Consider the following 57,671-nt stretch of genomic DNA (forward strand, 5'->3'; position numbering starts at 1 on the left):
GTTCATCTAGGATTAACAGTAGAACAAGTAGGGGATGCAATACATCCACATCCAAGTTTATCAGAAGGACTAATGGAAGCTCTTCATGATGTACATGGTGAATGTGTTCATTCTGTACCTAAATTATAATACGTAAACAGAGTACATAAGGCTCTGTGGCTGATTTAAGGGGGAAGTCTTAAAATGGGATACAATATAGCTGTTGCAGGAAAAGGTGGAACTGGTAAAACAAGTCTCACAGGGCTTTTGATTGATTATTTGGTTAAGGACAATAAGGGACCAGTATTAGTTGTAGATGCTGATGCTAATGCTAACATAAATGAAGTATTAGGTATCGAAGTTGAAGCAACGATAGGAGAAATAAGAGAAGAAGTAAATCAAAGAGAAAAGTTAGGCAATGCATTCCCTGGTGGTATGACAAAAGCACAATATCTACAATTTAGATTGAACTCTATAATTGAAGAAGGCGAAGGATATGACTTATTAGTAATGGGTAGATCAGAAGGTGAAGGATGTTACTGTTTTGTAAATGGAATACTTAGAGAACAAGTAAATAAAATATCTGGTCATTACAAATACTTAGTCATGGACAACGAAGCTGGTATGGAACATCTAAGTAGAAAAGTCACTAGACATGTTGATACACTTTTATTGGTTAGTGATTGCTCAAGACGTAGCATACAAGCTGTTGCTAGAATAAGAGATTTAGCTGAGGAACTAAAATTAAATGTTGGAAGAATACTTCTAATTGTAAATAAAGTTCCAAATGGGGTTATGAATGATGGTGTTAAAGAAGAAATTGAAAAACATAACCTAGAGTTAATCGGTGTTGTACCTATGGATGAATTGATATATGAATATGATTCTACAGGTATTCCTTTAGTTAATTTACCTGAAGATTCAAAATCTAAAGTGGCTATGAAAGAGATTTTTGCTAAATTAGAATTAAAATAGGTTTAAGGGGGAAAAAAATATGGCATTTAAAATGTCTACTCAAAAATATTCTGGAAAAATATCAGAAGTTGAAGTAGGAATAGGGGAAAAGGCAATTAAATTAGGTGGGGAAAATGTATTACCTTTTTATAGTTTTGATGGAGAAGTAGGGCATTCTCCAAAAATAGGTATAGAAATATCAGACGTTTATCCTGAAAGCTGGACTGATTCATATAAAGAGTTATACAAAGATGTAGCTAAGTGTCCGGTAGAATGGGCTAAATATGTTGAAGCTAATACACAAGCAGACTTTATTTGCTTAAAATTTGATGGTTCTGACCCAAATGGATTAGATAAGTCAGTTGATGAATGTGCTGATGTAGCTAAAGCAGTAATTGAAGCAATAGAATTACCTTTAGTTGTAGCAGGTTCAGGAAATCATGAAAAAGATGGTAAATTGTTTGAAAAATTAGCTCAAACATTAGATGGGCATAACTGCTTATTTATGTCAGCAGTAGAAGATAACTACAAAGGAGTAGGAGCATCAGCTGGTATGGCTTATGCACACAAAGTTGGAGCTGAATCTTCTGTTGATATAAACCTAGCTAAACAATTAAACGTACTGTTAACTCAATTAGGCGTTAAAGGTGAAAATATAGTTATGAATGTTGGATGTTCAGCAGTTGGTTATGGATATGAGTATGTTGCATCTACTATGGATAGAATTAGACTTGCAGCATTTGGTCAAAATGATAAGACATTACAAATGCCTATCATAACACCAGTAGCTTTTGAAGTAGGTCATGTTAAAGAAGCTATAGCTCCAATAGAAGATGAGCCAGATTGGGGTTGTCCAGAAGAAAGAACTATAGCAATGGAAGTTTCAACTGCAGCAAGTGTTTTAGTAGGTGGTTCAAACGCAGTTATACTTCGTCATCCAAAATCAATAGAAACTATAAAAGAATTGGTTAACGCATTAGCTTAATTAAATTGTTAAGGTTAGGGGGAAAAAATAATGGCATTAAAAGCTTTAGATATATTTAAATTAACACCAAAGAAAAACTGTAAGGATTGTGGATTCCCAACTTGTATGGCTTTCTCTATGAAGGTTGCTTCAGGAGCTGTAGAAGTAGGTAAATGCCCACACATGTCTGATGACGCTATAGCGAAATTATCAGAAGCTACAGCACCTTTAATGAAAGCTTTAAAAGTTGGTACTGGTGCATCTGAATATGAACTAGGTGGAGAAACAGTATTATTTAGACATGAAAAAACATTAGTAAGTAGAAATAGATATGCAGTTTCATTCTGTACTTGTATGAGTGATGAGGCAGTAGATTCTAAAATAGCTAACATGAAAAAAGTTGACTATGTAAGAATTGGTGAACAAATGAAAGTTGAAATGGTTGTTCTAGAGTACTGTGGAGATAAAGATGCATACTTAAAATTAATAGATAAGATAAAAGGCAGTGGATTAGAAGTAGCTTACATTTTAGCTTGTGATGATGCGCAAGTAGTTAAAGAAGCTGCTGAAGTATTAAAAGATGCTAGACCAATGGTATATGGAGCAACTAAAGAGAACTACAAAGATATGATAGAAGTAGTTAAAGGAGCAAGTTTACCATTAGGTGTAAAAGCTGGTAGCCTAGAAGAATTATATGAAACAGTTGAATTAGTTCAAGCTGCTGGATATAAAGAATTAGTATTAGATGTAACTGGAGAAAACATAAAAGATACTTACACTAATGCTATACAAGTTAGAAGAATAGCTTTAAAAGAGCAAGATAGAACATTTGGATATCCTTCAATAGTATTTGCAAATAGATTATCTAATTCTAACCCTATGATGGAAATTGCTTTATCATCAATATTTACTATAAAATACGGTTCTATAATAGTAATAGATGATATCAGTTACGCTAAGGCGTTACCATTATTTGCACTAAGACAAAATATATACACTGACCCACAAAGACCAATGAGAGTTGAACCAAAGATTTACCCAATCAATAACCCAGATGAAAATTCTCCAGTATTAGTTACTGTTGACTTTGCATTAACTTACTTCATAGTTGCTGGAGACATAGAAAGATCAAAAGTTCCAGTATGGTTAGTAATACCAGATGCAGGTGGATATTCAGTTCTTACATCTTGGGCTGCTGGTAAATTTGGTGGAAATTCAATCTCTGCTTTCATTAAAGAAAGTAAAGTAGAAGAAGTAACTAATTGTAAAGACCTTATCATTCCAGGAAAAGTTGCAGTACTTAAAGGTGATATAGAAGACAACTTACCAGGATGGAGTGTAGTTATAGGACCAGAAGAATCTATGGAATTACCTAAGTTCTTAAAAGGATACCAAGAAAAAGCATGCCAAACAAACTAATAAAATATTAACTAACTATTAATATTAAATTTAAAGGGGGACATTATAAATGGAAAAATTTATGATTATAGGTGAAAGAATACACTGTATCTCACCTTCAATAAGAAAGGCATTAGCAGAAAGAGATCCAGCTCCAATATTAAAAAGAGCAAAAGAACAATTAGAAGCAGGAGCACATTATATAGATTTCAACATAGGACCTGCTGAAAGAGATGGCGAAGAAATAATGACATGGGGAATCAAATTACTTCAATCTGAGTTCAACAATGTTCCTATAGCTCTAGATACAGCTAATAAAAAAGCTATCGAAGCTGGACTTAAAGTTTATGATAGAACTAATGCAAAACCAATAATAAACTCTGCTGATGCTGGCTCAAGATTTGATTTAATAGATATAGCAGCTGAATATGAATCAATGGTTATAGGTTTATGTGCAAAAGAAGGTATCCCAAGAGATAATGATGAGCGTATGGCTTACTGCCAAGAAATATTAGAAAAAGGCTTAATGTTAGGAATGGAACCAACTGATATATTATTCGACCCATTATGCTTAGTTATAAAAGGTATGCAAGAAAAACAAGTAGAAGTTTTAGAAGCTATAAAAATGATGACTGAAATGGGACTTTTAACTACAGGAGGATTATCTAACGTATCTAATGGATGTCCTAAACATGTTAGACCTGTTTTAGATAGTGCATTCTTAGCAATGGCAATGGCTAATGGATTTAGTTCAGCTATAATGAATCCATGTGACCCAGAATTAATGAAAACTGTAAAATCTTGTGACATAATCAATGGGGCATCTTTATATGCAGACTCTTTCTTAGAGTTAAATGAAGGTGGATTTGCTTTCTAGGGTTTTTAGGGTATAGTTAATAAAAAATAGGTGTAAATATTAAAGGGGGAAATAGAATGAATCTATATAATATAATCTTTACAGGGTCAGAACAAGCTTTAGGTGCAGCTCAAGCTATGCTAGCTGAAGCTATAGAAAAAAACGGAAAAGAACATAAAGTTGCTTTCCCTGATACAGCATATTCATTACCTTGTATATATGCTGCAACAGGACAAAAAATGAACACTTTAGGGGACTTAGAAGCTGCTTTAGAAGTAGTAAAATCTTTAATAAACAGAACTCATTTATTAGAACATGCTTTTAATGCTGGTTTAGCTACAGCTTTAGCCGCAGAAGTAATTGAAGCATTAAAATACTCAACTATGGATGCTCCATATAGTGAGCCATGTGCAGGTCATATAACTGACCCTATAATCAGATCACTTGGTGTACCACTAGTTACAGGAGATATACCTGGTGTTGCAGTTGTTCTTGGTGAATGTCCTGATGCTGAATCAGCAGCAAAAGTTATAAAAGATTACCAATCTAAAGGTTTATTAACTTTCTTAGTTGGTAAAGTTATAGACCAAGCTATAGAAGCTGGAGTAAAAATGGGTCTTGAACTAAGAGTTATACCTCTAGGATACGATGTAACTTCTGTTATACACGTTGTATCTGTTGCAGTAAGAGCAGCATTAATATTCGGTGGATTAACTCCTGGTGATTTAAATGGATTATTAGAGTACACATCTAATAGAGTTCCTGCATTTGTTAATGCATTTGGACCATTAAGTGAATTAGTTGTATCTGCAGGTGCTGGAGCAATAGCTTTAGGATTCCCAGTTGTAACTGACCAAACAGTTCTTGAAGTTCCAATGAACTTATTAACTCAAAAAGATTACGATAAGATAGTAGCTACTTCATTAGAAGCTAGAGGAATAAAAATAAAAGTTACTGAAATACCTATACCAGTTTCATTTGCAGCAGCATTTGAAGGTGAGAGAATTAGAAAGAGCGATATGTTTGCTGAGTTTGGTGGAAATAGAACTGAAGCTTGGGAACTTGTTGTTAAGAAAGAAGCAGCAGAAGTTGAAGACCATAAGATAGAAATAATAGGACCAAATATAGATGAAGTTGAGGCAGATGGTGTATTGAGATTACCACTTGCTGTAATAGTTAAGATAGCTGGTAAAAACATGCAAGAAGATTTCGAGCCAGTTCTTGAGAGACGTTTCCACTACTTCTTAAACTATATAGAAGGTGTAATGCACGTTGGACAAAGAGATATGGCTTGGGTAAGAATATCTAAAGATGCATTTGATAAAGGATTTAGACTTGAGCATATAGGAGAAGTTTTATATGCTAAAATGTTAGATGAATTTGAATCAGTAGTTGATAAGTGTGAAATAACTATAATTACAGATGCTGAAAAAGTTTCTGAATTAAAAGGTGAAGCAATAGCTAAGTACAATGCTAGAGATGAAAGATTAGCTTCATTAATTGATGAAAGTGTTGATACTTTCTATTCTTGTAACTTATGTCAATCATTTGCACCAGCTCATGTTTGTGTTGTTACTCCTGAAAGACTTGGTCTTTGTGGAGCAGTTAGCTGGTTAGATGCTAAGGCTACTAAAGAACTAGACCCAACAGGTCCTTGTCAACCAATAGAAAAAGGCGAGTGCTTAGACGATAGAACAGGTGTATGGAATTCAGTAAATGAAACTGTAAACCAAATATCTCAAGGTGCAGTTGAAGCTGTTACATTATACTCTATATTAGAAGACCCTATGACTTCTTGTGGATGCTTCGAGTGTATCTGTGGTATAATGCCAGAAGCAAATGGATTTGTTGTAGTTAATAGAGAGTTCCCAAGTGTTACTCCAGTTGGTATGACTTTCGGAGAACTTGCTTCTATGACAGGTGGAGGAGTTCAAACTCCAGGATTCATGGGACATGGAAGACATTTCATATCTTCTAAAAAGTTTGCTTATGCAGAAGGTGGACCAGAAAGAATAGTTTGGATGCCAAAAGAATTAAAAGATTATGTAGCTGATAAATTAAATGCTACAGTTAAAGAAATGACTGGAATAGAAAACTTCTGTGATATGGTTTGTGATGAAACTATAGCTGACGATTCTGAAGGCGTATTAGCTTTCTTAGAAGAAAAAGGTCATCCAGCATTAGCTATGGAAAGTGTAATGTAATTGATGGAAAATTTAAAATAGTGTGATATAATATTAATATGATTTAAATAATTTAATCAATAATATAATATTGGGGGTCTATCGAAATGAAATTATTACCAGAATTAAAATACTCTAAAGATCATGAGTGGGTCAAAGTAATTGATGGAGATGTTGTATATATAGGTATAACAGATTATGCTCAAGATCAATTAGGAGAAATATTATTTGTTGAAACACCAGAAGTAGAAGATACTGTAACTAAGGGAGTAGATTTTGGAGTAGTTGAATCTTCTAAAGTAGCTTCTGACTTAATATCTCCTGTTAATGGTGAGGTATTAGAAGTTAATGAAAAATTAGAAGATGAGCCAGAATGTATAAATGAAGACCCATATGAAAACTGGATATTAAAAGTAAAACTAGCTGATGTTGCTGAACTTGATACGTTATTAAGTGATAAAGAATACGAGGCTGGATTAGAATAATTAAAGATTAGTATATTATTATAATTGGGGAAAGTATAGTAAAATTTGAGTGCACGCAAATTTAGCTATACTTTCCTTTTATAATATATAGAACAAATTGGGAGGGATAGTATGATAAAAGTAACTTTTACACCAAACAATAAAGAAGTTTATTGCAATGAGGGGGATGTGTTATTAGAGGTTGCAAGAAATGCAGATGTATTTATAGATGCTCCTTGTAATGGAAATGTATCCTGTGGTAAATGTAAGGTAAAATTATTGAATGGGAAAGTTGATACAGAAAAAACAAGACATATAACGGATGACGAGTGGGAGCAAGGTTATATATTAGCTTGTTGTACAAAAGTAGTTTCAGATATAGAAATTGAAGTTCCTTCTAAACTATCATCTTCTATGCATGGTATGAAGATAGAAGGTAGTAATAAAAAAGAAGATAGAGAAATTTTTGAAAGAGCTAAAAAGATAATTGAAGAGCATAATCTTCAATTTAAAACAAATATAAAAAAGAAATACATAGAAATGGAAGAGCCGAACTTAGACGATAATATAAGTGATGTAGATAGATTAGAGAGATATGTTAGAAATAATCTAGGATATAATGAAATCGATTTTAGACTAGATATACTTAGAAAGATGCCAACAATATTTAGAAAGAGTGATTTTAAAGTTACAATAACTTATGTCCAAAAACAAAAGAAGCTTACAATTATAAATATAGAAGAAGGCAACAAAGAAAATTCATTGTATGGAGTTGCAATAGATATTGGTACAACTTCAGTAGTTGTATGCCTAGTTGACTTATATTCAAAAGAAGTAGTAGATAAAGCTTCTTCTGGAAATGCACAGATAAAATATGGGGCAGATGTTATAAATAGAATTATATATTCAACTAAGAAAAATGGGTTAGAGACACTTAATAAGGCTATAGTTGAAGAAACTATAAATCCTCTATTGAAAACAATATACGAAAGAAATGGCATAAATAAAGAGGATGTAGTTACATTAGTAGCTGCTGGAAATACAACCATGACAAGCTTATTCTTAGGTGTGTATACAGACTTCTTAAGACAAGAGCCTTACATACCTCCATTTTTAAAATCTCCAAAACTTATGGGTGAAAATGTGGGTCTTTTCGTAAATGATAGTGCATATGTGTACTTAGCTCCATCTGTTGCAAGTTATGTAGGAGGAGATATAACAGCAGGTGTATTATCAGCAGGTATATGGTCAAGTGAAGAAAATGTTTTATTTATAGATTTAGGAACTAATGGAGAGATAGTATTTGGTAATCAAGACTATATGATGAGTTGTGCATGTTCAGCAGGACCTGCCTTTGAGGGTGGAGGTATAAGCTGTGGAATGAGAGCATCAGCAGGAGCAATAGAAAAAGTAGCTATTGATAAAGAAACTCTAGAGCCAACACTAAAGATTATTGATGAATGTGCTCCAGTTGGTATATGTGGTTCTGGTATAATTGATTTAATTTGCCAAATGATTACTAAAGGTGTAATAGATAGAAGAGGTAAGATATACAGAGATTTAGATAATAAGAGAGTTAGATTTAATGAGCATGAGATAGGAGAATATGTATTAGCATTTAAAGAAGAATTTGACTTAGAAAATGATATAGTAGTAAATGAAGTTGATATAGATAACTTTATAAGAGCTAAAGGAGCTATATATTCAGGTGCATATACTCTTGTAGATAGCTTAGGTATGGACTTTAGCATATTAGATAGAGTTTATATAGCAGGTGGTATAGGAAATAACTTAGACATAGAAAACTCAATAATTATAGGATTACTTCCTGATATTGACAGAGAAAAATTCACTTATATTGGAAATAGTTCGCTTGTTGGTTCCTACTTAGCTCTTATAAGTAAAGATGCAAAAAATAAGCTTGAAGAAATAGGTAATCAGATGACTTATGTTGAACTTAGTGTATATCCAAGCTATATGGATGAATTTATATCTGCATGCTTCTTACCACATACAAATATAGAGCAGTTCCCAACAGCAAAAAGATTACTTGAAGAGTAAAACATAACTTAAAAGGAATAAATTATGAATAAAAATTTATCTGAAAAAATGAAAATCGCTTTTGATATTAGACTAAATAATTTTGGTAATAAAATAGATTTTGCCTATCCTAATCAGACATTAGCACTTAGTACTACAAGTAATAAATGTAGCTTAAAGTGTGCTCATTGTAATGGTCACTACTTAAACAATATGGTGCCAATAGAAGATTATAAAGAAAAAGTACAATCAAGAAATATAACTAGTTTTTTATTAAGTGGTGGTTGTAGCTATGAAGGAGATGTACCAATAAATACTCATATCAAGGCTATTAAAGATTTAAAAGAGCAGGGATATAGATTGAATGCTCATTTAGGGCTTATGGAGAAAGATAGAATTATAGAGTTGTGTAAGTATTTAGATGTAGTTTCTTTTGATTTAGTATTTGATAGAGAAACAATAAGAGAAGTTTATAAGATTGAAAAGAGTAAAGAAGACTACATTGAAGCTTACAATACAATAAGAGAAAATACAGAAGTAGCACCACATATATGTATTGGTTTAAAAGGAGGGCAAATAAAGGGTGAATATGAAATTATAGAATACCTACAAAAAAATCCTCCTAATAAACTTACATTTATAGTACTTATTCCAACAAAAGGGACTGAGTATGAGAATGTAGAGCCTCCTGAGCTAGAAGAAGTAGCAGATATCTTATGTGAAGCTAGAATTAATTTGCCATATACTGAAATTAATCTAGGTTGTATGAGACCAAGAGGAACATATAGAAAAGAGTTAGACCAGTTATCTATAATGTGTGGAGTTAATAGAATAGTATTACCATCAAAATCTGCTAAGAATAAGGCTATAGAAATGAATATGATAATAACTGAATGTAAGGAGTGTTGCGTTTTATGATTAGACTATCATCTGGGACAGCGATAGAACTTGGGATATTAAACAAAAAAAGCGATATACCTCCTACTACAGCATATATAATGATTGGAGAAAAATGTATAAACAAATGCAGTTTTTGCTCTCAATCAATAGAAAGTAGCACTAGAAAAGATAAGTTATCAAGAGTAGTTTGGCCAGAGTTTCCTAAAGAAGAAATATTGGATGCTTTAAGAATTTATAAAAAGAAAAATATAAAGAGAATATGTATTCAATCAATGGCAAGTGAAGAAGCTCATAAGTCTGTTTTAGATTTTATAAATTATATAAATGAAAAAATAGATATGCCGATTTCATTGTCTGCAAAGTTAGAGAGTGATGAAGAAATAAATAAGTTTTTTTCAGCAGGAGTAGATAAAATAGGAGTAGCAATAGATGCAGCAAATAAAGAATTGTATGAAAAAATAAAAGGAAATAATTATGATGAGAAGTTAAAGTTTATAACTGAGATGTCAAAATCATATCCTAATAAAATAAGTACTCATATAATAGTTGGGATGGGTGAAAGTCATGAGGATATATATAATCTATATAATTATTTAAAGGAAAATAACATAACGATTAGCTTATTTGCATTTACTCCAGTTAGAGGAACTAAAATGGAAAAAATAAGCCAACCAAATATAGAAAGTTATAGAAGAGTACAATTAATGTCTTATATGATAAATAAAGGCTACTCAAAAGAATGTTTTGAATTTAAAAATGGATATTTAGATAATATCAAACTTGATAATGATATTATAAAAGACATAAACAAAGGTTATCCTTTTGAAATAAGAGGATGTAAGGATTGCAATAGACCATATTATAATGAAAGACCAGGAAGTACTATATACAACTATTCAAGACCTTTAAATCAAAGTGAGATAGATTTAGCTATAAAAGAAATAAATTTATAAATGATTTCTAGGATATATTTGTACTAAAGATGGAGGCGTAATAATCATGAATCAGTGGAGAGTTATACATAATAAATCATATGATGGTGCAATGAATATGGCAATTGATGAAGCTATATTTACTGCATATAAGAAAGGACATAATAAGCCGACACTTAGATTTTATACATGGGAGCCAGCTTGTTTAAGTATAGGATATTTTCAGAAATTGGAAGATGAGATAGATTTGGATAAGTGTAGATGTATGAATATAGATTACACCAGAAGAATTACAGGGGGAAGGGCTGTATTACATGATAATGAGCTAACTTATAGTATAATTATAGGAGAAGAGAACCCTTTAATAGATAAGAGTATTAATCTATCTTATAGATATATAAGTGAAGGTCTAGTTAAAGGCTTGAATTTGGGTGGTATAGAAACTGATAATTTAAATAAAGGCGAGAGAATAAGTAGGGAAAATATATCAGCTGCATGTTTTAATGCACATGCATCATATGAAGTTACCATTAATAATAAGAAGGTTATTGGAAGTGCTCAAAGCAGAAAAGATGGAGTTTTATTGCAACATGGTTCAATAATATTGAATTTCGATGTAGAAAAATTATTCAAATTAATAAAAACTAAAACACCAGAACTCAAGGAAAGGGCTATGAAGTTTACAGCTAAGAAGGCTAGTGGAATAGAAAATGAACTTGGGAAAAAAATAGACATAGATACTCTGCAAGAAAACATAGTAAAAGGATTAGCTGACCAATTTAATGTTGAATTTGTAGAGGAAGATTTGACTGATTATGAGAAGCAATTAGCTAAAGAATTATATGAAAAATATAAGAATGAAGAGTACAATAAAAAGCGTTAACTTTAATTGACTTTATATAAATTAAAGTGCTATACTTAAGGTATAATAATATACGAAAATTGAAATCATGAAGATTTCTTTGGTGTATTGAAATACCTAAGGAAATCTTTTTTTGATTTTTAATAAAAATCATATTAGGAGGAGATTTATATGTGTGAATCATCAGCTTTCATTTGTAAAAGTAATAATGAGTTAGAAAAGGTTATGGAAAATGTGGTTAATATAGACCCTTGTGATGGAAAGATTTATTTAACTGATTTATTAGGAGAGCAAAAGATAATAGATGGGATAATTAAAGAAATAAGATTGATGGACCATAAGATAATAATACAAGAAAATTAATTAATAGGGGAATTTCATATGATAATAGCAGTGATAGATGGAATGGGTGGAGGTATTGGAGCCCAGATAGTTTCTTCTCTGAGAGAAGAATTACCTACATATGTAGAAATTTATGCACTAGGGACTAATTCTATAGCAACTAGTTCTATGATGAAAGCTCATGCTAATAAAGGAGCTACAGGGGAAAATGCTATAGTAGTGTCAGCCAAAAAAGCAAATATAGTAGTTGCACCTATTTCTGTAATAATACCTAATTCTATGATGGGAGAAGTTACTTGTAATATAAGTGAAGCTATTGCAGATAGTGAGGCACTAAAGATACTGTTACCTATTATGCCTGAAAATATAGAGTTAGTTGGATTAGAAGGTAAACCATTAGCACTACTTGTAAAAGATTCTGTAAGTCTTATAAAGAAAGAATTTAATATAAAATAACAGGGGGAATAACTAATGATTTTTGATAGAGAGATTGTAAAATATCATCATGGCAATCATGACCATGACCACTGCCACGAACATATTCATGGAGATATATGTCATGAACATCCACATGACCATGCTCATGACCACGACCACGAACATAGTCATGAGGAATCATCAGAGTCTAAGGATGAAAAAACTTTAAAAATACTTTTAGTACATTGGATAAATCACAATGAAACTCATGAAGAAGGATTTAGAGAGTGGGTTGAAAAGGCTAGAGCAATTGGAAAAGAAGAGACAGCAAAGAGTATTGAAAAAGCTATAGAGTGTATGGAAGAAGCTAATAAGATGTTGCTAGAGGCCAAAAAACATATGTAAATATGATTAATCGCTTATATATTTGATATAGGCGATTTTTACGTTTTTGCTATTTAATTATTGAAATTTCTGTTAAATTTGTAATATATCTTAATGAGTAAATTTTACTGTAAAATTGGGGTGTTCAATGTTAATATACTGTGTATTACTATTTAAAACGAATATTAATGTTAAGATACTCTTAAGACTGTTTAAAATTACTTCGATATTAGATATAATAAAGATTAGTATGATTAAAAGATTTTATTTTAGAGTTTAAAGAATTTATATGTTTATAAGAAGTTTTTATTTAAAAAGGAGATGAGTTATTTATGAAAGACGGTCATATACATTCACCTTATTGTCCTCATGGAAGTAAGGATGATTTTGAAAAATATATACAAAGAGCAATTGCTGTTGGCATAACAGAAATGACATTTACAGAGCATTTTCCATATGCAGATGGATTTAAAGACCCTGCTCCTGAAAATGATAGTTGTATGAGTATTGAAGACTTACCAAAGTATCTCAATGATGTTAAGAAGTTGAAGGAAAAATATAAGGATGAAATTAAGATAAATGTAGGGTCGGAAGTAGATTTTATAGAAGGGTATGAAGAAGGAATAAAACAAAACTTAGATAAATATGGAGAAGAATTAGAGGATTCTCTTTTATCAGTACATATAATTAAGATTGATGATGGTTATTATTGTGTGGATTATAGTGTGGAAGAGTTTCAAAATTTGATTGACAAACTAGGAAGTATTGAAGATGTTTATAATAAGTATTATGAGACGTTGATAAAAGCTGTAAATTCGGATTTAGGAATATATAAGCCAAGAAGAATAGGGCATTTAAATTTAGTTAGAAAGTTTAATCAAGTATTCCCATATGATTATGAAGGAAATAAGATTCTTGAAGATTTAATAAAGTTAGTCAAAGAAAAAGGATATGAGCTTGACTACAATGTTTCTGGTAATAGAAAAGAGTACTGTAAAGAACCTTATATAGATGGATACTTATTAAAATTAGTAAAAGAATATGATATTCCGCTAGTTCTAGGGTCAGATTCTCATTGTGCAGAGGAAATAAATAATTATAATATTTTTTAGCGATATTCACATAAAAGACTGTAGATAAGTTTGTATAAAATAAATTTATCTACAGTCTTTTGTAAGTTTGATTAATTTAAAATAATAATGGAAATTAAAACTAATATATTTTATTTGTATGTTCTTATGTTAATTTAGTAATTAGAAATATTATTTTGTGTTTAAAGCAATTACTTCATAAGTTTATCATTTTCCATTATTATTGGGTCAAGTAATTCTCCTCCTCCTTCTGACATTTTCAATCTATTGAACATATAATTCTTTACATCTTTTTTACTTTTAAATTTAGTAACTTGATAAGGAGCTGTAACTCCATACTTTTCTATAAATAAAATATCATTACTAGTCTTAATACATATACCTGTATGACCTATAAATACATTTTTAGTTTCTGGATAGCGAATAAATCCACTTATAATAGACATATTTTTATTATCTCTAAAAGATATTTTTCTCTTTTTCCATTCACTTTTTATTTGTTCTGCATTTTTGCTTATGTCATCTGTGTCTTTAGTTGGTATTGCAGAAAAAAAGTTAATAAATTTTTCTACATCTTTGGGACTAAATTTAGCATCTTTATTGTTCGTTATAGTATCTAAGTCTATATTTAAATCAATAGAGTCTCCAGTAAATTTCTTATTTGAATTTATAAAATCTTTGAAAAGTCTAAAAGCTGTTATTCTACAATTTACGTCCATATAATCAGTGTATTTTTTCATCCAATTATCTTGTAGTTTTTCAAGGTTGTATGGAACTTGCTTTTCATCAGTTGAAGAATATCCTGATTTAGATATGTTTATATTATTTTGGAGTATTTTAACTTGATGTTTGTTATAATTATTAATCGCTTTAATGAATGTATCTATGTCTTGTTTACTAACCTTATTTTCTTCTAAAACTTCTTTTACATTATTTTGAATTTTCTTATCTACCATATTAGAATAAACTAGTTTATTATTCTTGATATTGGAGTATGCAAATATAGTAATTATACTTGATAACACTAAGACAACTGAGCACATTACTATTAATAGATTTTTTTTCACTTCTATCTCTCCTTTTTTAATTTATTTTGTCGACATATTTATAGTATATAGTACATTTAATTTTAGCTTCAATATGTTTTTAATTACAAAACTGTTGTAAAAAATATAACGTTATTTAAAACTTTTTTTGAAAATTTAAATATATATACTAAGATGGGGTATGTATTTTATGAATGTTTAGAAAATTATGCTTAGTATGTTTGATATATTTTGTATAGTAAAAATAAATGAACTGTTGCTAGAATAGATAGATATTTTAGAGTTGATTATTATAAGATTTTAAGTAAATAAGTTGGCTTGAAGTATATACAAACTTTTTATTTTATTAAAAAGATATTTGATTAATCTAATTTTAAGGCTATTAATAAACACAAAAATCTTATTATTTCATTTCAACTATTCCTCAAAAAAGTGATTTTTAAGGAATAGTTGAAATGAAAAGTTTGGTTACATAATAGTAATTTTAGTTACAAGAATGAAACTGTAAAACTTATGACTTTCTTTATATAATTGCATTGAGAATATTTAATTTAGGAGGTAAGATATGAAAGTAAAAAAATTTAAAACTGGTGTAGTCTCAGCATTAACAATTATGATGATCGGAGTATCATTGACAAATGTATCAGCTATGGAATTAAATGATAATAAGGAATTTGAGACTAAATACAATGAGATGAAAAGAGATTTTCAAGAGGAGTATGGAAAAGAAGATAAATTCAATATAACATTAGATGATGAATTTACAAAAGAAGAAGTGAATGGAGCAAAAGGGATGATAAAGACTACTAATAAAGTGAATAATGAAGTAGTAGTATTAAACTATTTCGATGAGATGAAATCTGGAATCGAATTTGAATTGAAGCCAAAAGAAGAAAAAAATGCAATTTTAAGAGACGAATTCCAACAAGGATATGGGAAGGAAGATAAATTTAAAGTTGTGTTAGATGATGAATTTACAAAAGAAGAAGTAAATGGAGCGAAAGGAATTATAAAGACAACAGATAAAGAAACAGGTAAAGTTGTTGTATATAATTACTTTGATGAGCTTGAAAAATAACATTAAATGTAAACACGATTATATTAAAATATAAAATAGTTAAATGTAAAAATGTTGTATCAAAAATATAGGATAACCAAATCTAAAACTATTGTATTAAAAACATAAGATAACTAAATCTAAAAATGATTGTATTAAAAATATAAAATTTAATATGAGGGTGAACTTTATATATTTAGAGTTCACCCTTATAGAAAATATAAAATCTAATTTATTAAATGAAAATTTAAAAAAGTCAGTCTATTTGATTCGTACTGATATCCTATAGAATTTAATCAATAAAGATTAAAGAGCATTAAAACGAAATGGTATTAAATGTTTACTCCATGCTGAAATAAATTTTTCTATTATGATAAAACAGGATTTTGCAATAATTCTAAACAGTAATATAAGTCAATTTTATAAATATTTACATAGCTTTTTTAATTTCTAGTTTTGATTTTAAGACATCTAAAAATTTGTAACAATCTTCTGGATATATTTCTCCCATGTTTGCGACTTGGAAGATATTAGCATCTAAGAATTTGCCTTTTCCAGGATATACTACATAACCATTTTCCCTTTCTAAATCCAATATAAACTTATTTATATCTATTTCTTTAGGCAAAAACACAGAGGTAACTGTATTAGACATATACTTATCTGGAAGTAAAAATGTTAGACCTAGTTCTTCCATTCCATTTCTTAAAATAGCAGAACATTCTCTATATCTTTCTATTTTATTGTCATCTTCTAAAAACTCAGTTAAAGCTTCATTAAGAGCAAATATTAAAGTGACATTAGGTGTATTTGGTGTTTGAGAGGATGATTTTGCAAGTTTGTAGTGTTTATAAAGACTAAGGTACACATTTTTACATTGATATTCTTTAATATTTTGTAAAATGTTTTCTTTAGCACAAATGTATGCAGATCCTGGAAATGCACCAAGGGCTTTACCACCAACACCAGTTATTATATCTATATTGAACTCATCCACATCAATATATTCTCCTGCAGAAGCGCTTATTGCATCCACAAAGAATATTTTATTGTACTTTTTAGCAAGTTTTCCTAGTTCAGGAACTGGATTTATCATACCTGAGCTAGTTTCATGAAATACCATGGCAATTACTTTTATATCAGGGTTCTCAGTTATGTATTTTTCTAAAATGTCTATATCTGGATATTCTGCCCATTCAAATTTTGGCTTATATGTTTTTACACTATAAGCAGATAATATTTCTTCTAGTCTTTCCCCAAAAACACCATTACTAACTAATAAAACAGCATCTTCTTTATTGAATATAGAAGACAATACACATTCATTTACAGATGTTCCAGAGCCAGATACAACTAATGAGTAGTAATCAGAAGTTGCGTTGTATAATTTATTGATTTTCTTCTGCGTATCCTTGAATAAATCCATAAACTCATCCCCTCTATGGCATATATCATAGTGAAGAAGTGAATTTCTAACCCTATCTGTAACCATTACTGGTCCAGGACTAAATAGATATGTTTTTTTCATTGTAAATCCTCCTCAAAGTTTAATTTTAATTTCTTTATGACTGTTTGTGTGTATATGTTATAAGTTTATGTGTTAATTTACCTAGATTATAGAATAAAATAGTAAATATTGCAATAACATTTTAATTAAAATACTTTTAAAATCATTTTAATTAAAAAATACAAAAAATATTGTAATAAATATTGTATAAATCCACAGAATGATATAAAATATAAATAACTTGAATAGATTTTATATTCAAAAAATAAAAAAGAATTTATTAATTCTGAAAAATAAGGGGGACGTTTAAAGTGAAATATGTATTAGCAATTGACCAAGGAACAACAGGAACAAGAGCAGTATTAATAAATGAAAAATCAGAGTTTGTTTTTAGTGATTATATGGAACATACTCAAATATATCCACAATCTGGATACGTCGAACATGACCCTATAGAAATTTGGAATAATACAAAGACTGTAAGTAATAATGTATTACAGCAAGCTTTTAAAAGTGGAATCAATGAAAGTGACATAAAAGGAATTGGTATAGATAATCAAGGTGAAACAGTAATGCTATGGGATAAAAATACAGGTATGCCTCTTTATAATGCTATTGTATGGCAGTGTAGGAGAACTTATGATTATGTGGAAAATTTAAAGAGGGTGCCAGGTCTAGAAAATAAAATAATAGATAAGACTGGGCTAATTATAGACCCATATTTCTCAGGCACAAAAATTAGATGGGTAATAGACAATGTAAAAGGTGTAAAGGAAAAAATAAAAAATGGAGAAGTGCTTGCAGGAACATTAGATAGTTGGCTAATTTGGAAAATGACAGGAGGAAAATCTTTTTTAACTGATGTATCCACAGCAGCAAGAACAATGCTTTTTAATATAAGAGATATGGATTGGGATAGAGAGTTACTTGATATTATAGGGATACCTAGAAATATTTTAGCAGATATAATGCCTACCAGTGGAGATTTTGGAACTACAAATAAGGAGGCATTTTGTGGTGTCTCTATAAAAATTACTGCATCAATGGTTGACCAACCAGCAGCTTTATTTGGTAATGGATGTTTTGAACCAGGTATGGTAAAAAATACTTATGGAACAGGATGTTTCTTATATATGAATATAGGTGAGGAGTTAAATATAGCAGGTAATGGTATATTGACAACTGTTGCTTGGAAGATAGGTGATAAAGTTACATATGCTTATGATGGAGGTGTATATATAGCAGGTGCGGCGATACAATGGCTTAGAGATGGAATTGGAGTCATAAAAAATTATTCTGAAACTGATGATATGGCAAATTCAATCACAAGTACTGGTGGTGTATATTTTGTGCCAGCGTTTGCAGGTATTGCAGCACCTTATTGGGACCAATATGCTAGAGGTACAATGGTTGGAATAACAGGAAGTACTAAAAAAGAGCATATAGTAAGGGCAACTCTTGAATCTGTTGCACTTCAAGTTAAGGATGTTGTTGATTCCATGAATTTAGCTTCAGGTAAAAATATAAAAATGTTGAGAGTAGATGGTGGAATTACTAAGAATAATTTTACCATGCAATTTCAATCTGACATATTAGATATACCAATTGAAATTGCAGAAAACACTGAAACAACAGTACTTGGTGTAGGCTATATGGCAGGTCTTTCATGTGGTGTTTGGAATAGTATTGATGAGATTAGAAGCGAATTTACAATAAGTAAAAAATATATACCAAATATGACTGAACAAAAAAGAGAAGAAATATTAATTGGCTGGAATCAGGCAGTAAAAAGAGCTATGAATTGGGAAAACGATACCAAAAGATTGTGTGCTAATTAAGGCGCAACAGAAAATTTTACATATACAGGAGGAACTAAATATGCCCTTTGATAAAATTATATTATACATAATGGCTGTGGGTGTGCTTTTAGGAGCGTTAGATAGAATAATTGGGAATAAGTTTGGGCTTGGAGAGCAATTTGAAGAAGGATTTAATTCAATGGGGCCATTAGCTTTAGGAATGGTTGGTATAGTTTGTTTAGCTCCAGTCATTTCAGATGTGTTAGGTCCTATGATAATACCAATCTTCAACCTTTGTGGAGCAGACCCATCTATGTTTGCTACTATTTTAGCAAATGATATGGGAGGGTATCCATTAGCTATGGAACTTGCACATAATAAAGATGCAGGAATGCTTGCGGGATTAGTTGTGTCATCTATGCTTGGATGTACTTTGGTATTTTCAATCCCAGTAGGATTAGGTCTTATAGAATATGAAGATAGACCCTTTTTTGCAAAAGGATTACTAATAGGGTTAATAACAATACCTTTTGGAGGTGTTGTAGGAGGATTAATAGCAGGGTTTAATTTATCAATGGTAATTATAAATATGATACCAGTGATAATATTGGCAATGATACTAGCTATAGGATTAAAATTTAACTCTACACTCATGATAAATGGGTCATTAGTCTTTGGGAAGTTTATATCAATATTGATAACAGTAGGATTGGGAGCAGCTGCATTTCAAGAAATAACAGGTATAGTACTCATAAAAGGAATGACACCAATAAGAGAAGGGATTCAAGTTATTGGAAGTATTGCAATAGTATTATTAGGTACTTTTCCAATATTGCATTTGTTAGTTAAAGTTCTTAATAAACCACTTACAATGGTGGGTGAAAAATTAGGCATGGATGCAACCAGTGCAGCAGGATTAGTGTTTACTTTAGCTAATAGTATTCCAGTATATAAAATGATGAAGGATATGAGTCCAAAAGGGAAAGTAGTGAATACTGCATGGTTGGTTTGTGCTACAGCAGCTCTAGGAGACCATTTAGGATTTACAGCAGGAGTAGTACCAGAGATGATTACACCTGTCGTAATTGGAAAGTTGATTGGTGGAGTATTGGCAATTGCACTTGCTATGGTGATGACAAAAGATTTAACTTTAGAAGAAGAACAAAATATTAGAGTGAAGAAAGATGTTGTATGAAACGAGTAGTACTTAAACAGAATTTAAGTCACTTTAAATTAAAAAATCAAATGACTAATAACATAATTAAATAGTTCAAAATAATAAAGTAGCATAAACATTGAAGTAATTGAAAGTATTAAACTAATCTCAAAATAGTAACATAATAAAAAACATAAAGTATTGTTTAGATATAAATGGAGCTAAATAAATAATTATTTGGCTCCTTAACTTTAATCTATTATATCAAGGAATAAAAAACCAATCATATGAACTAATTATCAGCTATGACTAAAGGTATTCCTCTCTGAGAAAATTCTATTATTATATCATGGTCTATACTAGAAGATGTAATAATAGTATCTATATGTTCTATAGGAGCAACTGATGCAAATGAATTTATACCAAACTTAGGAGGTTCAACAACCACTATGGATTTTCTAGACCTTTCAATCATTTTTTTTCTAACAAGTGCCTCTTCTAAATGATAGTCAGAAATACCATTTTCAAGAGTGATACCTCCAGCACCTAAAATAGCTTTATCAACATTAAACTGTTCAATAGCTGACAGTGTAAGTGGACCAGAAAAAGAACCTTCAGTTTCTCTAAGATAACCACCAAGCACGTATACTTTTATATTAGTATTCATAAGTTCATTTGCCACTAAAATTGAGTTGGTTATTACAGTTAGATTTTTTTTATCTTTTAAATTTTTTGAAACTTCAAGGACAGTAGTTCCAGTATCCATAAAAATAGTATCATTTGTATTTATAAACTCACTGCATTTGATGGCAATTTGTTTTTTATCATTTGAGTTTATTTTTTTTCTTTTAACATAGTTGAGTTCTACACTACTTGCTATAACTGGTATAGCACCACCATAGACTCTTTTTAAAAGCCCGATACTTTCCATATGAGCTAAATCTCTTCGTGCAGTTTCTATTGATATGTCAAACATTTGAACGATGTCATTTATTTTAATTATATTATCTGATTCGAGAATACTTAAAATCTTCTCGTATCTTTCTTGTGGTAGCATGGAATATCCTCCTTGGGTTAATATTATTTTAGATTTTGGCATAACTTATGATTAAGTCAGGATTTATGTATATTTGTTAATGTATGTATAGTTATCAAATAATATTATAAGTATTATGCAAGATAATTTTACCATATTTGAAACTTACATTTAAGCAAAAAAGTAAAAATAGATATTTAATAATTCAAAATAACTTAAATTTTACAAAATAATTGACTAAAATATAATTTTATTATATAATTTACTAGTACAGACAATCTGGAGAAGTACTCAAGTGGCTCAAGAGGATCCCCTGCTAAGGGATTAGGCTGGGTAACCGGTGCGAGGGTTCGAATCCCTCCTTCTCCGCCAATTATTAAAGGCTATTCTTGTTAAAGGTAGTCTTTTTGTAGTGTCTATTAATAAAAGTAATTTATCAAGTAAAACTAAAGAAAGGAGGAAATAGATGACAACTTTAATTTTTTTCATAGTGGGAATAGCGTCTTTAGTGGTTGCTTTTGTTATTGATGGAGGACACGTTGGAGCACTATTTGTATTTTCATCAGCACTTGTTGTTTTTGGTGGAACTATAGGTGCCGTTGGAGCCTCAACACCATTCCCTGTATTTAAAAAGTCAATAAAGATAATGTTATTAGCTTTTAAAAATAAAAAACCTAATAATGTAGAAAATATAATCTATTTTAAAGAAATTGCAATTAAAGCTAGAAAAGAGGGGCTTCTTAGCATTGATAAAGAAATAAGTGAGAATGATGACTTAGACCCTTTTATTAGAAAGGGGCTTGAACTTATGGTAGATGGAGTCGATTCAGCTACTATAAGAAATATCTTGGAATCGCAGATACAAGTAACATCAAAACGACATAAAGAAGGTATATCAATATTTGATTCAGCAGGGGGATTTGCACCTACACTGGGGATAATAGGTACAGTTATGGGATTAGTACATATTTTAGGTAATCTTTCGAGTAACCCAGATGCACTGGGACCTCAAATATCTGTTGCATTTCTAGCTACATTGTATGGTGTTGGTTCTGCCAATTTAATATGGATACCAGTAGCATCAAAACTTAAGGCTATAAATCAACAAGAAATAAATGAAAGACTTTTGGTGATAGAAGCAATATTATCTATACTTGAGGGTGATAATTCTAATTTAATGACAGAAAAATTAAAAATATTTTTAAATTCAAAAGAATTAATTGAACTTGAAGAAACTGATGGTAGAACTGAATAATATAATAAGGATGGAATATTTATGTTACATGATGAAGATGAAAAAGAAGAAAACAATGAGCGATGGCTTTTAACTTATTCAGACCTCATAACACTACTTATGATTTTCTTTGTCATAATGTATTCTATGAGTAATGTTGATGCAGAGAAATATAAACAATTATCTGAATCTCTAAATTCTGCTTTTGGTGGTTCTTCAGGAGTTATTGAAGGTGGTAAAAGCCAAATGGAACCAGTAGTTGAACCAGGTAGTAGTAATTTAGATAGTTTACAAAATGCTGAGTTTAAAAAAGTAGGAGAGGAAATTCAAAAGTATTTAAACGAAAATGGTATGGCAAATTCAGTATCATTAAAAGCTCAAGATAGAGGGTTGGTAATAAGTCTTAAAGATACTATATTATTTGATACTGGAAAAGCAATTGTAAAGAGTAATTCTAGAGATAAGATTATCCAAATAGGTAAGATGCTAAATGAAATGAACAGTTACATAAGAGTAGAAGGTCACACGGACAATATGTCTATAAAAAATTCTGAATTTAAGTCGAATTGGGATTTATCAGTTATGAGAGCAACTAATGTTGTTCAACTTCTTATTGATAGTGCAGGTATAGCACCAGATAAGTTGTCTGCTGTAGGATATGGCGAATTTAGACCAATAGCAGAAAATTCATCTCAAGATGGTAGGTCAAAAAATAGGAGAGTTGATATAGTCTTAGTTGATAGTAAATATGATAATGTAGAAAATGTTGGTGAAAATAAATAGTTAAACAAACTATCTCAATATAGAATTATTTCTAAAAAGAGATAGTTTTTTTGTGTTAAAATTAAAAATAGATGAACAGTAAGTTACCTTTTTTGAAGAATATATGGTATCTTAAATATATAATGTTTAAACAATAAAAACTCAATTTAAAAAATTTTATAGAGGGTGAGGAAACAAATGAGTAATAAGAATAAAAACACAAAGTATAAAGATAAAACGAGACAAAGGTATAATAAAAAAGTTGAGACTTTAAATAAAGAAAAGTTAAAGGAAACTAATAAAAATTCTAAAAAGGTAGATAAAATTGATGATATTATCAATAAGTCTAGTATTGTGTTATGTGTCCTTTTAGTAATATTTTCTTTACTTTATTTGTTTAAATTAGTTCAACTTAATGTAATAATGATACTTTTAGTGATTACAGTAGCTATTCAACAAGGTTTAGTATCGTTTGGGGCATTTAGAAATAAAAATTATGTAAAAGCTTTATTTTCAATATTTGTAATTATATGTTTCTTAATTGCTTTTAAATATGTTGTTAATCCTGTTTAAATATATCAGTAAAGGTTCTATAATTAATATAAATAGTGAAGTTGGAGTTTTAATGCTATTATAAATTTTATAAATTTGAAGGAGTAGATTTTATGAATAGGCGTAAGTTTGCGAAATTAATTATCACATCAATGATTGTTTTATTACTTACAGGATGTAGTCTGAAAAAGGAAGATAATTATAAGCTAGATCCAGAGAATCCGACATCGATAGAAATTTGGCATTATTATAATGGACAGCAAAAAATGGCTTTTGATAAGCTTGTTAAGGAATTTAATGATACTGTAGGTGCTGAAAAAGGAATTATTGTTGAAGCGTTTAGTCAAGGTAATGTAGTTGATTTATCAGAAAAGGTTTTAGATTCTGCAAATAAAAAAGTTGGTTCTGAAGATGTACCAAATATATTTGCAGCATACTCAGATACTGCCTATGAAATGGACAAATTAGGATTACTAGTGGACATGGACAAGTATATAAGTAAAGAGGAACTAAATGAATATATAGAAGAATATGTAGAAGAGGGTAGAATAAATTCTAATGATGAATTTAAACTTTTTCCAATTGCAAAATCGACTGAGGTTTTGATGATAAATAAGACTGATTGGGATAAATTTGCCAAAGCTACAAATTCAAATATAGATGATATAAAAACAATAGAGGGATTAACAGAAATATCAAAAAAATATTATGAATGGACAGATAGTTTAACAAAAGAACCTAATGATGGTAAAGCATTTTTTGGAAGAGATGCTTTAGCAAATTATATTATTATAGGAAGTAAACAATTAGGAGTAGAACTTTTTTCTGTTAAAGATGGAAAAGTTACATTAAATATTGATGAAAAAGTTATGAGAAAATTATGGGATAATTTCTATGTCCCATATATAAATGGGTATTTCGCATCTTATGGTAAGTTTCGTTCTGATGATGCAAAAACAGGAGATATATTAGCTCTTGTGGGTTCTAGCTCAGGAGCAGCATACTTCCCAGATAGAGTAATGTTAAATGACAATGAGAGTTATAAGATTGAAACATCTGTTTTTCAAGCTCCACGTTTTAAAGGAAAAGAAAAATATGCGGTACAACAAGGTGCAGGAATGGCTGTAACAAAATCCACTAAAGAAGAAGAATTTGCATCAGTAGAATTCTTAAAATGGTTTACAGATAAAGAACCTAATATAAAATTCTCTATTTCTTCTGGATACTTACCAGTGAAGAAAAAAACAAATGATTTAGATGTTATAAAAGAAGTTATGAAAAAAGATGATTTAAAGGTATCAGATAAAGTTGAGGGCTCATTAGTCTCATCTATTGAACAAATTAATAGTTGTAATTTATATACGAATAAAGCTTTTGATGGTGGAACTAAAGCTAGACAAGTTCTTGAATATTCAATGCTTGATAAAGCTAAAGAAGATTTAAATAAAATAAATGAATTAATAAAAAATGGAACTTCTAAAAAGGATGCAGTAACACAATTTAATAATGACAAGAATTTTGAAACTTGGTTCAAAAATTTTAAGGCTGAGCTTGAAAATGCTACAAAAGAGTAGGTGAATTGGCGGTTAATGTGTCGACATGCACAAAGGTATAGGTGGAATAAGTATGGAAAACAATCTAAGAAAAAATAATTCAATAATGAAAAAGATGATATTTCCCCTAATTATTGTTATGCTAATTCAAACAAGTTTATTTTGTGCCACAATTTTATGGGGAGGAACTATTCAGAAGTTAAATGACAACTCATTTGATATTTTAAATGAAAGAGTAATTAATCGTAAAAACTATATACAAAATGAGATGTTGCAAAGATGGTCAAAAACAAGTGAAACGGAATCCGCAATTAATTCATCTGTAAAGAAGGTCTTGGATGAAAATAATGCTTCAATCAAGGATGTAGGTGACAATGAAGAAATTAACAAAGAGATTATAAAAAATATATCAAGCAATTTGATATATCTTTTGAGAAAAAATTCTGTGACAGGTTCTTTTATAATCTTAAGTAATAAAAATATTGAAAATGATTCTATGAATAATAAAGGTGAAGTAAGCAAGACTGGATTGTACATAAGAGATTTAGACCCTAAATTTAACCCAAATGACAATTCTGATTTGTTAATTGAGAGAGGTTCATCAGATATAGCAAGAAATTTTGGAATATCTATGGATAGTTATTGGGCTCCAAAATTTTCATTTAAAGGTGAAAATACACGAAAGGGAGATAATTTTTTTTACAAGCCATTTAGAGCGGCGATTGATAACCCAAATGTATCAAGTTCTAATTTAGGTTACTGGGGAAGCCAGTTTCTATTGACAAATGCAGGAGATAAGGTAATGACATATTCAGTTCCTCTTATTTATGAAGATGGAACTGTATATGGAGTGCTTGGAATAGATTTAAGTATAAACTATTTAAGTGAATTACTGCCATATACAGAGATACATAGTAATAAAAAAGGTAATTACATTTTAGGTGTAGACAGGAATGATGATATGGCATTTGAAAATGTAGTTTCAAATGGATATTCACTAAAAGAAAAATTTTGGGATGGTTTACATTCTAATTTAGAACAGAAAGAATCTTATAAGAATGTATATAAGATTAAAAATGAAGAGGATGATTATAGTTGTGGTAATATTTATGCTAGTGTACAATATATAGATTTATACAACTCTAATACTCCATTTGAAAATGAACGTTGGGCACTTTTGGGTATTATTGAGGAAAAAAGTCTTTTGTCTTTTTCAAAAAGAGTTGAGAGGTTAGTTATAATTTCTATTGCAATTTCTTTAGCAATAGGACTTGTAGGTATTTATATAGCATCAAGATTATTTACAAAACCAATTGTCCTTCTAGCTAAAAAAGTTAGAAATAGTAACCCATCAAAACCAGTAAATCTTGATAAGATAAATATATCTGAAATAGATGAATTATCTTCGGCTATAGAGATACTTAGTGCAAATGTTGCAGACTCTTCTTCAAAATTATCACAGATTATTGAGATGGTAGATATGCCTATTGGAGCTTTTGAATTGTATAAAAATACAGAGAGCGTTTTTTGTACAAAAGAATTTTTTAATGTATTTATTACAGAAAAAGAATTTCAAGAATATGGTTATGTGAGAAAAGATAAGTTTCTTAAAAAACTAAAAGAGCTAGATGAATATTTACAAGAAAATTATGAAACAGAAAATACATACATATATAAATTTGAATCTGAAGATAAAAGGTCTAAGTGGGTAAGACTAAATATTGTTGAAGATGAGCTAAAGGTTCTTGGTGTTGTTGTAGATGTAACCAAAGAGTTCATTGAGAAAAGGAAGATAGAATACGAAAGAGATTTTGATATTTTAACTAATCTTTTAAATAGAAGAGCATTTTACTCACAGATTCAAGAGAAATTTAAAAATAAAGATGAACTTAAGGTAGCAGCCTTTATTATGTGGGACTTAGATAATTTAAAATATATCAATGATACATATGGACATGATGCTGGTGATGAATACATTAGATGTGCAGCAGGTATACTTAAAAAGTTTATATCATGGAATGGTATAGTTTCTAGGCTTTCAGGTGATGAGTTTTATGTGTTTATATATGGATATGAGAGTAAAGAGAGTATAAGAGATATTATCAATTCTGTTAAGATACAGATGAGCAATACATTACTAAAACTTCATGATGGAACAGAATTTAAAATAAGGGCATCAGCTGGGGTTTCTTGGTATCCTTATGACTCATGTAATTATGATGAATTAATGAGATATGCAGATTTTGCTATGTATCAAATTAAAAATACAATCAAGGGCGAAGTGAGTGAGTTTGATATTAATGTATATAATAAAGATTCATTCTTACTGAGTAATAGAGAAGAGTTAAATAAATTGATTGATGGACAACTTGTTGAATATGCATTTCAAGCTATTGTAGATTGTAAAGGAGAAGTCTTTGCATATGAGGCACTTATGAGACCTAAAATAAAGACTTTCAGTTCTCCAGTAGATGTTATTAGATTGGCTCGTTCACAATCTAAACTCTATCAAATTGAGCGTATTACGTGGTTCAAAGCACTTAAATCATTTAAAAAATACAGAGATAAGTTTGGAGATTGTAAATTGTTTTTAAATTCTATTCCAAATAATAACTTATCAAGAGTTGATTTTGAAGAAATTGAAGATTTATATGGTAGATATTTAAATAGAGTTGTATTAGAAATAACAGAAAATGATAAAATTAATGAAGATTTTATTGAGAAAAAGAAATCTTATATAAGCCATTGGAATATAGAGATTGCTTTGGATGATTTTGGAACAGGTTACAATGGAGATGCTGTACTGTTATATATAATGCCAAATTACGTAAAGATTGATATGTCCATTGTAAGAGGTATTGATAAAGATGAAGACAGACAGAAAATATTAAAAAACCTTATTTCATATTCTAATGAAAGAGATATTAAAGTAATAGCAGAAGGTGTAGAGACTAAAAGTGAGATGGAAACATTAATTAATCTTGGAATAGATTATATGCAGGGGTATTATATTAGTAAACCATCATTTATCCCTGAAGATGTAAGTGATAAAATTAAGAAAGAGCTCAAGATGTGTCATGAAAATAGGAATGATGTGATTTAATAGAGGAAAAATTACATGTATTTTTATGAACTTTTGGTTTATAATTAAAAAGAAAATAATATAATTATAAATTAGGGTGGTGGAGCTAATAATCACAACAAATATAGATATAAGAAAGTTAAATGAAAATCAATTAGAAGCAGTTGAACATATAGATGGGCCTTGCATGATACTTGCAGGGCCTGGTTCAGGTAAGACAAGAGTAATTACATATAGAATAGCTAATATGGTCGTAAATAAAAATATAGCGCCAACAAGAATCTTAGCAATAAGTTTTACAAAGGCATCTTCAATAGAAATGAAAAATAGAACTTTAAGTTTAAGTGATGATATAAGACTCAATAAGGTAACTTATGGTACTTTTCACTCTGTATTTTTTAAAATCCTAAGATACTTTGAAAGGTATAATCTAGATAGTATATTTGATGAGAAATCAAAGCGAATAACAATCAAGGCAATACTAAAGAGCTTAAATATAGAAAATGCTGATGATGATGAGAATGTAGGACAAGTTATAAATGAAATTTCTTATGTAAAAAATGAACTTATGGATAAGAACGACTTTAATTCAGAGGTATTGACAAAAGATGAGTTTTTGAAGGTATATAATTTATATGAAGAACAAAAATCTAAAGTTAATAAAATTGACTTTGATGATATGCTTATAAAAACTTATTATTTACTTTTGAACAATAAGTCTGCATTAGAAAGGGTTAGAAATGTATATAAATATATATTGATAGATGAATTTCAGGATATAAATAAAGTACAATTTGAAGTTTTAAAATTAATCTCGAATCCTTTAAATAACATATTTGCTGTTGGAGATGAAGACCAAAGTATATATGGTTTTAGAGGAGCAAGACCAGACTTTTTGCTTGAATTTGAAAAGTATTTCAATAATACTAAAAAAATAATATTAGATGTAAATTATAGGTCTAAAAGTGAGATAGTACATATTGCAAACAGGCTTATAGAAAAAAATAAAAATAGATATGAAAAAATCATTAAATGTAGTCAAGGTACTGGAGGAAGTGTGAGTTATATTTGTCCACATGATTCAGAGGAGGAAGCTTTACATATTGCCAAGGAAATAATTGACGAAATAAAAAAAGATTATGTAGAGTATTCAGACTTTGCAGTGATTTATAGAACCAATATACAGTCAAGAGCATTGGTGGATGTATTTATGGATATGAGAATTCCATTTGTGGTAAAAGATTCAGTAATCACAATATATGACCATTGGGCGAGTCAAGATATACTATCGTATTTAAGAATAGGCATTAATCCAAAGTCAAATAAAGATTGGTTAAGAATCATAAATAAGCCATTTAGATATATATCTAAGGATAGTGTAAGTATGGCTAAAGATGAAAATGATTTTATAACAGCATTAATAAACAAATGTAATCTTCATCCTAAACAAATCAAAACAATAACTGATTTGGAAATAGATTTAAGTTATTTAAACACTTTAAATCCTAAAAATGCAATATCTTATATTAGAACTAGTCTTGATTATGATAGATATGTCTTAGATTATTGTAGTAACAGAAAAATAAAGACTAATGGTCTTGTAGAGATATTAAATGAGCTTGAGAGTTCAGCGACAAACTTTAATACTGTGACAGAGTTTTTAGAGCATATTGAGAGAGTAAAGACTGAGTTAATGGAAAACAATAAGAATAAACAGACTGATGGTGTCATATTTACAACTATGCATAGTGCAAAAGGATTAGAATTTAGAAATGTTTATATTATAGGCGTAAATGAAGGAACAATACCTCATGAAAAGTCATATGATATTTGTAAGGAAGAGAAAAAAGAAGAACAATTAGAAGAAGAAAGACGACTTATGTATGTTGCTATTACAAGAGCTGAAGAAAAATTGTGTATAAGTTCTACGTTAAATAAATATGGTAAAAAAGTTGATAAATCACTGTTTATTAATGACATAAAATCTCCAACCAAAAAAGAAATTGATAGTATTGGTGTAGGTGATAAGGTATACCATAAAAAATTTCATGAAGGAGAAATAATTAAAAAAGATGGAATTATGTTTACAATAAAGTTTAAAGATAGGGAGCGAATTTTAGACCTGAAAACTTGCTTATTGAAGAATATAATTTATATTATTTAATTTAGAAAGCAAACTTAGATATAAAATGTATTATTTTATAGGTAAGAAAGAATTATATTATTTATGTATGATATTTAAGGCAAAGATATAGATATAAAATGTATTATTAAAAAAATAGCTCAAAATATGAAAAATATTATTTATTAATATCCAAAGAATATAAATAAATCTAAAAGATTCTATGTATGATTATCTAAAGAGTAGAGCCAAATATACATCATAGTGTTTAAATAATTTACAAATAAAATTATTAAAAAAATAAAAAACTTATTGACAAAAATATTATAAGGAAGTACAATTGTATTAACAATTTAAGGAAACAAATCCAGTGATAGAGAAAGTAGCATATATGGATTTACAGCGAGTTAGGGTTTGGTGTAAGCCTAGCAATGAAGTCTATGTGAAGAGAGCTCTGGAGGAGATTATCAGAAGTTTTTTAGTATGATAATTGGTCTGCCCGCCTTAAGGGATTGAGAGGATAAGTACTTACTTATCAAAAAGAGTGGTAACGCGGATATAATTCGTCTCTTAGCTGTAAAGCTAAGGGACTTTTTTGATTTTAAAATTAAAATATCCACATAGCTTAAAAGCTAAAATTCACAAATTTTGAAAGTTGTAAGAGTATTTATCAATAAGAGTGGTAACGCGGTAAAGTCGTCTCTTAGTCATTAAAGACTGAGAGACTTTTTTTGTAACTTGAAACATGAAAGTATTAAAATTTGAGGGAAATTATAATTAAAAGAGAGGGGTAATAAAAATGAAAGTATTTAAAAAATTATTAAGTTTAGGATTAGTATTAGGATTAACTTTATCACTAGTAGGATGTAGTGGTGGAGAAGAAAAAACAAAATTAGAGCAAATAAAAGAAAATGGAAAATTAGTTGTAGGTACTAGTGCAGAATTCCCACCATTTGAATTCCATAAAGTAGTAGATGGTAAAGATTCAATAAAAGGATTCGATGTAATGTTAGCTGAAGAATTTGCAAAGGAGCTTGGTGTAAAAGTTGAAATTAAAGATATGTCATTTGATGGATTAATAGGAGCTTTAAATGCAGACCAAGTTGACATAGTTCTTGCAGGTATGTCACCAACACCAGAAAGAGAAAAGAGTGTTGATTTCTCAGAGTTATATTATTTAAGTAGAAATGCAGTTATAGTTAAAGATGCAGATATAGATAAAGTAAAGACTGAAGATGATTTAAAGAAACTTAAAGTTGGAGTACAAGCAGGAAGTATCCAAGAAGAATATGTAGTTAATACTCTAAAAATGACAACTACTAAATCTTTAAAAGCAATACCTGATTTAATTACAGAATTAAAAAATGGAAACATAGATGCTGTTGTTACTAATGAAGCAGTTTCTTTAATAAATGTTAAAAAATATGATGGAATCAAAATGGCAAATACTGAAGTTGGTAAAGATGTAACAGAAGGTATGGCAGCAGCAATCAAAAAAGCTGATAACAACAAAGACTTTATAGAATTATTGAATAAAAAGATAAAAGAATTACAAGATGGTAAAAAAATAGAAGAATTTTTAAATGAAGCATCTACTGAAGCTGCTTCAAATTAGTAAGAAAGTTATGTGGGAGATGAAATTATGAGTTTAGATTTTAGTTTTTTAAGTAGATTTGGAACTTCTTTTCTGGAAGGAACAGGTGTGACAGTAGGAATTTCTCTTGTGGCATTATGCTTTGGATTTATAATAGGTATAATCATCTGTATGGCAAGAATATCCAAGAGTAAAGTATTAAGAGCAATATCATCAATCTATATTGAGATTTTAAGAGGAACACCATTATTAGTACAGATATATATAGTATGGTTTGGATTACCTCAATTAGGAATAAGATTCCCTATGTTATTTGGTATACCAAGTGAATTTATAGCTAGTGCATTTGCATTATCAGTAAACTCTGGAGCATATGTGGCAGAGATACTTAGATCAGGTATACAATCAGTTGATAATGGACAAATGGAAGCAAGTAGATCATTAGGATTAAATTACTGGTCAACTATGAGATATATAATAATACCTCAGGCTATAAAAAATATACTACCTTCATTAGCAAATGAGTTTATTACACTTGTAAAAGAATCTTCAATAATCTCTGTAATAGGAGTTGTTGAAATAATGCGTACTGCTGATATAGTAAAAAATGCAGCATTCAAAGCATTAGAGCCATTAATAGTAGCAGCAGCAATTTACTTTGTTATAACATTTACTCTATCAAGATTAGTTGGATTATTAGAAAAGAAACTGTCTGTGTCTAACTAGATGAGAGCGTGTTTAGCATTTAGGGAAAACATAGAATAGTAAAAAGGAAAGTGATAATATGATTACAATAAAAAATTTAAGTAAATCTTTTGGAGATTTAAATGTATTAAAAAATATAGACTTAGAAATCGCTAAAGGCGAAATAATGGTTATAGTAGGTCCTAGTGGTTCTGGTAAAAGTACACTTCTTAGATGTATGAATTTACTAGAAATACCTACAGGTGGAGATATAATATTTGAAGGAAAAAATTTGGTTGATAAAAAAACTAATATTGATGAAATTAGACAAAATATAGGTATGGTGTTTCAAAACTTTAATTTATTCCCACATAAGACTATTTTAGATAATATAACATTAGCACCAATTAAATTAAAAAAGATGACTAAAGAAGAAGCAGAAAAAAAAGCAGAAGTTTTGTTAAGTAGAGTTGGTCTTTTAGATAAAAAAGATTCTTATCCATCACAATTATCTGGAGGTCAGAAGCAGAGAATAGCAATAGCTAGAGCACTTGCTATGGAACCCGATATGATGTTGTTCGATGAGCCAACATCCGCTCTTGACCCAGAAATGGTAAACGAGGTTCTTGATGTTATAAAGGAACTTGCAAAAGAAGGGATGACAATGGCAATTGTAACTCATGAGATGGGATTTGCGAAAGAAGTAGCAGATAGAGTTATTTTTATAGATGGAGGAAGTGTACTAGAAGACAATACTCCAGAAGAAGTTTTTGGAAACCCAAAACATGAAAGAACTAAATCATTCTTAGCAAAAGTATTATAATATGTAAAAAGGATGTTATTGATATTAGAAATTCAATACATCCTTTTTTTATGATGATTAATATAATTTAAAATTATATTAATCTTATTTTGCTAAATTTTTGCAGAAAAAAAGAGCTCGGGGTAAGCTCTTTTTTTCCACCGAATCAATTTCCGTTATCAATCCGATTTTTAATAAATATAAAATATATCCTTATGAAAGGGTATTGGGAATAGATATATTAACTAACTAGGGTTACCAGGGGGATAACCTTAATTTATTATAACAAAATGCGACACAAAAATCAATATTTTTTTTGATATAAATTATAAAAGTTATTTTTATAACAAGTAAGCTTATAAAAATAACTTTTATAGTAAAAATAAGCATATGTATAATATAATATATTTATTTTATATAATATATTATTTTATCATATATTGTATTTTATAACGTATTTTTGTAGGATATAATATAAGCATATTATATTTTACTATAAAACTTTATAATAAAGTGAAAAAACTAATTTTTTATGAAAGAATATTTTGTAAATTTAAGATTGTCTTTTTAATAAAGATTAACAAAAAAAATACTATAATTAGTGGTATAATAGTTAGAGCTGAAATTTTAAATAAAGGTAGGTGTAATTAAGTTGGAAATATACTTAGACAATAGCGCAACTACAAAACCTTATCAAGAAGTTATAGATAAAATGGTGTATGCACTTAGTACGGATTATGGAAATCCTTCTTCTGTTCACAGAAAAGGTGTAGACGTTGAAAAAGGAATAAAAGAAGTAAGACAGGTTATAGCTAAATCTCTAGGAGCGAAAGAAAAGGAGATTTATTTTACATCAGGTGGTACAGAATGTAATAATACTATAATAAGAGGAGTTGCAAACTTAAATAAAAAGCGAAAAAATCATATAATATCTACTAACATAGAACATCCTTCTGTTTTAAATACATTGAAGGATTTAGAAGAAGATGGTTTTGAAGTAACTTACTTAGAGGTCGGAAAAGATGGAAAGATAAATATAGAAGATTTAAAGAATGCAATAAAGTCAACTACATGTTTAGTAAGTATGATGCATGTTAATAACGAAATAGGAACCATACAGCCAATCGACGAAGTCGGAAAGTATTTGAAGTCTTTAAAAGAAAAGATATATTTTCATGTGGATGCTATTCAATCATATGGAAAAATTAATTTTAGACCATCTAAATACAATATAGATTTTATGAGCGTGAGTGCACATAAATTTCATGGACCAAAAGGAATTGGATTTATGTATATAAAAGAAAATAATCGTCTTAAGCCTATGTTAACAGGTGGAGGACAGGAAATAGGAATTAGGTCTGGGACAGAAAATGTACCTGGTATATATGGGCTTGGAGAAGCTGTCAGAATACTAAATAAAGATTTAGATGCAGTTATTTCAAAAGTAAATAATTTAAAAGATACATTTAAAAATAAAATAATTGATAATATAGAAGATATAAAAGTTAATTCTCCAGAAGATGGTGTATGTCATATATTAAATATATCATTTAGAGGTACAAAAGGAGAGGTATTACTTCATTACTTAGAACAAAAAGGTATTTATGTATCAACTGGCTCTGCATGTTCTTCTAAGAAGAAGGGTAGCCATGTTTTAAATGCTATAGGTCTTACAAATGAAGAAATAAATGGAACAATAAGATTTAGTTTATCTGATATGAATACAGAAGAAGAAATATCAGAAGTTGTAGAAGTATTGAAAGAATCAATTTGCGACTTAAGGTCAATAATGAGAAGGAAATAAAGAATACAGTATAAATAATGAGAATAAATTAGTTTAAGAGGTGAAATGGTGTATAATATATTAATAGTAAAGTATGGAGAAATTGGAGTAAAAGGGAAAAATAGATATATATTTGAAAATAGACTTATAAGAAATATAAGAAATATGTTAAAACCAATTGGTAAATTTAATGTATATAAAGAATATGGAAGAATATATGTTGATTTAGAAGATTATGATTATGAAGAAGTAATTGAAGAAGTTAGAAAAGTATTTGGAATAGTGGGTGTATGCCCTGGAGTAAGAGCTAAAAAAGATTATGATACATTAAAAGAAATAGCTTTAAAAATGTTAGAGGAAAAAATAGAAGCAGGTTATAAAACGTTCAAAGTAGAGTCAAGAAGAGGAGATAAATCTTTTAGATTGACTTCTCAAGAAATGAGTATGGATATAGGTGGATACTTATTATCAAAGGTAGGAGATAAGATTGATGTTGATGTAAGAAATCCAGAAATTAAAATAAAATGTGAATACAGAGAATTCCATACTATGGTCTATAGTGATACTATACCTGGATATGGTGGATTACCACTTGGAACAAATGGTAGAGCTATGTCTCTTTTATCAGGAGGTATAGATAGTCCAGTAGCAACATGGATGGTTGCAAAAAGAGGTATGGAAGTAGAGGCAGTACACTTCCATAGTTATCCGTTTACAAGCGAAAGGTCACAAGAAAAAGTTAAAGACTTAGCTAAGATATTGGCAAAGTATTGTGGAAGAGTAAGACTTCATAAAGTTAACATATTAGAAATACAAAAAGCAATTGGCGAGAATTGTAATGAAGAAGAAGCTACTATTCTTTCAAGAAGATTCATGATGAGAATAGCACAGAAACTTTCTGAAAAAAGACATTGTGATGCTTTAATTACAGGTGAAAGTATCGGCCAGGTTGCATCTCAAACAATACAAGGTCTTACTTGTACTAATGCTGTTGTAGATTTACCAGTATTTAGACCACTTATAGCAATGGATAAATCGGATATAGTTGATATAGCCAAAAAAATAGGAACTTTTGAAACATCTATAATTCCTGAAGAAGATTGTTGTAGCGTATTTTCTCCTAGAAAGCCTGTTACTAAACCTAGGTTAGAAAAGATAGAAAAATCTGAAACAGCACTTGATATTGATGGATTAGTACAAGATGCAATTGATAGAATAGAGGTTGAAGATATAGAATTCTAATATACAAGTGATTTAGCCTCTTGGGGGAGGTGTTATATGTGATTCATATATTGTGTGTTGGTATTGGAGGATTTTCTGGTGCTATATTAAGATATTTAATATCTTTAAGATTTGCAGAAGCTAAGTTCCCATTTGGAACTCTAATCGTCAATGTTATGGGTGGAGTTTTGATTGGTTTTATCATGGAAATGAGTACAAGAACAAATTATATTTCTGATAATTTGAAATTATTTTTGGTAACTGGTCTAATGGGAGGTCTTACTACATTTTCCACATTTAGTTTTGAGAATGTAAAATTTTTTGATAGTGGCAATTATATGTTATTTGGGTTAAATATATTCTTAAATTTAACGTTAAGTATTTTAGGAGTTTTTATTGGGAGAACTCTATGTAGACAATTTGTTAATATGTAGTATTTTAAAGTAAGTACTATAATTTTATTTAATGGGAATGATTATTATGAATAAAAAGGGTTTTACACTAATTGAATTATTGGTAGTTATATCTATAATAGGAATTTTAGTTATAGTCGCAGTTCCAGCACTATTTAGAAATATAGAAAAAAGTAAAGCAGTTACATGTCTTTCAAATAGGGAGAATATAAAGACTCAAATTGTTATTGCAATGGCTGAGGAAACAAGTAAAGACAAGAAGGAACTTATAAAAGATGTATTAAAAAATAAAGATGGAAAATACTTTGAAACAGAGCCAAAGTGTAAATCAGGTGGAACATATTCAGCAGAATTTGATAATGGTTATGATGGAATAACTGGAGAAGAAAGTATAGCAAAAGTGTATGTTACTTGTACAGAGCATCCAGATGGTGTTGAGATGGCTAGAGATGTATATCAAAGTATGACAGATTTAATTGCATCATTTGCACAAGACCCTTCTATAATACCAGGAAATTCAAAAAATAATGATGATTTTAGAAATTATTTGTTGGATAATAAGTATAAAAATGGTTGGCCTAAAATTCCAGAGGAATTTAAGAAAAAGTACGATTTAGGAAAAGAGACATTGTATATACAACCATATGCAAATAAGCCTAATACAAATGAAGCTAATGTAGTTGTATTTGCAAACACTTCAACTAAAGGTAATTGGTATGCTTCTTTAATTTATGATTACGATGAAGCTAAATGGTATAAAGGTAAAAGTGGTATTTCTGTAGCAAATAAAACATGGGAAGTTTTAAAAGAAGAAATCCATACTAAATCTGGTTGGGGTCCTTTAAATTAATATGATATATATTACTGGTATTGATTAGACTATAGAATAATATTCTCTATAGTTAATTAATACCAGATTTTATTTTGAATATTTTATTGGTGCAGTATGATTATTGAATATTTACTATTTTAAAGTCTTCACATATAAACTAAAAATAACTATAATAAGAATATAAAGAATATTAGTTAAATACTAAATTTTTATCAAATTTAGTATTTATACTAAGTAATACATAAAAGGGGAATAGATATATGAGTAATTTACAAGATAATCAAACAATAAACTTAATACAAAGTCGTAGAAGTATACGAAAATTTACAACGGAGCAAATTACAAACGAGCAACTGGATACATTGTTACACTGTGCATTTGCAGCTCCTTCGGGATGTAATAAACAACCTTGGCATATAAGTGTTGTGCAAGACCAGAAACTTTTAAAAGAGATTAGTGATGATACCTTATCCAGAATCCATGAAGTTAGTAATGTTGAGATAAATAAGAATTTTAAATTATTTTATGGTGCACCAACTGTTTTATTTATTTCTTATGATGAAGAAAATTCATGGGCTCCATATGATGTAGGAATACTTACAGGAAATGTAACTACAGCTGCACAAGCATTAGGATTAGGAAGTTGCATAATAGGAATGGTTAGGGGATTATTTACACCTGTTGAACAAGGGGATATAGCAGGTCTTGTGAGTGTATTAGATGAGAATGATGTAAAAGAATCAGATTCAATAAAGATGATGTTTGATACAAATAAAAAATATAGAGAATTGTTGAATATACCAGAAGGGTATTCTGTACCTTTTGGTATTGCTATAGGTGTCCCAGATGGAAATCTACCAAAAGCTAGAGATGTTGTTTATAAAGTTTCTAGAGCTTAGAATATCAGATTAATCAAATGATTATATAAATTTATATGATTAAAAAAGATAACATAAGACTGAAAATAAAAATTTATTTATTTTTAGTCTTATTTTTTATTATTTTATATTTATAAATGAAAAAAAAGTGAAGTAGATTTGTTAGTCTAAGTATATAAAATAAAAATTATAAAGTCGAGAAGTATAAATAAACACTTTATAATATTTTGGAAATAAATAGCAAAATATTGAAATGAAGAAAAAAGAATGTTAAAATAAAATGAAAGTAACCCTTAGTTATAAAAGGGCTTTTTTTTATACCTATAAAAATCTAAAAATATTACACTTAAAAACCAATCTAAAAAATTTTTCATTTCTAATAAACAAGTACACATCAATAAAATAAAATTAAACCTAAAAACAGTAAAATATTTATAAATTTGATTGTTAATTAAGTGCATTTTCTTTGAAAAATTATGTATAAAATTGAAGAAAAGTTCCAATTTTTTGAATAGTAACTTTTTTATAACAAATGGAAACTATTGGAAGTAAAAAATAATGATAATTATAATAAAAATATCTTTTTAATTAAAAAATATTAATGGATTAAGTATATTATATAATTATACATTTAAATATTTCCATCAAATCAATAAGGACAAATAATAATTAAGAGTAAGTGGCTTAGAAATAATGAAGATAAAAGAAATAGTAAAATAGAATAATTTAGATAATAATATTTTATTGATAAATTACACCAACTGTAAACTATAACCCTACTTTAAAATTATTTTTATTATAAGTAGGGTTATAATATTACTATATTAATTATATTGTAGGGGGAAAAGATGAGAGAAGAATCGAACTCTTTAAATTTAAATCATATAGAAATTTTCTTTGAACTTTTGTCTCAAAGTACAGAAGACTATATATTTTTTTGGGACATAAACAGGAATAAATTTAAAATTTCTTCAGCAGTTTTTGATGAATTTAACTTAAGTAAAGATGTAGATTCTGATGTAGTAAATTGTTGGAGTAAAATTATTTATCCAGATGATGTTCAAGTGTGGGAAGATGATATACAAGCGTTGATAGATGGAAAAAAAGATGAACATAATCTAGAATATCGATTAATTAATAAATATGGGGAAGTAGTATGGATTTCTTGTAGAGGGAAGGCTTATATATCAGAAGATAAAAAAACTATAGTTTTGGTTGGAAGAATAAAGAATATTGGTGAAAAAAATAAGTTTGATTCCATCACTGGAACATGGAATAGAGAACAGTTCGAGTACTGGATGAATTATATCATAAAAGAAAAGACCTATGAAAGTGGAGCTATATTTATTATGGATATAGACAATTTCAAAAATATAAATGAAAAATATGGTCACTCTTATGGTGACAAGGTCTTGCGTGCAATTGCCACCGAAGTGTTAGAATATTTACCAAAAGATGTTCGATTGTATAGATTAGATGGAGATGAATTTGCATTTTTTTACCCTATGTGTACTAAAGAGACTATAAATAAAATCTACGAAAAGATACAGATGTATACCAATACTCAACATGAGATTGAATCGAATAAGTATTATTGCACAGTAACTGCGGGGGTTGCTATGTATCCACAGGATGGAGATACTTATTTGGACTTATTCAAACATGCCGATATTGCACTAGATATAGCAAAAATAAATGGAAAGAATAGAATTAAGTTTTTTTCACCAGAATTATACGAAAACAAACTAAAGGTAATTTCAATGCAACATAAGCTAAGAGAAAGTATTGAAAATAACTTTAATGACCTTGAACTATTTTTTCAGCCACAAATAGATGCAGCCACAAGAGAAGTAATAGGAGCCGAGGCACTTCTAAGATGGCATTCAAGTACTTATGGAGAAGTATCTCCTATTGAATTTATACCAATCTTGGAGCAAAGCAATTTGATTATACCAGTGGGGAAGTGGATTATAAAAGAAGCTGTAAAACAGTGTAAAGAATGGCATAAAATAAATCCAGACTTCAAGATATCTGTAAACGTATCGTACATTCAATTAAAAGAAGATTTTTTTAGAGATTTTATAGTTGAATGTTTAATAGAGTATCAATTAAGACCTGAATTTTTAATTTTGGAGTTAACAGAGAATTGTTGGATACCAGATATAAATTTACTGAATGATAAGTTTATTAGCTTAAAGGGTATAGGAGTACATATTGCAATAGATGATTTTGGTACAGGATATTCATCTTTAAATTACCTTAAAGAACTGTCTGTTAATATAATAAAAATTGAAAGAAGTTTTGTTAAGAATATTACATATAATAGCTATGAACATACTTTCCTTGAATATATCATTAAATTGGCTCACATCATCAACTTAAAAGTTTGCGTTGAAGGTATAGAGTCTTATGAAGAATATGATATAGTAAAGAGTCTAGGTGTAGATATTATTCAAGGATTTTTATTTGGAAGACCTGTGAGCGCATCTGAGTTTTATAAACTTCAATTGTCAAAGTAAATATATAAAAAATGCTACGTATAGAAGATAATGTAGTAGTATATTAAAATAGGGTAAAGTACAAGTTTTTAAGAAGCTTATACTTTACCCTGTTTCATTGTGCAAATATATCTTAACTATTATATACTTTTACCCCAAATTTAGATATTATTTCACTAGCTTTTTTAATATCTTCTTTACTAGCATCAGGAACATCTTTTAGTTCATAATCTATTCCTAGATTCTCCCATTTGTGTATTCCCATAGAATGGTATGGTAGTAATTCAAATCTTTCTACATTTTTTAATGTAGCTACAAATTGACCTAGTTTTTCTAGGTTATCTGTATAATCAGTAATACCAGGAACTAAAACATGTCTTATCCACACAGGGATATTTCTTGAGTCTAAGTGTCTAGCAAGTTTTAGAGCTTTATCCATACCAACACCAGTCAAATCAATAGATTTCTCTTCAACCATATGTTTTAAATCAAGCAAAACTAAATCAGTATTATCTAGAATTGGGTCTATGGTTTTTATATCTACAAATCCAGATGTATCCAAACAAGTGTGTATATCATTTTCTTTTGCTTTTTTAAATAATTCACTCAAAAATTCTGGCTGAAGAGTAGATTCTCCACCAGAAGCAGTTATACCACCACCAGAAAACTTCATAAAAGAAGTATACTTAAGAGCATCAGTTATTATCTCATCAACTGTATATGCTTTCCCTGACTTAGTATCCCATGTATCTCTGTTATGGCAGTACTTGCATCTAAGTGGACATCCCTGAAAAAATAATATATATCTTATTCCTGGCCCATCTACAGTGCCAAATGTTTCTATAGAGTGTATCTTTCCCTTAATCATAGAGTTCACCTCACAATATATTTTAATGACTTTATTAATAGTTATAATATTTGTCTAAAAAAAGCCATCCTATACCAGAAATAATTCAAATATAAGATGGCCTTTTATTTTTATTTTCTACACAGTAGTAATCTTAGCTAAAGTATAAAAATTTAAAGACTAAGCCATTTTACCGTGGAATGTTCTGTTTATAACATCTAATTGTTGTTCTTTTGTTAATTTTATGAAGTTAACAGCATATCCAGATACTCTTATAGTTAATTGTGGATATTCTTCTGGATGTTCCATAGCATCTTCTAAAGTAGCTCTATCAAATACATTTACATTTAAGTGATGAGCATTTTGAGAGAAGTATCCATCCATCATTGCAGAAAGATTGTTTATTCTTTCATTCATATCTTTTCCTAAAGCAGCTGGTACTATAGAGAAAGTATTAGATATACCATCTTGAGCATGCTCATATGGTAATTTAGCAACTGAAGATAATGAAGCTAAAGCACCATTAGTATCTCTACCATGCATTGGGTTAGCACCAGGAGCAAATGGAGCACCAGCTCTTCTACCATCTGGTGTATTACCAGTTTTCTTACCATAAACAACATTTGAAGTTATTGTAAGTATAGATTGAGTTGGATAAGAATTTCTATAAGTTTTATTTTTTCTTATTTTATTCATAAAGCTTTCAACTAACTCTACAGCTATACTATCAACTCTGTCATCATTGTTTCCGTATTTTGGATAGTCTCCTTCTATTTCAAAATCAACAGCTATTCCTTGTTCATTTCTAATAGTTTTAACTTTGGCATGTTTTATAGCAGATAATGAGTCTGCACAAACTGATAATCCAGCCATACCACAAGCCATAGTTCTGAATATATCTCTATCATGTAATGCCATTTCTAATGCTTCATAAGAATATTTATCATGCATGTAATGTATTACATTTAAAGTATTTACATATAATGTTGCTAACCAATCAGTGAATGGTTCAAATTTACTTATAACTTCATCATAATCTAAGTACTCAGAAGTTATAGGCTCAAATCTTGGTCCAACTTGAACGCCAGATTTCTCATCTATACCACCATTTATAGCATATAATAAAGTTTTTGCTAAGTTAACTCTAGCTCCAAAGAACTGCATTTGCTTACCAATTTTCATTGCAGATACACAACAAGCTATACCATAGTCATCTCCCCAGTATGCTCTCATTAAATCATCATTTTCATACTGTACTGAACTTGTATCTATAGATACTTTAGAACAGAAATCTTTGAATCCTTGAGGTAATTTAGTTGACCATAGAACTGTTAAGTTTGGTTCTGGAGAAGGTCCTAATGTATATAGAGTATTTAACATTCTAAATGAGTTTTTAGTAACTAATGTTCTACCATCTATTCCCATACCTCCTATACACTCAGTTACCCAAGTTGGGTCTCCAGAGAATAGGTTATTGTAATCAGGAGTTCTTAGGAATTTAACCATTCTTAATTTCATAACAAAATGGTCCATATATTCTTGTAATTCTTCTTCTGTTACTATTCCTGCTTTTAAGTCTCTTTCAAAGTATATGTCTAAGAAAGTAGATGTTCTACCTAAAGACATCGCAGCACCATTTTGGTCTTTAACAGCACCTAAATAACCAAAGTATAACCATTGTACAGCTTCTTTTGAGTTAGTCGCTGGTTTTGATATATCAAATCCATAAGACTGAGCCATCTTTTTAAGTTCATTTAAAGCTGATATTTGCTCAGCTATTTCTTCTCTTAGTCTGATAACTTCCTCATCCATGCAAGAAACTTCTAATGATTCCTTTTGCTTATTTTTATCTTCTATTAAGGCATCAACACCGTATAAAGCAACTCTTCTATAGTCACCAATTATTCTACCTCTACCATAAGCATCTGGAAGACCTGTTATTATACCAGATTTTCTAGCTGCTCTCATTTCTGGAGTGTAAACATCAAAAACTCCTTGGTTGTGTGTTTTTCTGTATTTAGTGAATATATCTTTTATTTCTGAGTCTAATTCATATCCAAAAGCATCACATGAGTTTTCAACCATTTTTATACCACCATATGGCATAACAGCTCTTTTTAAAGGGGCATCCGTTTGTAACCCAACTATTGTTTCTAATCCTTTATCTAAATATCCTGGAGCATATGCAGCTATTCCAGAAACAGTTTTTGTATCAACATCTAAAGTACCACCATTTTCTCTTTCTTCTTTAAATAAAACCATAGCTTTGTCCCATAGCTTTTTAGTGTTTTCAGTAGCACCAGCTAAGAAAGAGTCATTTCCTTCATATGGAGAATAGTTTAATTGTATAAACTCTCTAACATTTACTTCTTTAGTCCATCTTCCTGTTTTAAATCCTTGCCATGCATTCATTAAGTATTTCCTCCTTAGATTTAAATGATAAATAATACTATTAAAATTAATTTTTATATACTTAATTTGTTTTATATATTTTTTAAAAAATATATTTTCTAATATAATAATAACATATTATCAGTATCCTGTATACACAAAAAAATAAAAAATTGTCGTTTTAAAGTATAAAACAAATTATATGTTATTAATGTGATGAAATTATACCCATATATAAATAAAATGAAACAGATAAATGATTAATTAACAATAATATATTTTTTAAATCCTAAACTTGAAATAAATAAATTTTATTATGAAAAAAAGAAAAGCATACATCTTCATAAATTGAATATTTATTTAATAGGGGGAGGTGATATATTGTTTATCACAGTGATATTATTTTTAGTAGGTTTCCTATTAATTACTAAAGGCGCAGATATCTTTATAAATTGTACTGTAGAGATAGGTAGAAAAACAAACATATCAGAAATCATACTTGGAGCAACTATCGTTAGTTTTGCGACAACATTACCTGAATTTACAGTGTCTTTACTTGCTTCTATTGATGGTCATACTACAATGAGTTTAGGAAATGCAGTTGGTTCTATAATATGTAATACAGGGTTAGCATTAGGATTAGTTGTTTTTATAAGTCCATATAATGTAGATAAAAAAATGTTTTTTTCTAAGTCTTTACTATTAATAGTATCTGTTATAGTTTTAATTTTATTGGGTTTAGATGGAGTTATAACAAGAGGAGATTCGTTATTGCTTATAATAATATTAATCTTTTATATGGTTAATAATTATAGAAGTGTAGTTGGAAAATCTACTAAAAATAGAAATATTAAAAATAGTACTATTAAAGATATACCTACTAAAAAGAGTAAGAATTTTAGAGGTTTTTCTGTAGTAGAAATTTTAAAAATACTAGCACTTTTTGCTACAGGTTTGATAATGATGATAATTGGTTCACAGATTCTTATAGAGAGTGGAGTAAGAATAGCTAGTTTTTTAAATATACCTCAAGGTATAGTAAGTTTAACTATAATAGCACTTGGAACTTCTCTGCCAGAGATAGTTTCGTCGATTACTGCTATAAGAAAAAATCATCATGAAATATCAGTAGGAAATATTTTAGGTGCAAACATATTGAATATAGTATCAGTAATAGCCGTATCAGCAATACCAAATAACATACCAATATTATCCCAAAATAGGCAATTGGATATACCATTTATGATATTATTATTATTAATAGTCATAGTACCAACGCTTAAATCAAACAGACTTAGCAGAATACAAGGGATATTGATGTTATTTACATATTTTCTATACATATCAATTTTGTATTTCATGTATATTATTTAACTATACTGTTAAAAATATTAATTGCAGAATATCCTAAAAAAGTATATAATGGATAGGTTAAGATTAATTGATAACGGAGAGGAATAATATATGAATATAACAAAGTTTGAAGATTTACCAATAAGTGAAGGAATAAAAAAAGCTATAGCTGAAATGGGGTTTGAAGAGCCATCTCCTATACAAGCACAGTCTATACCTGCGATTTTGTCAGGTAAAGACGTTATAGGACAAGCACAAACTGGTACGGGGAAAACAGCAGCTTTTAGTATACCTATACTAGAAACAATAGACCCAAATAATAGAAGTTTACAAGCTGTAGTACTTTGTCCAACAAGAGAGCTTGCAATACAAGTATCAACAGAAATAAGAAAGCTAGCTAAATATTCGCACGGAATAAAGACATTACCTATATATGGTGGTCAACCAATAGATAGACAAATAAAATCTCTAAAGAGTGGAGTACAAGTTGTAATAGGTACACCAGGACGTACAATAGACCATATCAATCGTAAAACATTAAAAATGGATAATGTAAAAATGATTATATTAGATGAAGCAGACGAAATGCTAGATATGGGATTTAGAGAAGATATAGAAATGATTTTAAGCAAGATTCCTGAGGAAAGACAAACAACTTTCTTTTCAGCTACTATGCCAAAAGGAATTTTGGAATTAACTAAGAGATATCAAAAAGACCCAGAACATATAAAAGTTGTTAGAAAAGAACTTACAGTTTCAAATACAAAGCAATACTATATAGAAACTAGGTCATCAAATAAATTAGAAGTATTATGTAGATTAGTTGATGTATATGACCCTAAGTTATCTGTTGTTTTCTGTAACACTAAAAGAAAAGCAGATGAATTAGTAGGAGATTTACAAGCAAGAGGATACTTTGCAGATGCTTTACATGGTGATTTAAAGCAGACTCAAAGGGATATAGTAATGGATAAGTTTAGAAATGGTACAATAGATATACTTGTTGCTACTGATGTTGCAGCTAGAGGTATAGATGTTGATGATGTTGAATGTGTATTCAATTATGATTTACCACAAGATGAAGAGTATTATGTTCACAGAATTGGTAGAACTGGTCGTGCTGGTAGAGAAGGTATGTCATTTACTTTTGTATTTGGAAAAGAAATGAGAAAGATGAAAGATATAGAAAGATATACTAAATCTAAATTGATAAAACATAACATACCAACAATAACTGATGTTGAAGAGAAAAAAGTAGGTACTTTCTTCGCACAAGTTAAGCAAACTATTGAAGAAGGACACTTAACTAAACAATTACAATGGTTAGAAAGCTTCTGTAATGATGAAGACTATGCAATGGTTGACATAGCTGCTGCACTTGTGAAGTTATCTCTAGGTGAAGAAATGAAAGAAGAAATAATAGAAGAAAAACCTAGAAGAGAGCGTGGAGAACGCGGAGATAGAAAAGGTAGTACTGGAGCTAAGGATGGTATGATTAGATTATTTATCAATATTGGTAGAAATCAAAGAGTACAAGCTAAGGATATAGTTGGTGCTATAGCTGGAGAGGTTGGAATACCAGGTAAAGTAGTAGGAACTATAGATATATATGATAAGTATACTTTTGTTGAAATACCTAAAAAAGATGCTAAGACAGTAATTGAAAAGATGAAAGATATTAAGATAAAAGGTAATAAGATTAATATAGAAAAAGCGAATAAAAAGAAAAAATAATTTATAGCATGTAAAAATATAATTAGAAAATATATAAAATAATATATTGAATATTTAAAAAGCCTAATGTGTTTTCAAAACAGATGTGTAGAATCTGTAATAGTTAACAACATAAGGCTTTTATTGTTTTATATAATATTATTATGAGGAGCATTTTAAAAATAATTTATAATTTGACTTAGTAGATGTAAAAAAAATTAAAATCTATAACAAAATAAAAATTAATATATGATTTTCATTTGAGAATACGATTTAATATGTTAATATACATTTTTCCAGTGTGTTGTGAAAAAATGTATATTAGTTCCTCTTTTTCAAATCTTATTTGAAAAAGAGAATATTAATTATATATACAGTTTGGATTATAATAAAAAATGTAAGATAACAAAGGGGAGAAAAAGATGTCAATGACTTATATGGACCCTAGGGTTTTTTTGATTTTAGAAATGGTGTTAAAAGAAGACACAAACACTCTAGAACAGTTTTCAAGTGTTCTAGGTGTCAGTACTAGGACTATCAGAAATTATATAAACCAGATTAATCGAGAATTAAAAGATGGTATTGCTAAAATAGTTAAGAATGAAAAAGGTACATATAGTATAAGAATTGAAGATGAAAGTAAATTAATTGAAATTGTAAATTTCAATAGAGGAAAGGCATCAAATTTTATAAATTTAAATTCACCTGATGAAAGGGTAAATTATGTTCTTGATATTTTAACTATGACTAACAATCCAATTACTATAGATGATTTGGCTGAAGAGATATGTATAGGAAGAACAACGTTAATAAAAGATTTAAAAAAGGCAGATAAGATTTTAGCAGATTACGACTTGGAGTTAAAAAGAAAGCCAAATATAGGTATGATTTTAGTTGGCGAAGAAATGGATATAAGGTTATTAGTTCTTGATAGGTTATATGAAAATTATATTGATATACTGGAAAACGTTAATCACATAAGAGTTATTAAAAAGGGTGATATTGAATGTCTTAGAGACGAATTAAAGAAGTTATTTAATCAAGAAGAACTCTATATAACAGAGCAGGTCTTAATGGATGTTGAAAGATATATAATAATATCTGTTTTAAGAAATCTAAATGGATATAAATTTGAAAAGATAGATAAGAGATTTGAAGTCATAAGATGTTCAGATGAATATATTTTAGGATTAAAACTTAAATCTTTATTGGAAAAGATATTTAATATAGTTTTAAATGAAAAAGAAACCATATTTTTGACAATGCCATTAATAGGCAGAAAAGCTCCTAGTACAAAGTTAGCACTTAGTAGCATAAAGATAAATGATAGTGTAAAAGAAGTTGTAGATGAAGTAACTAGTTTTCTATTGGAGACATCTGGGATTGATTTTAAAGAAGATAAGAAGCTCATAGAAAACCTAGAATATCATTTGTATTTTGCACTTAATAGAATGAGGTTTAACATAAGGGTAAAAAATCCATTATTGCAAGAAATAAAGGAGAGATATACATTTCCATACAGTGTAGCAAAGATAGCTGCAATGATAATTGAAGAAAAGTTTGACTTAAAGATATGTGAACACGAAATAGGATATATAGCATTACATTTTGGAAGTTATTTCGAAAAAAGTTCAAGAAAGATTCTAAATGTAAACAGAGTGGCAGTTGTTTGTGGAACTGGTCTTGGGACTGCACAACTCATCAGGATAAAAATAGGAAAAATTCTTGGAGAAAGTGTTGAAGTAAATACTTTTTCTGATATAGAAGCCAAGGCTAATTTGGAGTTATTAAAGTACTATGACCTAGTGTTTACAACAGTAGACTTTAAGACAGACTTAGATGTTCCAATATTTAGAGTAAATGCCTTATTTAATGAAGAAAGTATAAAAAAAGAAATAGAAAATGCCATACTATTGAAAAATAGTATAAATCTTAAATCTATAAAGCATATTGAAAAGAATATTCCTTTTATAGGTAAATTAGTTGAGGAAGATAAGTTTTTTATACTGAATAATGACACATTCATGGAAAATTTAGAAGAAATGTTAGTAAAGCTAGTACATAAAGGAATTATTGATTTGGAGTTTAAGGAAAATGTATTAAAAAGGGAACAGAAATCTTCTACAGCACTAGATAATTACATAGCATTACCCCATTCAGTTATCTCTAAAGGAGAAAATCTTTATCTGGCATTTGGTATATTAGAAAATCCAGTAATTTGGGATACAAAAGAAATTAGAATAATAATATTAATGATAATTCCAGATAAGAATGTAGAAAGTACAGATTTGATAATAAAAAGCTATGAAGAGGTACTTGAAATAGGAAGAGATAAAAAAATGGTAGAAGCACTTGCTAAAGTAAAATCATTTGATGAATTTTATAAAATAATTACCAAGAGGAGGTAATAATATGGACCCAGTAATTTTTATTATAGTATCACTTATTGCAGTTTATTTATTAAATATTTTTCTTGGATACTTACAACTTAAAGATTTTAATAAAAATTATATTGAATTAAAAAGAAAAGGTAGAGTTGCAATAGGCAGAAAAAAAGGAAGAATATCATCAGGTACAATTGTGCTAATACTCATAGATGAGGATGGTGCAATTGTTGAAACTAGGAAAATGCAAGGTGTTACAGTATTAGCAAGAGTAAAAGTGTTTGAAGGGCTAGTAGGAAAAGACTTAGGGGACATAACAAAATCAGATTTAGCTGAGTATAATAAACTACTAAAAAAAGCAATACTAGATGCAGTCAAACAGTACATAACATTTGAAAAAAATAGATGTGAGAGTACAAATAGTACTAGTACTGATGAAGAATGCAATGCAGAAGTAGTTTAAAAATATATATTTATAAGGAGGAGTTAATATGACGCAATTTTTTCAAGTATTAGCAAGTGGTGCAGACAGTTTTATGAATTTATTTAGGGCAGGAGGTCAACAATTTGTAGGATTTGTAACAGATATAGTTCCACTTTTAGTAGCTTTATTGGTTACGATGAATGCAATTATCAATTTTATAGGTACAGATAGAGTCGAGAGGCTTGCAAAAAAATGTTCTGCAAATATATTTACTAGATATTTAATATTACCAGTACTTGGTACATTCGTATTTGCAAATCCAATGACATTATCACTTGGAAGATTTTTGCCAGAAAAATTTAAACCTAGTTATTTTGCAGCAGCAAGTTTTTCATGCCATACAATGAATGGATTATTTCCACACATTAATCCAGGAGAGCTATTTATATATCTAGGAATTGCAAATGGTATAACAACTTTAGGATTTTCAACAGCAGATTTAGCAGTTAGATATTTACTAGTTGGTATAATTGCAAACTTTATTAAAGGTGTGGTTACTGACTATACGACAAAATTTGTAGAGAAGCAACAAGGAATATCATTAAATTCAGATATAAATATTGGATAATTATTTTAAGATATAATTAAATTTATTCTAAGTGAAAGTAAATTGTTTTATATAATAAGTAGATTGTTTTGAATAGTAATTAAATAAATTAATATAAGAAAGTTACATATAAGATAGCAGAAAGTTAACATGAGATGTAAGAAAATAAATAATAGTATTAAAGGATTTAAAATAAGATAACTAAGAAAGAAATGGATAGAATTAGGATTAAGAGAATAACTTAAATAAAAAAATAGTGTATATAGGAGGAGCATTTGTATGTCATTTAATAAAGTTAAAATAGTAAAAGGTTCTGGAGGATGGGGAGGACCATTGATAATAGAGCCAACAGAAAAGAAAAATAAGGTAGTATATGTAACTGGAGGAGCAAAACCAGAAACTGCAGTAAGAATAGCTGAACTTACAGGTTGTGAATTAATAGATGGATTTTCGCAAGGTGTTAAAGATGATGAAATAGCATGTGTAATAATAAATTGTGGCGGTACATTAAGATGTGGTATATATCCTCAAAAGAAAATACCAACTATAAATATAATGAAGACAGGTAAAAGTGGACCATTAGCAATGTTTATAAAAGAAGATATATATGTTTCAGGGGTAAAACCAAACAATGTAGAGCAATTATAATTGTGGATGTAGGAGGAAAAAAATATGGCTTATGATACTAAAAAGAAGATAAGTGAACAGAGTCAAGGAATTGTCGCAAAAATAGGTATAGCACTAGGTAATGTGACAAGTACTCTTTTTCAAGCTGGTAGAGATACTATAGATACATTAATACACACTATATTGCCTTTTATGGCTTTCGTTGCAGTCCTAATAGGTATAATAAATCAATCAGGTGTAGGAAATTGGGTAGCCAACTTGCTTACTCCATTAATAGGAAATGTTGGAGGGCTGGTTATTTTATCAATAATATGTTCATTTCCATTGTTGTCTCCATTTCTTGGACCAGGAGCCGTTATAGCTCAGATAGTAGGGGTATTAGTTGGGACAGAAATAGGAAAAGGAAATATTCCACCAAGTTTAGCATTGCCAGCACTGTTTGCAATAAATTCACAAGCAGCATGTGACTTTATACCAGTAGGGCTTGGTCTTGCAGAAGCTGAACCTGATACAGTTCAAGTAGGAGTTCCATCAGTTTTATACTCTAGATTTTTAACAGGTGCACCAACTGTTCTACTAGCATGGTTAGCAAGTTTTGGATTATATAAATAAAAGAATACTTTATAAATAATTAGAGAAAGGTTCAGTTGATATGGAATTAATATACAGTACCCAAATAAATAAAATAGGAGATAATGCAAATGAATTTTTAGAACATAACATGTTTGTAACTTTCAAAGATAATGCTCCTCAAGAATTAGAAAATTACTGTTATATACATTCTGAAAATAATTTAGTAAAAGAAATACTTACGAATGATGTGTTATCAATAAATAATGTTGATTATAAAATTACTTCTGTTGGTGAGTTAGTAAATCAAAATCTTTCAGAATTAGGTCATATAACATTTAAGTTTACAGGTGAAAAAGATGGAGCAATTGGAGGGACCTTATATCTTGAAAAAAAAGAAATAGCACCTATTGGCGTAGGTACTATACTAAAAATAATTAGAAAATAAAATTTAAAACTAATCTAATCATATTATAAGTAAATTATAGATAAAAGTCAATTTAACTAATCAAGTTAGCTTCTAATGTGATATAAAAGGGGAAATGAAAATGAGAAAAGTAGCTTTAGTAGTTGGAGGAGGAAGAAGTTTAGGTGAATTTTTATCTAAACATCTAGGTAAAGTAGGTTATGATGTTGCTATTGCGGACTTAAATGAAGATAATGCAAAAAAAGTAGCTGAAGAAATAGAAAAAGAGTTTGATTGTAAATCCATAGGATATGGCTGTAATGCCACTGATGAAGAACAGGTTATAAGTACTGTTGAAAAGATTGAAAGTGATTTTGATAGGATTGATTTATTGGTATACAATGCAGGAGTGGCTGTAAGTAAAAAAATAACTGATTTTGGATATAGAGATTTTAAATTTATTGTAGATGTAAATTTAAATGGGTATTTTCTATTTGCAAGAGAAGTATCTAAGGTCATGATATCAAAAGGCATTGAAGGTAGAATAATACAGATAAATTCAAAATCAGGTAGAGTAGGTAGCAAGCATAATTCAGGATATTCAGCAGGTAAATTTGCTGGAGTGGGTCTTACTCAAAGTTTGGCATTAGATTTAGCAGAGCATAAGATAACTGTAAATGCGTTGATGCTTGGAAATTTACTTGATTCTGATATGTTTGAAAGTTTAATTCCTCAATATGCAGTAAAATTGGGGATACCTGAATCAGAAGTTAAGCAAGTTTATATAGATAAAGTACCTCTAAAAAGAGGTTGTAGATTTATAGATGTTGCAAATATGCTTACATTTTACGCTTCTAAGGAAGCTGAATATTGTACAGGTCAATCTATAAATATTACTGGTGGACAAGTTATGTAAAATTTTTATAACCTTTCAATTTATGTATATCAGAGATATATCAATTGAAAGGTTATTTTTATGATTAATAACTATAGTATTCAAGCGAAATTAGAAGTCAGTCAGTTTTTAGAAGTGAATTTTTCAATAATATTATATTTATGAAGTATTTTTAAATTTAATTTGATAAAATATATTTATGCTTTATATAAAGTAGTTTTGAGTATATAAAATTTAATAAATTACAGGAAATATGATAGTTCTTAATAAGGAAAGAAGGATACTTTATGGATACAATAAAAAAATTAAGTCATGGTTGTACACTAGATTGCCATGATTGTTGCAAATTTAATGTTTATATTGAAGGAAATAACATAATAAAAATTGAAGGAGATAAAAACCATCCTTACACAAAAGGATTTATATGTAAAAAGGGATTGGCTCATTTAGATAGACTAAATCATAAAGAGAGGATAGAGACTCCAATGCTTAAAGTTGATGGAGTATGGAAGAAAATCTCTTTTGATGAAGCTATAGAGATAATGGCAGAAAAGCTTATAGACTATAAAGAAAAGTACACATCAAAGTCTGTTATGCATTATGACCAATATGGAAGTGGGTCTGTATTAAAATACATAGGAGATATATTTTTTAACTTTTATGGAGGAGTTAGTAGACACAAGGGTGGTCCATGTTGGAGTGCAGGAATGCATGCTCAAAAGTATGATTTTGGAGAAGCTAAAAGTAATGCCATAGAAGACATGTTAAATAGTAAAAGCATATTTGTATGGGGAAAAAATCCAGCATATACTACAATTCATACTATGCAAATAATTAAAAAGGCTAAAGATAAAGGAATACAGATAGTAGTAATTGACCCCATATATACAAAAACAGCTCAAATAGCAGATAAGTACATAAAAGTAAATCCTGGAACAGATGGAGCTTTAGCTATAGCTATGGCAAAAGTTATAGTAGAAGATAAATTATATGATGAAGAATATATAAATTCATATGTTATTGGTTTTGAGGAGTACAAAAAATATTTGCATTCATTGGAATTAAGTTTTTTAATTAATGAATGTGGAGTTAAAGAGAAGGATATAAGAGAACTAGTTGATTTATATACCAACAAATATTCAACTATAAATCTTGGGTATGGACTTCAGAAATATAAAAATGGAGGAAATACAATAAGAGCTATAGATGCTTTAGGGGCTATAACAGGTCAAATCGGTTTTAGTGGTGGAGGTATAAACTATGCCAATAAGGTTTATCCAAATATTCTAAACTCTGACCCTTATAATAGCCAGTCATATGGAGAAGATAGGGAGTTTTATGTAAGTAATATTAGTGAATTTATAGAGAAATCTTTAAAAGATGCATTAAATGAGTCTGATGATAAAGATAGTAAAACAAATCTTGTATCAAGTGAATTAAATAACTTATCAAATAAATCAATAAAAACTAATGTTCCAATAAAGATTGCTGTTATAACCAAAAGTAATCTGATGAATCAATTGCCAGATTTAGTAAAGCTAGAGAAAGTGTTTTCAAAGATTGAATTTAAAGTGTGTTTTGATATGTTTATGACTGATACAGCCACGTTATGCGACTTGTTTATACCTTGTACAAATACACTAGAAAGTGAAGATATAATCTATAGTTCAATGACTAATCCATATATAACTTATAATGAAATAGCAGTAAAACCAAAACATAAATTGATGGATGAATACTATTTCTTTATGGAGTTAGCTAAAAAGATGGGGATTAAAGATTATCCATTTGTTAGAAAAAGTGAATATCTAGAAAAAGTAATTGAACCACTTAGAAAATTTGATAAAAATCTAAATATAGAAAAACTTAAAAATAGCTACTTCACTATACATAATCCTGTTGCTTGGGAAGATAAGAAATTTGAGACTCCATCTGGAAAGTATGAGCTTTATTCAGAACGAATAAAAAGCTTAGGAATAAGCCCAATACCTGTGTATATGAATCATAAATCTAAAAATACAAAAGAGAAAAATGAAAATACTTATTTTAGATTATTGACTAATCATCATGCAGATACTTTGTTTAGTCAACACTTTATGGATAAGACTTCTATATCACAAGCATATATAAATAAATGCATGGCTAAACAATTAGGCATTAAGGATAAAGACATTGTGACTTTAAACTCAAAAAAAGCAAAAATAGATGTACAAATAAATATAGACGATGGAGTGGGTGATTATATAGTAAAAATGTATGTTGGTTGGTGGAAGAAACATGGGAATCCAAACAGTTTGACAGACTCTGGCATATCAGACTTTGGCGGTCAGGTAACATACAATGAAAGTATGGTAGAAATAATACGACAAAACTAGTTAAATTTCATTGAAGGAATAAAAATACAATTATAGAATTGATTAAAAGTTACTATTTTTACAAAACTATTGAAGGAGGGATTTTGATGGTAAATTATTCCTTAGAACATAAGAATCTATACATAGAATTTATGTGCTCAGAACTAGACCACCATGTAGCCAATGAAATAAGGGAAGAAATAGATAACTTATTAAGTGTAAATCAAGTTAGAAATGTTGTATTTAATTTTGAAAATATTAATTTTATGGATTCTTCAGGTATAGGTGTCATCATAGGTAGATATAAAAAGATTTCTAATGAAGGGGGACGAGTTTCAGTAATTAATATAAGTTCACGAGTTAAGAAGATTTTTGATTTATCTGGGTTAAATAAAATTATTGGCATTTATGATACGTATGAAGAAGCTCTAAGTTCTTTGTAGGGAGGAGTATGTGATGAATAATATTATGGAAGTTAAATTTTCGGCAATATCTGAAAATGAAAGTTTAGCAAGAGTTATAGTAGCATCCTTTGCAGCTAAATTAGACCCAACAGTAGATGAATTAGTGGATATAAAAACTGCTGTCTCTGAGGCTGTTACAAATGCTATAATACATGGATATGAAGAAGATAGTTCTAAATTTGTTTTTTTAAGATGTGAGATAGAGGGAAATACTATAAAAATTATAGTTGAAGATGAAGGGTATGGAATAGAAAATGTGGAGAAGGCAATGGAACCACTTTATACATCAAAACCAGAACTTGATAGATCAGGAATGGGATTCACAGTAATGAAAAGCTTTATGGACGATGTAGAGGTAAGTTCTGTAAAAGATAATGGTACTAGAATTGAAATGTCTAAAAAAATAAATGTGCCTAAATAAAGTCCAAAAGTGAGGTTTTATTATGGAAGTAACTGTTGCCAGAGAAGAAAAAAAACCTCTTCTTAGTCATGAGGAGACTCTAGAACTTATTGACAAAGTTCAAAATGGAGATGAAGAGGCAAAAGAAATATTAATATCAAGCAATTTAGGTCTAGTTAGGAGCGTTGTATCTAGATTTTTAAATATAGGATATGATAGAGAGGATTTATTTCAGTTAGGTTCTATAGGCTTAATAAAATCAATATATAAATTTGACCCAAAATTTAATGTAAAATTCTCTACTTATGCAGTACCTATGATTTTAGGTGAAATAAAGAGGTACTTAAGAGATGATGGTATGATAAAAGTATCAAGGTCATTAAAGCAAATAGCTGTAAAGGCCAAGATGGAAAGTGAGTCATTAACCAAAAAGTTAGGTAGAGAACCAAGTATAGAAGAATTGGCTAAAGCAATTGATGTAGAAAAAGAAGATTTAGTAATGGCTATGGAAGCTAATTTCAACGTTGAGTATTTACAAGGTGTTATTCATGAAGAGGAAGGTTCTCCAATATGCCTTATTGATAAAATAAGCATGAAAGGAGAAAGTGAGGAAGAAAAAGTAGTAGATAATATACTATTAAAAGATATACTTGGAAAATTAGATAAGAGAGAACGTCAAATAATAGTTCTCAGATATTTTGAAGATATGACTCAAAGTGAAATAGGAGAAATGCTCAATATATCACAGGTTCAAGTATCTAGGATAGAGAAAAAGGTGTTGTCTAAATTAAAAGAATATATATCGTGAGAATACTTATGATATATAAAATAACAAAAGATAATAAAAATATTACTTAAA

50 protein-coding genes, 1 tRNA gene, 1 pseudogene and 1 other annotated feature (1 of these 53 running past the window's edge) are annotated in these 57,671 nt (G+C 29.1%); of the genes and pseudogenes, 47 read left to right on the forward strand and 5 right to left on the reverse strand.

Going from position 1 to position 57,671, the window contains the following annotated elements:
* The 15 genes from lpdA to hisJ all read left to right on the forward strand — a co-directional run.
* Positions 1 to 129, forward strand: the end of a protein-coding gene (gene lpdA, locus Q3223_RS09195) for a dihydrolipoyl dehydrogenase (protein WP_021383534.1). Its footprint begins 1,257 nt before the window's first position; only the last 129 of its 1,386 coding nucleotides appear in the window; its start codon lies off the left edge, out of view; its stop codon occupies positions 127 to 129.
* 54 nt (positions 130 to 183) lie between these two features.
* Complete coding sequence (locus Q3223_RS09200; protein ID WP_021383511.1) at positions 184 to 954, forward strand: carbon monoxide dehydrogenase accessory protein CooC; 771 nt, start codon at positions 184 to 186, stop codon at positions 952 to 954.
* A gap of 19 nt (positions 955 to 973) precedes the next feature.
* A complete protein-coding gene (gene acsD / locus Q3223_RS09205) occupies positions 974 to 1,918 on the forward strand; it encodes an acetyl-CoA decarbonylase/synthase complex subunit delta (RefSeq protein ID WP_054269254.1) in 945 nt (314 codons plus the stop codon).
* 30 nt (positions 1,919 to 1,948) lie between these two features.
* Complete coding sequence (gene acsC / locus Q3223_RS09210) at positions 1,949 to 3,316, forward strand: acetyl-CoA decarbonylase/synthase complex subunit gamma (protein WP_054269255.1); 1,368 nt, start codon at positions 1,949 to 1,951, stop codon at positions 3,314 to 3,316.
* A 49-nt stretch (positions 3,317 to 3,365) separates the two neighbouring features.
* Positions 3,366 to 4,172, forward strand: coding sequence for a carbon monoxide dehydrogenase/acetyl-CoA synthase methytransferase subunit (acsE, locus tag Q3223_RS09215; protein WP_021383485.1), 807 nt, complete (start codon positions 3,366 to 3,368; stop codon positions 4,170 to 4,172).
* 56 nt (positions 4,173 to 4,228) lie between these two features.
* Positions 4,229 to 6,355, forward strand: a complete 2,127-nt coding sequence (gene acsB, locus Q3223_RS09220; protein WP_054269256.1) for an acetyl-CoA decarbonylase/synthase complex subunit alpha/beta — start codon at positions 4,229 to 4,231, stop codon at positions 6,353 to 6,355.
* 86 nt (positions 6,356 to 6,441) lie between these two features.
* Entirely contained in the window at positions 6,442 to 6,819 is a 378-nt protein-coding gene (gene gcvH / locus Q3223_RS09225; protein ID WP_003418363.1) for a glycine cleavage system protein GcvH, read from the forward strand.
* 111 nt (positions 6,820 to 6,930) lie between these two features.
* The gene (gene acsV / locus Q3223_RS09230; RefSeq protein ID WP_054269257.1) at positions 6,931 to 8,859 is read left to right on the forward strand and encodes a corrinoid activation/regeneration protein AcsV; all 1,929 of its coding nucleotides are present in this window, start codon (positions 6,931 to 6,933) and stop codon (positions 8,857 to 8,859) included.
* Between the two features lie 24 nt (positions 8,860 to 8,883).
* Positions 8,884 to 9,756 carry a radical SAM protein gene (locus Q3223_RS09235; protein ID WP_407811888.1) on the forward strand — a complete coding sequence of 291 codons (873 nt, stop codon included), beginning with the start codon at positions 8,884 to 8,886 and terminating at the stop codon, positions 9,754 to 9,756.
* A complete protein-coding gene (locus tag Q3223_RS09240; protein ID WP_054269259.1) occupies positions 9,753 to 10,691 on the forward strand; it encodes a radical SAM protein in 939 nt (312 codons plus the stop codon). The genes Q3223_RS09235 and Q3223_RS09240 overlap by 4 nt, the downstream gene beginning before the upstream one ends.
* Before the next feature lie 46 nt (positions 10,692 to 10,737).
* Positions 10,738 to 11,553, forward strand: coding sequence for a lipoate--protein ligase family protein (locus Q3223_RS09245; protein ID WP_054276058.1), 816 nt, complete (start codon positions 10,738 to 10,740; stop codon positions 11,551 to 11,553).
* A 150-nt stretch (positions 11,554 to 11,703) separates the two neighbouring features.
* The gene (locus tag Q3223_RS09250) at positions 11,704 to 11,895 is read left to right on the forward strand and encodes a CooT family nickel-binding protein (RefSeq protein ID WP_003418375.1); all 192 of its coding nucleotides are present in this window, start codon (positions 11,704 to 11,706) and stop codon (positions 11,893 to 11,895) included.
* Between the two features lie 18 nt (positions 11,896 to 11,913).
* Positions 11,914 to 12,330 carry a DUF3842 family protein gene (locus Q3223_RS09255; RefSeq protein WP_054269261.1) on the forward strand — a complete coding sequence of 139 codons (417 nt, stop codon included), beginning with the start codon at positions 11,914 to 11,916 and terminating at the stop codon, positions 12,328 to 12,330.
* Positions 12,331 to 12,345: 15 nt separating this feature from the next.
* On the forward strand, positions 12,346 to 12,696 hold the full coding sequence (locus Q3223_RS09260) for a zinc transporter (RefSeq protein WP_407811889.1): 351 nt from the start codon (positions 12,346 to 12,348) through the stop codon (positions 12,694 to 12,696).
* A 311-nt stretch (positions 12,697 to 13,007) separates the two neighbouring features.
* Positions 13,008 to 13,787: a histidinol-phosphatase HisJ gene (gene hisJ / locus Q3223_RS09265; protein ID WP_219673877.1), complete on the forward strand. Its 780-nt coding sequence runs from the start codon at positions 13,008 to 13,010 to the stop codon at positions 13,785 to 13,787.
* A 170-nt stretch (positions 13,788 to 13,957) separates the two neighbouring features.
* On the opposite strand, the gene Q3223_RS09270 is transcribed toward hisJ, so the two are convergent.
* The gene (locus Q3223_RS09270; RefSeq protein WP_407811890.1) at positions 13,958 to 14,833 is read right to left on the reverse strand and encodes a DUF4300 family protein; all 876 of its coding nucleotides are present in this window, start codon (positions 14,831 to 14,833) and stop codon (positions 13,958 to 13,960) included.
* 544 nt (positions 14,834 to 15,377) lie between these two features.
* Between Q3223_RS09270 and Q3223_RS09275 the strand changes: the two genes are divergently transcribed.
* A complete protein-coding gene (locus Q3223_RS09275) occupies positions 15,378 to 15,890 on the forward strand; it encodes a hypothetical protein (protein ID WP_407811891.1) in 513 nt (170 codons plus the stop codon).
* Between the two features lie 409 nt (positions 15,891 to 16,299).
* Here Q3223_RS09275 and Q3223_RS09280 read toward each other — a convergent pair whose 3' ends face one another.
* The gene (locus tag Q3223_RS09280) at positions 16,300 to 17,397 is read right to left on the reverse strand and encodes an alanine--glyoxylate aminotransferase family protein (protein ID WP_074179181.1); all 1,098 of its coding nucleotides are present in this window, start codon (positions 17,395 to 17,397) and stop codon (positions 16,300 to 16,302) included.
* 290 nt (positions 17,398 to 17,687) lie between these two features.
* Between Q3223_RS09280 and glpK the strand changes: the two genes are divergently transcribed.
* The gene (gene glpK / locus Q3223_RS09285; protein ID WP_054269267.1) at positions 17,688 to 19,214 is read left to right on the forward strand and encodes a glycerol kinase GlpK; all 1,527 of its coding nucleotides are present in this window, start codon (positions 17,688 to 17,690) and stop codon (positions 19,212 to 19,214) included.
* Between the two features lie 40 nt (positions 19,215 to 19,254).
* A complete protein-coding gene (locus tag Q3223_RS09290) occupies positions 19,255 to 20,370 on the forward strand; it encodes an ethanolamine utilization protein EutH (protein WP_407811892.1) in 1,116 nt (371 codons plus the stop codon).
* A 253-nt stretch (positions 20,371 to 20,623) separates the two neighbouring features.
* Here Q3223_RS09290 and Q3223_RS09295 read toward each other — a convergent pair whose 3' ends face one another.
* On the reverse strand, positions 20,624 to 21,388 hold the full coding sequence (locus Q3223_RS09295; RefSeq protein ID WP_054269269.1) for a DeoR/GlpR family DNA-binding transcription regulator: 765 nt from the start codon (positions 21,386 to 21,388) through the stop codon (positions 20,624 to 20,626).
* Between the two features lie 260 nt (positions 21,389 to 21,648).
* Between Q3223_RS09295 and Q3223_RS09300 the strand changes: the two genes are divergently transcribed.
* The 16 genes from Q3223_RS09300 (at position 21,649) to Q3223_RS09375 (ending at position 41,398) form a co-directional block, all read left to right on the forward strand.
* Positions 21,649 to 21,739, forward strand: a tRNA-Ser gene (locus tag Q3223_RS09300).
* Between the two features lie 94 nt (positions 21,740 to 21,833).
* The gene (locus tag Q3223_RS09305) at positions 21,834 to 22,622 is read left to right on the forward strand and encodes a flagellar motor protein (RefSeq protein ID WP_054269270.1); all 789 of its coding nucleotides are present in this window, start codon (positions 21,834 to 21,836) and stop codon (positions 22,620 to 22,622) included.
* A 21-nt stretch (positions 22,623 to 22,643) separates the two neighbouring features.
* Positions 22,644 to 23,384 (forward strand): flagellar motor protein MotB, encoded by a 741-nt coding sequence (locus Q3223_RS09310; protein WP_054269271.1) that lies wholly within the window; start codon positions 22,644 to 22,646, stop codon positions 23,382 to 23,384.
* Positions 23,385 to 23,561: 177 nt separating this feature from the next.
* Positions 23,562 to 23,936 (forward strand): hypothetical protein, encoded by a 375-nt coding sequence (locus Q3223_RS09315; RefSeq protein ID WP_054276063.1) that lies wholly within the window; start codon positions 23,562 to 23,564, stop codon positions 23,934 to 23,936.
* 92 nt (positions 23,937 to 24,028) lie between these two features.
* Positions 24,029 to 25,489, forward strand: coding sequence for an extracellular solute-binding protein (locus Q3223_RS09320; RefSeq protein ID WP_243193903.1), 1,461 nt, complete (start codon positions 24,029 to 24,031; stop codon positions 25,487 to 25,489).
* A gap of 52 nt (positions 25,490 to 25,541) precedes the next feature.
* Positions 25,542 to 28,571 (forward strand): EAL domain-containing protein, encoded by a 3,030-nt coding sequence (locus Q3223_RS09325; protein ID WP_284181701.1) that lies wholly within the window; start codon positions 25,542 to 25,544, stop codon positions 28,569 to 28,571.
* Positions 28,572 to 28,647: 76 nt separating this feature from the next.
* Positions 28,648 to 30,714 (forward strand): ATP-dependent helicase, encoded by a 2,067-nt coding sequence (locus tag Q3223_RS09330; RefSeq protein ID WP_223152666.1) that lies wholly within the window; start codon positions 28,648 to 28,650, stop codon positions 30,712 to 30,714.
* A 319-nt stretch (positions 30,715 to 31,033) separates the two neighbouring features.
* Positions 31,034 to 31,246: a binding site (T-box leader), on the forward strand.
* A 225-nt stretch (positions 31,247 to 31,471) separates the two neighbouring features.
* Positions 31,472 to 32,287 carry a transporter substrate-binding domain-containing protein gene (locus Q3223_RS09335; RefSeq protein WP_054269275.1) on the forward strand — a complete coding sequence of 272 codons (816 nt, stop codon included), beginning with the start codon at positions 31,472 to 31,474 and terminating at the stop codon, positions 32,285 to 32,287.
* Between the two features lie 27 nt (positions 32,288 to 32,314).
* The gene (locus Q3223_RS09340) at positions 32,315 to 32,992 is read left to right on the forward strand and encodes an amino acid ABC transporter permease (protein WP_054269276.1); all 678 of its coding nucleotides are present in this window, start codon (positions 32,315 to 32,317) and stop codon (positions 32,990 to 32,992) included.
* A gap of 58 nt (positions 32,993 to 33,050) precedes the next feature.
* On the forward strand, positions 33,051 to 33,773 hold the full coding sequence (locus Q3223_RS09345; RefSeq protein WP_054269277.1) for an amino acid ABC transporter ATP-binding protein: 723 nt from the start codon (positions 33,051 to 33,053) through the stop codon (positions 33,771 to 33,773).
* A gap of 631 nt (positions 33,774 to 34,404) precedes the next feature.
* Entirely contained in the window at positions 34,405 to 35,556 is a 1,152-nt protein-coding gene (locus Q3223_RS09350; protein WP_167640374.1) for a cysteine desulfurase family protein, read from the forward strand.
* 45 nt (positions 35,557 to 35,601) lie between these two features.
* A complete protein-coding gene (gene thiI / locus Q3223_RS09355) occupies positions 35,602 to 36,777 on the forward strand; it encodes a tRNA uracil 4-sulfurtransferase ThiI (RefSeq protein WP_074179186.1) in 1,176 nt (391 codons plus the stop codon).
* Positions 36,778 to 36,815: 38 nt separating this feature from the next.
* Positions 36,816 to 37,190: a fluoride efflux transporter CrcB gene (gene crcB / locus Q3223_RS09360; protein WP_054269280.1), complete on the forward strand. Its 375-nt coding sequence runs from the start codon at positions 36,816 to 36,818 to the stop codon at positions 37,188 to 37,190.
* Between the two features lie 46 nt (positions 37,191 to 37,236).
* Positions 37,237 to 38,019, forward strand: coding sequence for a prepilin-type N-terminal cleavage/methylation domain-containing protein (locus Q3223_RS09365; protein WP_054269281.1), 783 nt, complete (start codon positions 37,237 to 37,239; stop codon positions 38,017 to 38,019).
* Between the two features lie 242 nt (positions 38,020 to 38,261).
* Positions 38,262 to 38,900, forward strand: coding sequence for a nitroreductase (locus Q3223_RS09370; protein ID WP_074179187.1), 639 nt, complete (start codon positions 38,262 to 38,264; stop codon positions 38,898 to 38,900).
* A gap of 827 nt (positions 38,901 to 39,727) precedes the next feature.
* On the forward strand, positions 39,728 to 41,398 hold the full coding sequence (locus tag Q3223_RS09375; RefSeq protein WP_054269402.1) for a GGDEF and EAL domain-containing protein: 1,671 nt from the start codon (positions 39,728 to 39,730) through the stop codon (positions 41,396 to 41,398).
* A 112-nt stretch (positions 41,399 to 41,510) separates the two neighbouring features.
* Here the strand turns inward: Q3223_RS09375 and pflA are convergent, their stop codons facing one another.
* Positions 41,511 to 42,245, reverse strand: a complete 735-nt coding sequence (gene pflA, locus Q3223_RS09380) for a pyruvate formate-lyase-activating protein (protein ID WP_407811893.1) — start codon at positions 42,243 to 42,245, stop codon at positions 41,511 to 41,513.
* A 159-nt stretch (positions 42,246 to 42,404) separates the two neighbouring features.
* Positions 42,405 to 44,636, reverse strand: a complete 2,232-nt coding sequence (gene pflB, locus Q3223_RS09385) for a formate C-acetyltransferase (protein ID WP_074179189.1) — start codon at positions 44,634 to 44,636, stop codon at positions 42,405 to 42,407.
* 360 nt (positions 44,637 to 44,996) lie between these two features.
* On the opposite strand from pflB, the gene Q3223_RS09390 reads away from it, so the two are divergent.
* From Q3223_RS09390 to sigF, 13 genes and pseudogenes are all read left to right on the forward strand, one after another.
* On the forward strand, positions 44,997 to 45,989 hold the full coding sequence (locus Q3223_RS09390) for a calcium/sodium antiporter (protein ID WP_054269405.1): 993 nt from the start codon (positions 44,997 to 44,999) through the stop codon (positions 45,987 to 45,989).
* A gap of 90 nt (positions 45,990 to 46,079) precedes the next feature.
* A complete protein-coding gene (locus Q3223_RS09395) occupies positions 46,080 to 47,702 on the forward strand; it encodes a DEAD/DEAH box helicase (protein ID WP_054269406.1) in 1,623 nt (540 codons plus the stop codon).
* A gap of 401 nt (positions 47,703 to 48,103) precedes the next feature.
* Entirely contained in the window at positions 48,104 to 50,089 is a 1,986-nt protein-coding gene (locus Q3223_RS09400; RefSeq protein ID WP_407811894.1) for a BglG family transcription antiterminator, read from the forward strand.
* A 4-nt stretch (positions 50,090 to 50,093) separates the two neighbouring features.
* The gene (locus Q3223_RS09405) at positions 50,094 to 50,528 is read left to right on the forward strand and encodes a transcriptional regulator GutM (RefSeq protein WP_054269408.1); all 435 of its coding nucleotides are present in this window, start codon (positions 50,094 to 50,096) and stop codon (positions 50,526 to 50,528) included.
* A gap of 28 nt (positions 50,529 to 50,556) precedes the next feature.
* Entirely contained in the window at positions 50,557 to 51,117 is a 561-nt protein-coding gene (locus Q3223_RS09410; RefSeq protein ID WP_054269409.1) for a PTS glucitol/sorbitol transporter subunit IIC, read from the forward strand.
* A 258-nt stretch (positions 51,118 to 51,375) separates the two neighbouring features.
* Positions 51,376 to 51,876: pseudogene (locus Q3223_RS09415) on the forward strand (PTS sorbitol transporter subunit IIB); the annotation flags it as partial.
* Positions 51,877 to 51,915: 39 nt separating this feature from the next.
* Positions 51,916 to 52,335 (forward strand): PTS sorbitol transporter subunit IIB, encoded by a 420-nt coding sequence (locus Q3223_RS09420; protein WP_407811900.1) that lies wholly within the window; start codon positions 51,916 to 51,918, stop codon positions 52,333 to 52,335.
* 40 nt (positions 52,336 to 52,375) lie between these two features.
* Positions 52,376 to 52,741 (forward strand): PTS glucitol/sorbitol transporter subunit IIA, encoded by a 366-nt coding sequence (locus Q3223_RS09425; RefSeq protein WP_054269410.1) that lies wholly within the window; start codon positions 52,376 to 52,378, stop codon positions 52,739 to 52,741.
* A 100-nt stretch (positions 52,742 to 52,841) separates the two neighbouring features.
* A complete protein-coding gene (gene srlD, locus Q3223_RS09430) occupies positions 52,842 to 53,615 on the forward strand; it encodes a sorbitol-6-phosphate dehydrogenase (protein ID WP_407811895.1) in 774 nt (257 codons plus the stop codon).
* 266 nt (positions 53,616 to 53,881) lie between these two features.
* The gene (locus tag Q3223_RS09435; RefSeq protein ID WP_407811896.1) at positions 53,882 to 55,969 is read left to right on the forward strand and encodes a molybdopterin-dependent oxidoreductase; all 2,088 of its coding nucleotides are present in this window, start codon (positions 53,882 to 53,884) and stop codon (positions 55,967 to 55,969) included.
* Positions 55,970 to 56,055: 86 nt separating this feature from the next.
* Positions 56,056 to 56,391 carry an anti-sigma F factor antagonist gene (gene spoIIAA / locus Q3223_RS09440; RefSeq protein ID WP_054269412.1) on the forward strand — a complete coding sequence of 112 codons (336 nt, stop codon included), beginning with the start codon at positions 56,056 to 56,058 and terminating at the stop codon, positions 56,389 to 56,391.
* A 13-nt stretch (positions 56,392 to 56,404) separates the two neighbouring features.
* On the forward strand, positions 56,405 to 56,833 hold the full coding sequence (spoIIAB, locus tag Q3223_RS09445) for an anti-sigma F factor (RefSeq protein WP_054269413.1): 429 nt from the start codon (positions 56,405 to 56,407) through the stop codon (positions 56,831 to 56,833).
* Between the two features lie 22 nt (positions 56,834 to 56,855).
* Complete coding sequence (sigF, locus tag Q3223_RS09450) at positions 56,856 to 57,620, forward strand: RNA polymerase sporulation sigma factor SigF (RefSeq protein WP_054269414.1); 765 nt, start codon at positions 56,856 to 56,858, stop codon at positions 57,618 to 57,620.
* Positions 57,621 to 57,671 lie beyond the last annotated feature (51 nt).

The organism is Clostridioides sp. GD02367 (assembly GCF_045900275.1).
GTDB classification, from domain to species: domain Bacteria; phylum Bacillota; class Clostridia; order Peptostreptococcales; family Peptostreptococcaceae; genus Clostridioides; species Clostridioides difficile_A.

Coding starts and splice junctions, on each gene's coding strand:
- Q3223_RS09200 (WP_021383511.1), top strand. CDS start 184: ATGGGATACAATATAGCTGTTGCAGGAAAAGGTGGAACTGGTAAAACA.
- acsD (WP_054269254.1), top strand. CDS start 974: ATGGCATTTAAAATGTCTACTCAAAAATATTCTGGAAAAATATCAGAA.
- acsC (WP_054269255.1), top strand. CDS start 1,949: ATGGCATTAAAAGCTTTAGATATATTTAAATTAACACCAAAGAAAAAC.
- acsE (WP_021383485.1), top strand. CDS start 3,366: ATGGAAAAATTTATGATTATAGGTGAAAGAATACACTGTATCTCACCT.
- acsB (WP_054269256.1), top strand. CDS start 4,229: ATGAATCTATATAATATAATCTTTACAGGGTCAGAACAAGCTTTAGGT.
- gcvH (WP_003418363.1), top strand. CDS start 6,442: ATGAAATTATTACCAGAATTAAAATACTCTAAAGATCATGAGTGGGTC.
- acsV (WP_054269257.1), top strand. CDS start 6,931: ATGATAAAAGTAACTTTTACACCAAACAATAAAGAAGTTTATTGCAAT.
- Q3223_RS09235 (WP_407811888.1), top strand. CDS start 8,884: ATGAATAAAAATTTATCTGAAAAAATGAAAATCGCTTTTGATATTAGA.
- Q3223_RS09240 (WP_054269259.1), top strand. CDS start 9,753: ATGATTAGACTATCATCTGGGACAGCGATAGAACTTGGGATATTAAAC.
- Q3223_RS09245 (WP_054276058.1), top strand. CDS start 10,738: ATGAATCAGTGGAGAGTTATACATAATAAATCATATGATGGTGCAATG.
- Q3223_RS09250 (WP_003418375.1), top strand. CDS start 11,704: ATGTGTGAATCATCAGCTTTCATTTGTAAAAGTAATAATGAGTTAGAA.
- Q3223_RS09255 (WP_054269261.1), top strand. CDS start 11,914: ATGATAATAGCAGTGATAGATGGAATGGGTGGAGGTATTGGAGCCCAG.
- Q3223_RS09260 (WP_407811889.1), top strand. CDS start 12,346: ATGATTTTTGATAGAGAGATTGTAAAATATCATCATGGCAATCATGAC.
- hisJ (WP_219673877.1), top strand. CDS start 13,008: ATGAAAGACGGTCATATACATTCACCTTATTGTCCTCATGGAAGTAAG.
- Q3223_RS09275 (WP_407811891.1), top strand. CDS start 15,378: ATGAAAGTAAAAAAATTTAAAACTGGTGTAGTCTCAGCATTAACAATT.
- Q3223_RS09280 (WP_074179181.1), bottom strand. CDS start 17,397: ATGAAAAAAACATATCTATTTAGTCCTGGACCAGTAATGGTTACAGAT.
- Q3223_RS09290 (WP_407811892.1), top strand. CDS start 19,255: ATGCCCTTTGATAAAATTATATTATACATAATGGCTGTGGGTGTGCTT.
- Q3223_RS09295 (WP_054269269.1), bottom strand. CDS start 21,388: ATGCTACCACAAGAAAGATACGAGAAGATTTTAAGTATTCTCGAATCA.
- Q3223_RS09305 (WP_054269270.1), top strand. CDS start 21,834: ATGACAACTTTAATTTTTTTCATAGTGGGAATAGCGTCTTTAGTGGTT.
- Q3223_RS09310 (WP_054269271.1), top strand. CDS start 22,644: ATGTTACATGATGAAGATGAAAAAGAAGAAAACAATGAGCGATGGCTT.
- Q3223_RS09315 (WP_054276063.1), top strand. CDS start 23,562: ATGAGTAATAAGAATAAAAACACAAAGTATAAAGATAAAACGAGACAA.
- Q3223_RS09320 (WP_243193903.1), top strand. CDS start 24,029: ATGAATAGGCGTAAGTTTGCGAAATTAATTATCACATCAATGATTGTT.
- Q3223_RS09325 (WP_284181701.1), top strand. CDS start 25,542: ATGGAAAACAATCTAAGAAAAAATAATTCAATAATGAAAAAGATGATA.
- Q3223_RS09335 (WP_054269275.1), top strand. CDS start 31,472: ATGAAAGTATTTAAAAAATTATTAAGTTTAGGATTAGTATTAGGATTA.
- Q3223_RS09340 (WP_054269276.1), top strand. CDS start 32,315: ATGAGTTTAGATTTTAGTTTTTTAAGTAGATTTGGAACTTCTTTTCTG.
- Q3223_RS09345 (WP_054269277.1), top strand. CDS start 33,051: ATGATTACAATAAAAAATTTAAGTAAATCTTTTGGAGATTTAAATGTA.
- thiI (WP_074179186.1), top strand. CDS start 35,602: ATGGTGTATAATATATTAATAGTAAAGTATGGAGAAATTGGAGTAAAA.
- Q3223_RS09365 (WP_054269281.1), top strand. CDS start 37,237: ATGAATAAAAAGGGTTTTACACTAATTGAATTATTGGTAGTTATATCT.
- Q3223_RS09370 (WP_074179187.1), top strand. CDS start 38,262: ATGAGTAATTTACAAGATAATCAAACAATAAACTTAATACAAAGTCGT.
- Q3223_RS09375 (WP_054269402.1), top strand. CDS start 39,728: ATGAGAGAAGAATCGAACTCTTTAAATTTAAATCATATAGAAATTTTC.
- pflA (WP_407811893.1), bottom strand. CDS start 42,245: ATGATTAAGGGAAAGATACACTCTATAGAAACATTTGGCACTGTAGAT.
- pflB (WP_074179189.1), bottom strand. CDS start 44,636: ATGAATGCATGGCAAGGATTTAAAACAGGAAGATGGACTAAAGAAGTA.
- Q3223_RS09395 (WP_054269406.1), top strand. CDS start 46,080: ATGAATATAACAAAGTTTGAAGATTTACCAATAAGTGAAGGAATAAAA.
- Q3223_RS09400 (WP_407811894.1), top strand. CDS start 48,104: ATGTCAATGACTTATATGGACCCTAGGGTTTTTTTGATTTTAGAAATG.
- Q3223_RS09405 (WP_054269408.1), top strand. CDS start 50,094: ATGGACCCAGTAATTTTTATTATAGTATCACTTATTGCAGTTTATTTA.
- Q3223_RS09410 (WP_054269409.1), top strand. CDS start 50,557: ATGACGCAATTTTTTCAAGTATTAGCAAGTGGTGCAGACAGTTTTATG.
- Q3223_RS09420 (WP_407811900.1), top strand. CDS start 51,916: ATGGCTTTCGTTGCAGTCCTAATAGGTATAATAAATCAATCAGGTGTA.
- Q3223_RS09425 (WP_054269410.1), top strand. CDS start 52,376: ATGGAATTAATATACAGTACCCAAATAAATAAAATAGGAGATAATGCA.
- srlD (WP_407811895.1), top strand. CDS start 52,842: ATGAGAAAAGTAGCTTTAGTAGTTGGAGGAGGAAGAAGTTTAGGTGAA.
- Q3223_RS09435 (WP_407811896.1), top strand. CDS start 53,882: ATGGATACAATAAAAAAATTAAGTCATGGTTGTACACTAGATTGCCAT.
- spoIIAA (WP_054269412.1), top strand. CDS start 56,056: ATGGTAAATTATTCCTTAGAACATAAGAATCTATACATAGAATTTATG.
- spoIIAB (WP_054269413.1), top strand. CDS start 56,405: ATGAATAATATTATGGAAGTTAAATTTTCGGCAATATCTGAAAATGAA.
- sigF (WP_054269414.1), top strand. CDS start 56,856: ATGGAAGTAACTGTTGCCAGAGAAGAAAAAAAACCTCTTCTTAGTCAT.